We start from the raw sequence: 40,523 nt of genomic DNA on the forward strand, positions 1-40,523 counted from the left end.
TCCGGGCTCGCGCCGAGCAGCGTGCGCCCCTCGCCGAGATCGACCGAAAACGTATAGCCGTGCGGGTTGCGGGCCGCGAGACGCGCGACGAGCGGCGCGACCTCGACCGGCTGCTCGCCGTCGACTTCCAGCGTGCGCGCCAGCACGACCTTGTCGAGCTCGCCCGCGCGAATGCGCGCGACCGCGTGCGCCACTGCATCGGCATAGGCATCGGCCGCCGGCACCTCGCGCGTCGCATAGCGCAGTCCGGACGGTTCCGGCGCCCGCGGCACGCCGCGCGGCGCCGCACGCAACATCGTGTGCGCCACCCGTAGCGCGGCCGGCGCATCGGCGTCGAACGGCACGGCGCCGACCACCGCTGCGCCCGCATGCCCTTGCGCCTGCGCACGGCGCAGCGCCTCCGTCACGCGCGCGGCCAGCGGCGTATCCGCATGCGGAATCGCTTCCGCCGGATCGGCCGCGAGCAGCGTATGGGCCGGTGTCGCGAGAAACAGCGGCGCATCGGCGCGATACAGATCCCACATGTTTTGGGGTGCTAATAGATCGGCAGGACGGGATATTGCATTCATCGCATTCATCTCCAGATTGAAGGGCCGGCGCGGCGTCGCACCGGCCGTGTCGTCACATTTCGGCGGTGAGGCTCACCGCGACGCGGCGCCCCTGATCGACCAGCCAGTTGCCGTTCAGGCCGGTCGTGCGCGTGCGATCGTCGATCGGAACCATCTTGTTGGTCAGGTTCAGCACCGCGAAGTTGACGGAGAAACGCTTGTCGATCCGGTAGCGGCCGCCGAGATCGAAGGTCGTCGTCGACGGCCGTTCGCGGACACCCTGCGCGCCGTTGCGGAACGCCGCCCAGGACTCGCTGCCGATGTAGTTCGCCGTCGCGTACAGGTCGAGCTTGGCGGTCGGCGTCCAGTCGACCTGCACGTTGAATTTGTGCTTGGGCGTCTTGTCGAGCGGATAGCCGTCGAGCGAGCTGCCGTTGAACGCTTTCTCGCCGCTGCCTTCGCGACGCGACTGCGTCAGCGTGTAGGTGCCCGACACCTTCAGCGTGCGCATCACGCGCGTGCCCGCGCCAAGTTCGAGGCCGTACAGCTTGACCCGGTCGATGTTGTCGTACACGTAGATGTTGCGGCCCGGCGAACGCGGATCGGCCTTGCCCGTGTCGTAGCTGGCCACCTTGTTCTTGAACAGGTTGTTGAAGAGCGTCAGCCCCGCATACGTGTCGCCGAGGTCGTAGCGCACGCCGAGCTCCTCGGTCAGGCTCGTCTCGGGCTTGAGATCCGGATTGCCGCACAGCGTGCCGGGCATCGCCCCCGCCGCGCCGCCCGACGTCATGCAGTAGCCGCCCGTGCTCTGGCGCAACGACGGCGGCCGGAAGCCCGTCGACACGCCGCCACGCACCGTCCACGCCTGGCTGAGCTGGTAGACGCCGTAGATGCGCGGGCTCACGTGGCTGCCGTAGCGATCGTCGTGATCGAGCCGCACGCCGGTCGTCAGCGTGAACCGGTCGTTGAAGAAGTAGTCGTTCTCGCCGAACAGCGCCCACGCATTACGCCGGATCCGGTCCGAGTTCGCCGCATGGCCCTGCGGCACCGCATCCTGGCGCGCCACGCCCGACAGCGTCGACCAGATATGCTGGCCACCGACCGTCAGGATGTTGCGCTCGCCCCACCACGGCACCTCGGCCTTGCCTTCGAGGATCGTGTCGGTCAGCGCGGGCCGGATCGCGTCGCGGCCGGTGGGCGTCCACTGGTCCTGCACGCCGCGCTCGCCATAGAGCGACAGCGTCGTGTTGCCGAAACCCCAGCGACCGTCGTGCGTGATGCCCCAGTAGTCGCGCACGTGACGCGTCTCGGTCAGCGCCGTCGCGGCGGTGCGTGGCGTGAGCGGCGCCGCGCTCTTGCCCGGCGTGCTCAGGTAGGTGAGTTGCTCGCGCCCGATGTTCACGCTCACGTCCTGGTTGCGCGTAGGCTTCGCCGCCAGCTTCACGTCGAAGCTGCCGATCCGCTGCCCGTTCGCGCCGCCCGTGCCGCTTTTCGCGTAGAAGATGTCGTCCTCGCCGCGATGCAGGAGTCGGCCGGACGCCTGCAGCCCGAGCACGTCGGATTTCAGCGGGCCGCCGAGCCAGAAGTCGACGCTCTGCGTATCGCCCTGGTTCGATTCGAGCTGCCACACGCTGCCGGCCGTGATCGTGCCGCCCCAGCGCTTCGGCACCTTGCGCGTGATCACGTTGATCACGCCGCCCATCGCATCGGCACCGTACAGCGACGACATCGGCCCGCGCACGACCTCGATCCGCTCGATCGCGGACAGCGGCGGCATCAGGTTCGACTGCACGCCCGAGCTGCCGCGATTCATCGTTTCACGTGTGTTCTGGCGACGGCCGTCGACCAGCAGCAACGTGTATTCGCCGGGCATCCCGCGGATCGAGATGTCCTGGTCGTTCGGCGAAGCGCCGACGACGCTCACGCCCTCGACGTTGTTGACGATCTCGGCAACCGACGTATAAGGCTTCGCCTCGATGTCGTCGCGGGTGATCACGGAGATGCTCGCGGGCGCTTCACGGATCGCCTGCTCGCGACGGCTGGCCGTCACGACGACCGCCTTCAACGTGGCCGGATCCGGCGGGTCGCCGGCAACCGCCTGAACCGGGACGGCAGGTGCGCCGGCGGGCCCGGCGGGCTGATCAGGCGTCTGCGCCCACGCGCTCGACACGCCCATCAGGTACAGGCCGGCAACGACGACCGGCTTCAATGCAAAGTGTGCAGCTTGACTCGACATGGTGGCGCTTTCGATGTTTCATGATGTGATTGATTCTCATTTGCATTATGAAACATGTAATACGCTGAAATCTTTGCGTAAGCTACAAACTCGTTTGAGTCACGACGGCGGCCTCGTCAGCGATGGTCGCTGCGGCGCGCGAGCGTCGGCGTGACGCCGAAGCGGCGCTTGTAGGCCGTCGCGAAATTCGCGGCGCTCGTATAGCCGGCCAGCGCCGCAGCCTGCTTGACGCTCACCGCGTCGCGCTCGAGTGCGAGCCGCGCGCGCTGCAGGTGATGTTCGCGGATGAAGTCGAATACCGTCGTGCCGTAGGCTGACCGGAACTGCCGCTGCATCGCGTTCGTGCTCATGCCGGCATGGCGCGCGATATCGTCGAGCGACAAGTCCTGCGCCGCATCGCTCGCCAGGAACGCGCGCAATTCCGCCATCCGGCGGTAGTCGCGCGATCCGAGCGCCGCATCCTGCGCCGGTGCGGCGTCCACCGCCTCCGCCTCGAGCGGCGCGAACGCCTCGGCCAGCAATTCCAGCACGCGACTTTCGAGATAGATCGCCTGCAGCATCGGCTGATAGGTCGGCGGCCGCACGATCTGCTCGGCCAGTGCCGTCGCACGCGGCGTCGGCTGCCAGAAGCGGATCGCCAGGTGCGCGGACAGCATCGCATCCAGCCGCTCCGGCAGCATGCCGCGGCTCGCAGCCTGCAGATGCCCGAGCCACTCGCCCGACATCGCGAGACTGAGCCGCCGTGCATAGCCACCCTTGCTGAGCCGCCGGCGGAACGTATCCGGCTGCACCGCGTTGAGCAGGAACGACTGCATCCGCACCGCGGGCCGCGGCACCGGGGCCCGGCTCGCGCGGTGCGCATCCGTCGTCAGCACCACGCGCCGGTCGCCGTACGACACGTCGAGCGCGCCCTCGAGCAGCAGCACGAGATGCAGGCCCGGCGTGCACTGCCCCGACATCACCGCGTCGAATTCGTCGGTTGCGTCGTCCGCGTGGATGCGCAGGCCCGGTCGCACCTCGCGGATTCGTGCGACGTGCGCGTCGTGGCGGTGGCCGTCGGATTGGAAAGCAGCTGCAGTCTGCGCTGTCATGTCTTGATACCCCGTTGCGTGTGTCGGGCGCCATGGGCCCGCACAAACTATTTCGTCGTTGGAACAAACAGACGGCATCCCGCGATGTCCGACTGCTCGGTTACAATTAAATGCGAATTGTTCTCATTTACATCGTATCGGGAGTCGCGTGAGAAAGACAAGTGGAATGTGGGCCATGCTGGTCGCATGGCTGTGCAGCGGGTTCGTCGCGCAGGCGGCATGCGCGGACACCACCGTGACCGACCTCGCCGGTCGGCAAGTCCGGATTCCCGCGCGCGTCGAACGCGTGCTGCTCGGCGAAGGGCGCCTGCTGCCCGCGCTGGCGGTCGTCGACGCCGATCCCACCCGTCGCCTCGTCGGCATGATGGGCGATTTCGAACAGCTCGATCCGGCCAGCTACGGGCAATGGCTCGAGCGGTTTCCGCGCCTGAAGGACGTACCGCGCATCGGCCGCTCGCAGGCCGGCAGCTTCAGCGACGAACGCGCGCTCGCGCTGCGCCCGCAGGTCGCGATCTTCGGCCTCGGCGGCGGCCACGGCCCCGGCGAGCGCGACCGCGAGACGCTGGCGCGGCTCGAAGCCGCCGGCGTTGCGATCGTCTTCGTCGATTTCCGGCACGACCCGCTCGTCAATACGACGCGCAGCATCGCGCTGCTCGGCCAGGTCTTCGGCGCGCCGCAGCGCGCGGCGGATTTCAACGCGTACTGGCAGGCGCAGTTCGATCTCGTCCGTACGCGGCTCGCGAACGCGCACGCGGTCGCGCCGAGCGTGTTCCTCGAAAGCCGCGTCGGCCTGTCGAGCGACTGCTGCGACACGATGACGGGCATGATGGGGCACCTGCTCGACGCCGCCGGCGGCAACAACATCGCGAAAAGCCGCGTGCCCGGTGAGCACGGCACGCTGAATCCGGAATACCTGCTCAGCCGCCAGCCCGATTTCTACATCGGCACGGGGATCGGCTCGACGCAGACTCTGCAAAGTGCGCCGCTGCGCATCGCGCTCGGCGCCGGCGTGTCGCGCGACACCGCTACCCGTTCGTTCGACCGGTCGCTGCAGCGCCCGCAGATTGCGCCGCTGCGCGCGGTGCGCGAGCGCCGCGCCTATGCGATCTGGCATCACTTCTACAACTCGCCGTTCAACGTCGTCGCGGTGCAGGCCATGGCCAAATGGCTGCATCCGGCGCTGTTCGCCGACATCGACCCGCGCCGCACGCTCGACACGATGGTGCAACGCTTCCAGCCGGTTCCGCTACAAGGCGAATACTGGGTGCAGGAAGGGTCCTGACATGTCGCGCCCCGCTTCCACGATGCGTCGCTCGCTGCTCGTCGCCGGCCTCGCGGGCCCGCTCGGCGCCCACCTCACCCCCGCGCTCGCCGCGCGCGCACCGGACTGGCCCGCGCTCGACGCCGCGCCCGCCGTGCAGGTGCCGAACAGCCGCCAGTTCGACGTCACGGTCGGCGGCAAGCCCCGCCGCCTGTTCGTCGCGCTGCCCGCCGAGCGGGCCGTTACGGGATCCCATCCGGTACTGACCGTCCTCGACGGCAACGCGCTCTTCCCGCTCGCCGCGCAACTCGTGCGCAACCGGCGCGCACGCCCTGACGCCCCGGCCGATCCGGAGCCCGTCGTGATCGGCATCGGTTATCCGACTGACGCCGCCTACGACATGACGGCCCGCGCGGACGACTACACGCTCGCGCCGCTGCCGGACGGCCGCGGTGTCGTCGCCGACCGCCTGCTCGATTTCATCGAGCACGACGTGCAACCCTGGCTCGCGCAACAGGTGGCCGTCGACCCGGCACGCCAGACGCTGTTCGGTCATTCGTACGGCGGCCTGCTGACGCTGTACGCGATGCTGACGCGCCCGCACCTGTTCGCGCGGTATGTCGCGGCCAGTCCGTCGATCTGGTGGGGCGACCGCGCGCTGCTGCCCTATGCGGATCGTTTCGCCGCGCAAGCGGCGCCGCTTTCGCCCGCGCTGCGGCTGCTGGTCACCGCGGGCAGTCTCGAAGAAGGCACGCCGAATCCGGACGCCGAACGCATGCGCCGGCAGCAGGCGCGCAAGCAGGTCAGCTCCGCACGCGACTTCGTCAGTCGCGTCGGTGGCCGCCCGGGCCTCGACGCGACGTTCCGCCTGATCGACGGAGAGGATCATGGCGGCGTCGTGGTGCCCAGCGCGATGCTGGCGGCGCGCATCGCGGCCGAAGCCGTCGCGGGAGCGGCCGCATGAGCACCGCATCGCCCGCATCGTCGCCTTCGTCCCGCTCGTCCGCTTCGCTGAAGCTGCGTTACCGCGCAGTCGCCGCGCGGCGCGTCGGCGCGCTGATGTGCCTCGCCTGCGTGCTCGGCACCCTGCTCGTCGTCGACATCGGCACCGGCCCGTCGCCGTTCCCGATCGCGGATCTGGTCGCGGGGCTGTTCCGGCCGGACGCGCTACCGCTCGAGCAGCGCGTGATCCTCTGGGACGTGCGCCTGCCTTATGCGCTGATGGCCGTGCTCGTCGGTGCGTCGCTCGGCCTCGCCGGCGCGGAAATGCAGACCGTGCTGAACAATCCGCTCGCGAGCCCGTTCACGCTCGGCATGTCGGCCGCCGCGAGCGTCGGTGCGTCGCTCGTCGTGATCTCGGGCTGGCATGTCGTGCTCTGGAACGAGAACATCGCGCTGTCGCTCGGCGCGTTCGGCTGCGCGAGCCTCGCGACGCTGCTGATCGTCTGGCTCGCGTGGCGCCACGGCGCGACGACCGAAACCGTGGTGCTGTTCGGCATCGGCCTGATGTTCAGCTTCGAGGCGCTGCTGTGGCTGCTGCAGTTTCTCGCGGACGCGAACGCGCTTCAGCAGATCGTCTTCTGGAGCATGGGCAGCCTCGCGCGCGCGACGTGGGGCAAGATCGCGCTGCTGGCGTGCATGCTCGCCGGGTGCGCGTTGTGGGCGAGCTTCGACGTCGCGTCGCTGACGGCGCTGCGCGCCGGCGACGAACAGGCGCGCAGCATGGGCATCGCGGTCGAGCGGCTGCGACTCGTCGCGCTGATCCGCATCAGCCTGCTGTCGGCCACCGCGCTGTCGTTCGTCGGCACGATCGGGTTCGTCGGTCTCGTCGGGCCGCATGTCGCCCGACTGCTCGTCGGCGACGAGCATCGCTACTACCTGCCCGGCGCCGCCCTCGCCGGCGCGATCATGCTGGCCGGCGCGTCCGTGCTCAGCAAGGCGCTGATCCCCGGCGTGACGCTGCCGATCGGGATCATCACCGCGCTGGTCGGCGTGCCGCTGTTCATGATCCTCGTCAGCCGGCGCAGGAGGCTCGATGGATAAGCGCACGCTATGCGTCGACGACCTCGTCGTGCGTTATGGCGCGAAGGTCGTGCTCGACCGGTTGTCGCTCGCGCCCGTGGCGCCGGGCACGATGGTCGGACTGCTCGGACCGAACGGCGTCGGCAAATCGACGCTGCTGCGCGCACTCGCGCGGCTCGCGGCCGCACGCGGCAACGCAGCGTTCGGCGGATTCGACCTGCTGCGCGGCGCGCGCCGGGACCACACGCGACAGGTCGGCTACCTGCCGCAGACGCTGCCGCAACCGTCGTCGCTGCTCGTGTACGAAGCCGTCCGCAGCGCATTGCGCGCGACCTGCCCTGGTTTGTCCGACGCGGCGCGCGACCTGCGCCTGCAGAACGTGTTCGAGCGATTGCGGTTGCAAGCGCTTGCGATGTCGCCGCTCGACCGGCTGTCCGGCGGGCAGCGGCAGATGGTCGGACTCGCGCAGGCGCTCGTGCGCGACACGCCGCTGCTGCTGCTCGACGAACCGACGAGCGCGCTCGATCTGCGCTGGCAATTGCTCGCGCTGGAAGCGGTCGGGGACGCGGCACGCCGACATGGTGCAGTCGTACTGGTCGCGATGCACGACCTGAATCTCGCATCGCGATTCTGCGACCGGCTCGTGCTGCTCGGCACCGACGGCCTCGTCGCCGACGGCACCCCCGCCGAAGTCCTGACACCGCCGCACCTGCGGCGCGCGTATCGCGTCGACGCCCGGGTCGAACGGACGGCGGCCGGCGATTACGTCGCGCTCGCGGAGCGAGCCATAAGGGATGACGCGTGGGAAGCGTGCGACGCTTGAGCGCGGATCGGTCGTCGCGCTGACGACCGGTCCGGCTTGCGGTCATCAGGCCGCCATGCCCTTCGCGCGGCCGCATCGGACGCCGGTAACAACGCGTGCCGGCGCGGGCAAAGCATCATAGAATCGCGCGGCGGGGCCGTCGGGTCCCGCCCCACCGCGACCTCGGCAAACGAACGCACGGCCGCCATGCGCGGGGCGACCTGTTCCTCTACCCTGCAAGGACGATCGCGTGATGCGCGCATACCGACTTCTGCTGACGGCCAGCGCCATGGCCATGCTGGCCGGCTCGGCTGCGGCAGCGGCTGCCCAGCCGGTGCCCGTCACCGCGGCCGCCGCCCCCAACTGCCCGTCGCCGTCGTTCGAACGCTATCCGGCGCGCACGGCGCCCGCGCCGCGTACCACGGCCCACGCGCCGCGATTGACCAGCAAGGAAGCCCGCCTCTACCGCACCGTGATTCGCGACGAGTTCACGCAACCGGCGAATTTCGCCGGCCACTACCGCGTCGCGATCTGGGGTTGCGGAACCGATTGCCGGAATTTCGCGATCGTCGACAAGTACACGGGCGCGACCTACACGATGCCCGGCGTGCAGGCCGTCGCGGGCGTGATGGGCAACGACGACGAGCGCGTCGATTTCCGCGCCGACAGCAGGCTGCTGATCATCGCGGGTTGCTTCAACGACGACTGCGACTACGACAGCAAGAAAGCGGCCCGGCGCTTCTATGAGTGGACCGGCACACGGTTGCGCCGGGTCGGCACCTGTCCGCTGGCCATCGAGCCGATCCAGTAGTCGGCCGATGAACGCGCCGGCCGCCGCTCGCCGCGACTTGCGCTATCGTTCTTCCGGTACACCTTGAACGCCCCCCCCCCCGCTCGCGATGTCCATTCACCTCAGTTTCGACGACGGCCCCGGCCCGTCAACGCCTGCCTTGCTCGATGTCCTGCGCGACGCGTCGTGCAAGGCGACCTTCTTCCTGCTCGGCAAGCACCTGACGCGCGGAGCGCTCGACGTCGCCGCAAGGATGGCGAGCGAAGGTCATCGGCTCGGCAATCACACCCGTTCGCACGCGAGGCCCGGCGCGCTGGCGGACGACGCGCTGATCGACGAGATCGAGACGACCGACGCGCTGATCCGCGACGCCTATCGCCGGGCCGGCGTACCCGCACCGGACACGATCCCGCTGCGCCTGCCTTATGGACTGATGCCGCACGACAATCGCGCCGGCGTGCTGGCGCGGCTGCAGCGCGAACACACGGGCTGGACCGCGATACTGGACGACTGGCAGCGGCCGGCGCCGTCGCCGCAGGCGCTGTTCGACGCGATGTGCGCGCATGCCGATGCCGGCGCGACACGACAGCGCGACGTGCTGTTCTGCCTGCACGACGGATCGCGGCACGGCGACGCGCGGCCCAACACGGTCGAAGCGGTGCGCCTGTTCCTGACTCGGCAGCGCTGAATCGGCAGCGCGGCTAGCGTCCGGGCGCCGCGCCATCCAGCAACTGCCGCCAGCCGCCGAGAAAGCCGATGCCGGGCCCCGGCGTCCACAGGCCGCGCTGCGCGGCTTCGAGGTGGATCAGCGTCTGGTCCGCACAAAACAGGGCCATCAGCGCATCGCGGCGGTCATGCATCCAGTCCGGCGCAGGATCGGGCCGCGTCGCTGCATAGGCTTGCAGGCCGGCATCCCAGCGCTGCGCGTCGAATACGAAGCGATCGTCCCTGCCCGCATCGCGCGACAGCGCGAACAGCGCAAAGGCCGCCTCGAGCCATTGCGCGCCCTGGCCGACATCGTCGAAATCGAGCACGCCGTTCACCGCGTGTCCCACGTACAGCAGGTTGCCCGCGTGATAGTCGCCGTGCAGCCAGTGCACCGCCCCCGTCAGCCAGCGTGCAGCCGTGTCGAGCTGTGCGCCGATCAGCCGGATCATCGTCTCGTAGTGGCCGTTCAGGTCTCCCGGCAACGACGGCGCGGCACGCGCCGCCACGCGTGCGTGACGCGCCGACAGCCACGCCAGCGGCGCCGATTCGGTCGCGGGTATCGCCGCCAGCGCGGCATGCAGCTGCGCGAGCGCACGCATCGCATCGATCGCGCCCGCGTTCCCTTCGTCGGGCAGGCCCGGAATGCCGTCGATATGCTCGAACAGGTGCAGCCAGCTTCCATCGGGAAGCCGCACACCGGACTGTGCATCCACCGTCGGCCGCAGGCGCGGGAGCGCGGGCAGCATCGGCGTCGTGCGCAGATGGCCGAGTATCGCCGCCTCGCGATGCACCTGCTCGACCGGCTTCCCGGACCACGACACGCGCAGCACCGCGCGCGCCGAATCACACTCGACGAGATACGTTTTGTTAGTATGGCCCGACGCCAGCGCCTGCAGGCGCGCCGGCCCGAGGTTCCAGTACCGGTGAAGCCACGGTTCCAGCGTTTTCACGTCACTCCTACTCGTTGCATTGACCATGTCAGAGCGTCCTTCGGCCCGCATGCGGGACATCAACATCGAATGGCTGACGCGCGCTGCCGAATTCGACCATCTGTTCCAGACGCGCTGGCTCGGCGAGCGCTTCTTCCATCTGCCCGGCGACATGCTCGCACTCCAGGAACTGATCTGGCGCGTGCGTCCCGACTGCATCGTGCAGACCGGCATCGCGGCGGGCGGCGGCGTCGTATTCTCCGCGTCGATGCTGGAACTGGCGGGCGACAGCGGCCGCGTCGTCGCGATCGAGCCGCGCCTGCGCGACGAGGTCAGGCAGCGTCTGCAATCGCACCGGCTCGCTCACCGCATGACGCTGATCGAAGGCGAATCGTGCGCGGCCGACACGCTTGCGTCGGTGCGCGCACTGATACCGGACGGCGCACGCGTGATGGCGATCCTCGATCTCACGCACACTCACGCGCACGTGCTGCGCGAACTCGAATGCTATGCGCCGCTCGTGACGCCCGGCAGCTACGCGATCGTGATGGATACCATCATGGAGTACCTGCCCGCGTCGATGTTCGACGGCAAGCCGTACGGCAAAGGCAACAACCCGGCCACCGCCGCGCGTGAATTCCTCGCCCGCGACGACCGGTTCGAGGTCGACTACGACATCGAGGACCGCGTTCTCATGACGCTGTCGCCAGGCGGTTTCCTGAAGCGAGCGCGCTGATCAGGCGCGCTGCCTCGGCCGACCCGTCGCGCGCATAGCTCGCGCGGATCCGCGCCGCCTGCTCGCGCAGCGACCCGGGCCGCAACAGGCGTTCGAGCGCATCGGCAATGTCCGCCACGCCGGCCTGCTGCAGATCCAGCACGCACCCCGCGCCGGCCCGCTCGACGAAGTGTGCCGAATGGAACTGGTCATTGCAGAACGGCGACAGCAGCATCGGCACGCCGCATGCAAGCGACTCCATCACCGAATTCGCGCCGCCGTGGCTGACGAACGCGTGCGTGCGCTGCAACAGCGCCAGTTGCGGCACGTAGCGCACCGCGACGACGCGTTCGTCGTCGGCCGGCAGCAGATCCGAATCGACCAGTTCGCCCACCGACAGCACCAGTTGCGCCGACGTCGCGCGCGCCGCCTCGATGACTTTCGCGAACACGTCGGGATGGTAGTAAAGCTGGCTGCCGAGCGACATGTAGACGAGCGGGCGATCGGCGTCGAGGCGCTCCCACGGAAACGGCGTCTCGTCGCCGCGCGGGCCGGACGGCAGCGCGGGACCGACCAGCTCGACACCGTGCGGCGGTGCGCCGACCAGCGCATCGGTCGTGAACGCGAGCGTCAGGTGCGGAGAGAGAATGTCGCAACCGCGAAAACGCGCATCGAGCCCGTAGCGCGCGAACAGCCGCGTGCGTTCCGGCGCGAGCCATCGCACCGTGCGCAGCAGTTCCGAATCGAGATCGTCCGGCAGCACCGGATTCAGCGAATTCGACATCGAGACCCACGGCAGCCCTTCCAGTTCGGCGGCAATCGCCGCCGCATAGAGCAGCGGATCGATCACGACCACGTCAGGCTGCCAGTCGCGTAGCACTGCGCGGATGCCGTCCACCTGCGCGGGCGCGAGATCGATCAGCAGCGTGCGGATCCAGTGCCGCAGCCAGTCGGCGTCGCGAATGTTCGCGGCGAAGCTCGCGCCGCGCGACAGGTCGTGGCGCTCGGGCGTTTCGCGCGGCCCCACAAATGTGAAACCGCCAGCGCCATCGAGCTGTGCGCTGATGTCGGCCGGCGCATAGAACGCGACGTCGCAGCCGGCATCGCGCAGATGCTGGGCCGGGCCGATGCACGGATTGACGTGCCCTTTCTCGGGCACCACGCAGAACAGGATGCGTTTCATGAGCGGCTCAGGTTGGGCGATGCGCAGCATCGAGGGCGTCGAAATGATCGAGGATCAGCGACAGCGTCGTCCACAGCACGCGTTCGTTGTCCGTCTGCAGCGTGGGGGCGGCCAGACCGAGCTTGCCGGCCAGCGCGTGCGTGCGGTCGCGGTCGAGCAGCGCCGCGAGGTCCATCGCCGGGGCGAGCCGTCCGCGCTTGGGGCCGTGCACGAGCCGGTCCGGCAGGTTCAGGCGTGCGCCGAGATCGCGCAGGCATTGCTTGTCCGGATCGGGCGCGATGCTCGTCAAATGCGCGACGACGGCATCGTCGACGAACGGCGGATGCAGCTCGACCGACGCCGCATCGAACAACGCATGGCACAGCGGCAGATAGTTGGCCGACTGGTCGCGGCGCAGCACCTGGTCCGCGCCGTCGCCCGTGATGGCCACCTCGACACCGTCCGCGGCCATCGCGTCGGCGAGCAGCAGCTTTGCGACCGGATGCAGGTTGAACATCGGCTCCTCGACCGCACGCGTCGTTCTCGGCAGCGCCGCGACGAAATCGGCCTCGTTCGCGCGCACGATCTTCACGTTCGCCTGCATCTGCGCGGCCAGTTCGAGTGCGGCGTCGCGCTCGCAATAGTCCGGCATGTCGGTCACGAGGATGTAGGACGTCACGTGCCGCTGCGCACCGAGTTCGCGCAGCAACGCGAGCAGCAGCGCCGAATCGAGCCCACCGCTCAACGCCAGCGCAACGCGCTTGCCGCTGTCGAGCGCGCGCTGCAGCGACGCGCGCAGCACGGTTTCCAGATCCGCGTGCTGCGGCTGCTCGGGGGCCGGCTGCACGGTCAGCCCTTGCGGCGAACGGATCAGTGCATGGCCGGGCGGCACCGCGCGCACGTCGCGCAGCACGGTGCGGCCGATCAGACGCTCGCCGCTCAGATAGCCCGCAATGGCCGCCGCGTCCGGCTCACCGGCCGGTTGCCCCGCTGCACGCAGGACGGCCCGGATGCCGGACGCCGTCGTACCGCTGCGCGGATGATAGTGAAGCCGGTCGAAGCCGAACAGGTCGCGCGTGCCGACGATCATGGATAACGTGCCTTCAAGGAGTCCACTTCAATGCGTTTGAGGATGCGATGCGGCGCCACCGGCGCACTGCCGCCCTGGCAATGCAGACACGCTTCGAGCGGCGCGTCGCGGTGCAGATAGGCGAGCATCGCGTCGAGCATGTCCGCGTCGTCGCGCAGCGGCAGACCGTCGGATTGAAAATCCTTCTCGCCCTTGTAGAGCGTATGGAAATGCGCCGGACGCGTGCACGTGTAGAACATGCCGTCGCGAATCATATGGCAGCGCTCGCGGATCCAGCAATCCTGATAGAGGCGCTGTGCTTCGTCGCGATCGGTGCCGGGTTGCGCGCGGTTCATCGTCGTGAACACGTCCTGCACCTTCCAGTTCAGACGCACGTCGAAGCGCGCGGCCTGATGCTCGATGTGCGCGACCAGCTCGGGCGACAGCGACGGCTTCGGATAGCGCGAGATCGTCAGCGCATCCACCGCCTGCCAGAACGCATCCGTCATCTCGCCCAGTTTCAGGCCGTTCGTCGTGACGGAGATCACAGGCGCGATGCCCGTGGCGCGCACGCGCTCGACGAGTTCGACGAGCGCCGGATGCAGCAGCGGCTCGCCACCGACCAGCTTGAACATGCGCGGGCGCAGCACCTTCGCGGCGCGGCGCAGATCGGCCTCGAGCGATGCGGGGCTCGCGTACCACTCGGGCAGGAGCGGCGACAGCGAGCAGCATTCCGCGCAGGTCAGGTTGCAGTGATCGACGATATGCGCTTCCAGCGAGCGCGTCAGTACGCGCCCGTCTTCGACGCGATAGTCGCGATCCAGCGGCGGCGGAAACACATGCTGCCGCTCGCCTGGCGGCGTCGGATTCGAGATCCGGTTCAGATTCGCATTCACTTCAGCGTCCTGCTTCGATGCATCGGGAAAAGAAATCGACGAGACGGTCACGCGCATCCACCATCGCGGACGCCATCGTCACCGCGCCGCTCAGATGCGATGCAAAGCGCGACGGATCGTCGAGCCAGCCTTGCACGATCCAGAGCTTGAGCGCGTGCTGCAGGCACGCGGCATCGACCGCCCATGCAATGCGTGCCGGATCCACCGGCCGGGCCCGCCGATACGCCAGCACGAACGCTTGCGCCAGATGCGGCGCCTCCAGCGGCAGATGGTTCAGGCAACGCACCAGCTCGTATTCGCGCGGCGCGCCGATTGACGCTTCCCAGTCGAGAATGAGCGGCGGCAGCGTGCCCGTGAACAGATAGTTGAACTGGTTGTAGTCGTTGTGGATCGGGTGCTGCGGATCGTCGGCGGGAAACGCGTCGATGCTGCCTGGATAGTAGCGATCGAGCAGGCGCAGCGCGAGATCGACGTAGCGGCGCAGATTCTCGGCGCCGTCGCTCGAGCGTGAGCGATCCAGCGCATCGAGCAGGCTGCGGCGCACCGCGTCCGCGTCGATCGCGGTCAGCCGGGCGCGGATCGTGTCGATCTGCGGCAGATGAAGCCGCTCGAGGCTTAGATGCAACGCCGCCAGACTCTCGCCGAGCGCATCCCATTCGGCCGGTGAAAACGTGTCGTATGTTCTGAACTGCCCGGTTTCCCAGCGCGTCAGCATCGCGTGGGCGTTTGACCCCGTCCACATCGGTGTGCCGGCCACCGTGCGTTTCAACGCCTGCACATGGAAACGTGTATCGCCGTGCGTCTCGAAGTGCGCAAGCACCGCAGCTTCCTTGGCCGCACGCGCATGATGTTCGGACGCGTAGAGCTTGATCGCTACGCCGCCGTCATCGGTCGGCAGATGCCACACGCGCTCGCCGACCTGGCGTGGCGGCCCGCTGCGGCCCAACGCATAGGCGTCGCGGATCTCGTCGAAGGTCGCGGCGAGCGAGTCCATTCAGATATGCTCGGCCGGCCCGAATCGATACGGATGGCCGCTCAGGAACGTGTTGTGCCCGACGTAGCGCACCTTGTACATCGCCGGGCGGAACAGCACCGAAGGAGCATTGTTTGCGATGCCGAGCAGCGGATACAGGTCCTGCCGCACGAAGAAGGCGTTGTTGCCCATGTCGTCGCAGCACACGAGTTCATAGCCCTTCTGCTTGCCGAGATGCACAAGCGATTCGAGGCTCGCGCCGTAATAGGTCGAGCCGTCCCATTCATGTTCCGGGTTGAAGCACATGACCCAACGCTCGGGCGGCGTGTAGTACGGGTTGTATTCGATTACGACGATGCGCGGCTGGAATGCTTGCAGGCCGCGCCAGACCCAGTAGTCGTTGCCGTCGATGTCGATCGACAACAGGTCGAAGTCGGTTGGCGTGTTCGCATCGGCGAGCAACGTGTCGATCGTGTCGGGCTGGACGCGGTCATGGTGCAAGCGAACGCGATCCGCGCCCGCGTAATGGGCGGCAAGCTTGCCGAAGCGGTACGCGCTGCCTTCCACCAGCACGCCGGACCAATCCTGTTCGCGCAGCAGCCGCGCCGTGTTGCTGTTGCGCAGGCCGTCGCTTGCGCCGATATCGACGCAGAAGCGGTTGGTCGGCGCGATCCGCTCCATCAGGCGCGACAGGATGCCTTCCTCGGTGCCTTGCGCGTACAGGCTTTGCGAAAGGCCGGATAGATCGAGCGGGAGAGGATGGTCCTGCATCGAGGGGGCGGCTCCGGGTCGGAAATTAAGGGTGGTATTCGGAGCGTAATTTACCCGAAGTCGATTGACGGAAGGAAACGGGAATTCACGACGCCGCCGGGTCTCACCGGTGCGGCAATGAAAAAGCCCGCATCGACAATGTTGTCGATGCGGGCCCAATGCGTATCTGGCAGCTTCGTTCTATGCGCCCCGGCTTCGTACTACTGCCAGGCTGTGACGCATGAGCGGAAGCGTCAGGACAATTACTCCTGCCCCTGACTCGTCAGGAACTCCTCGTAATTGCCACCAAAGTCGAACAGCGTCCCATCCGTCCGCACTTCAATAATCCGGTTCGCCAGCCCGCTCACGAACTCACGGTCGTGCGATACTTGCCGCGTTCATGTTCAAAATCAACGCCTTGGAGAACATGAATGGCCACAATCACCCTGCGCGCGACAAAATGGCCGGTCAAAATCGGCCGCAAAGGGCAGCCTAGCCTGTCCGCAACCTTCACCAGCGAGGAAGCTGCCATGCGCTGGGCCGAAGACCACGAGCGCGGACACTCGGTCAAGGCTATCGATACCGGCCCAATTGTCGGGGACCTGTTTCGGAAGTACATAGAGCACCCTATGCCCGGAAAGCGGTCAAGCGAGTGGGACTGCCGGACGCTGCAGCGACTGCTCAAAAAGGAAAAGAAACTCTGTTCCATTCCGGCTGCGCAGCTTAACAAAGCCCACCTTGCCGAATGGCGCGACCGGCGCATAACGGAAGTGCTCGGTAGCTCCATAGGAACGGGCATGGAGGCAAGAAGACTGGAGGTAGAAAAGAGTCTCCGTGGGATACGGAGGACTCCAAAAGACAGGTGCGCACACGCATGCGCTAATGCGGGCGTCAGCGCATACGCCTAGGAGGGGCTAGACGCCCTAAATCCCTCTTCCGCTTACTGCACAAGGCGTTGTGGGGCGGCACGTAGAGCGAGAGTGAGGGGATAGACAGTCAAAGCAGCGGGAGAGCCTTGCCCAGCTTGGCGCTAAGCCGGCTGGAAACAAAAAAGCGCCAGCCGTTTCCGGAAGGCGCTTCTTAGGGGGTGAGCAGGATTCTCTATAGAGCCCTCAGGATGCTCAGGCTGGGAAGCTGGAGACCAACCAGCGACGCATTGCCAGCGCCTCCCAGCTGCGGGCTTCGGTGTCACGAAAGGCTTCAAACAGGCGAGGTTTCCGGTTGCGCTCTTTGTAGTCACGGAGCAGCAGGAATTCACGGGAGCCGATGCGGACTGACACGATGCCTTGATCGATGGTGAAGGAGAATCGACAAAAGCTGATGACAGTTTGGAACATTTACTAACTCACTAAGTTATCGGCGCGCCCAGTGCGCTGCCTCCACAACAACACAACCCCAATGGGGTTATTCATCAACCAACCTCTTGCTAGGATGCTCGCCCAACTTCAATAGCAGTAGTTCCCAAGCCACAAGCGGCATTGCGCGGTGATCTCCACTACCCTCGCTCGCGCTCCACTTATGCCATGCGTTGATACTCACATGCACCAACGCAGCGGCCTCGCCTCGGGTGACGCCATGCCTTTTAATCAGCTCTCGGATTTGTTCAGGGGTTGGCTGTGTAATCTCGCTCATTGCACTCTTCGTGTTGCCGTACGGAGCGAAAATTCTACGTGCCAAAGAAAGCCGCTGTCACGCGACTTTGCGCGTTGCGCAGTCAGCCTCCACACATGAATGCTCACGACGGCTGGCTCCCCGCAGGTAAAATTCTTGCGTGCCAGCCATAAGCTGCGCACTGACACAAGGAATGCGGGGCTGAAATTTAAGAAACGACTACGCAACTAATTCGGGGGACCACATGGCTCTGGAATATCGACACCTTGATGAAACTACTCGACAGCTTATGTTGAACGAGATAGCCGATGACCTTCGCGCGAACAGAATTTACCTCAGTTCACGGTTAAGTCATCTTGGGCACGGTGGTTGGGCGGACTTGTTGGCGGAAGCTGCACGCGGTCATGACGATGAATGGCTCGCACTCGAAATACAGAGGCGACGGTTCTTAAATGCAATGGAACAGCGTCGTCAGGCTAACGGTAACGTGACGACGGCTAAAATTCCGTCGAACGCACATGAGACGTTGGCAGAAGGCGAGTTCAACCGGTTCTACATGCGAGCCATATGCTTGCGTGCAATATCAGCTAACACCGAACCGGTTGTATTTCGCGCGCGGCTCTCTAGAACACCCCGCCCCGAGTCCGAAAGATTGATTGGGCAGCGATTTGAATCTAATGCTCTTCTAGCACAGCTTCGGATACTACCGTCCGGCGACCAAGCGTTGGGAATGCCGCCAGGACCGAATTCTGGGCTATCGCTTTATTTGCCAGCCCTATAACAGGCCCTTTCCGAATCGGCTTGTGGTCGGAAATATTGATATAGCGTCTCTCGACTGATCCCGAAGTCCCGAGCGATGGCCGTTTTGGTTTCCCCGCTGGCTACCCGCTGTTGCAGCATCACAACTTGCTCGGGACTGAGCGAACGCTTACGGCCCTTGTATACCCCGTTGGCCTTGGCTATAGCGATACCCTCACGCTGGCGCTCGCGAATCAATGACCGTTCGAACTGAGCAAACGCGGCTAGCATGGTCATCATGAGTTCCTGCTGAGGGTTCCGCTTGTCCGCTGAGAAAACCATAGCGTCTTTCACGAACTGGACCGTAACACCCCGCTCGGTCAACTTGCAGACCATCCTTTGCAGGTCCTCGGTGTTGTGTGCAACGCGGTCCATGCTATGCATCACCAGCGTATCGCCATCGCACAAGTAGTCCAGCGCTGCCTGAAGCTAGGGGCGCTCAGTGTCCTGGTCTACCGCGCTAACGCGGAAGTAACCGATGTGCTTGCCCTTGCTCATGACTCTTTCCCGTGGCCGATGTGTCAGGTTGGAGTCCATAACCCTGCCAGCAAAGTGTCAATAAATGACGAACACCACCCTATTCCGGCAATCCGCGATTGGCCATATGACAGTCAGGCAAGGGTTTACCTAAAGATGAAACTTTGAACACCCCTGATGCATTAAAATCATCCGACCAACTATCGAGACATCAGCCAGCATGACCTTCACGCCGCCCGCCTTCCGCTTGAACGCGTTTACCTGTCCGCATTGCTCCGCCTATGCCCATGCTGGCTGGTTCATTCTCAACAGACATAATAACGGCAACTACACGCAAGCCTGGATTAGTACCTGCTCTCACTGCACAAAGGAGACGCTGTGGTGGGCGGACGAGGTATCTGACAGGGCACCTACAGGAAAAATGGTTGTGCCTGCCCACTCCATTATTCCGTTACCTCATCCTGATATGCCCGAAGATGTAGCACGTGACTATGAAGAGGCGCGCGCTGTTTCTGCGGTCTCGCCTCGTGCCGCGTGTGCCCTGTTGCGCGTAGCCATAGAAAGACTATGTGTGGCGCTGAAGGCGGACGGCGACAGCATTAACAAACAAATAGGGTATCTCGTTAAACAAGGCTTGAACCCGCAAATTCAGCAGGCACTAGACGTTGTCCGTGTTGTTGGGAACAACGCAGTCCACCCAGGAATGATGGACCCGGATGATGTTGCAGATGTTTCCAACAGCATGTTCACTCTAGTCAATTTAATCGTGGAAGACCGCATAACACGCCCGAAGACTGTGGCGGTGATGTTCGCCGCATTGCCAGAAGGGGCGCGCAAAGCGATTGAGAAGCGCGATGGCCAGGGCTAGAGCGTGGAGGGCTAAGCAAGTGACACATATATGACATCGGGAGGGCCACACGGGGGAATGTTGCGGCAGGACTCTATCAGATACCCGCTCAGGTTTTCCCGGCGAACATTTGGAGCCCCACAAGCACCAGTCGAATTAGCCGGAAGGACCGTGTAGCATAAGACCACTGCGCCGTGGATTTGCTACGCGCGGGATAACAACTTCCGATACGCTACAGGGGACCACCTTGAAAAAGATCATTCTCGCCGCGCTTCTTGTAAGCGCAGGCGCAACACACGCGCATACCTCCAGCTACGGTTACCGCGCACCGAGCTCGAATCTCTACGGGTCGTCCCCTGGGGAGCACTACGTCAACGGCTACACGCGCTCAAACGGCACCTACGTTCAGGGGCACTACCAGACCAACCCGAACGACACAAAACTGGATAACTGGTCCACCCAAGGGAACCAAAATCCATATACCGGCCAGTGGGGAACGAAGTCACCGTATTGACTGCGCCTACTCACAAGACCTGCCTAGAAAGCCATGAGCTTCATATGCACGGTTCGCCAGCCCTTTTGCCCCACATACTCGAAGGCTTCAGAGTGCTATGGACATCTTTACGGGCATTGCTATCGCTATCCTCGTTCCATGCTTACTACTGTCGTACCTTTTTAGAAACAAGCCTGGATCAACGTTTGGACCCAAGGTTTGTTCCAGATGCAATGTTGAGTTACGCGGCTGGAATAGCTCTGGTCGGAAGCAGGTTTGGTTTCGTACCGATGCCAACGGGAATCGCGTTTACTTCTGCGCCAAGTGCAAGAACAAGTGAGCGTCATTGGGTCCTTGCAATATACCGATAGCCACTGCCCATTAATGACTCTCTCAATCCCGACCGCCACGATATTCCAGCCACGAAGCAAGAAGGCCCACACCGACAATCTGCCGATGTGGGCCTTTCGTGTTTTTGGCGGCCCGCCTGACGCGCCCCTTCTAGTGTCCTCTAAGAACTGCGTTGCCGCTGTCCCAACGGGACAATTCCGCGGGACAATCCGGGACACATGAGCGGTGGTCTTGGGACAATCCGGCGGCTTTACTCCTGCCCCTGACTCGTCAGGAACTCCTCGTAATTGCCACCAAAGTCGAACAGCGTCCCATCCGTCCGCACTTCAATAATCCGGTTCGCCAGCCCGCTCACGAACTCACGGTCGTGCGACACGAAAATCAGCGTGCCTTCGAACTGCTCGAGCGCGATCTGCAGCGACTCGATCGATTCCATGTCCATGTGGTTGGTCGGCTCGTCCATCAGCAGCACGTTGTGGCGGCCGAGCATCAGCTTGCCCCAGATCATGCGACCCTTCTCGCCGCCCGACAGCACCTTCACCGACTTCCTGATGTCGTCCGACGAGAACAGCAGGCGGCCCAGCGTGCCGCGCACCATCGTTTCGTCGTCGCCGTCCTTGCGGTACTGGTCGATCCAGTCCATCAGCGTGATGTCGTTCGGGAACTCCTCGTACGTGTCCTGCGGCATGTAGCCGACATTCGCGTTCTCGGACCACTTCACCGTACCGTGCTCGAGCGCGAGCGCGCCGAGCAGCGAACGCAGCAGCGTCGTCTTGCCCGCGCCGTTCTCGCCGATGATCGCGATGCGCTCACCCGGCTGCACCGACAGGTTGAAGTTCTGGAAGATCGTGCGCTCGTACTTCTTCGTGATGTCTTCCGCCACCACCGCGACGTTGTGCAGCTTCTTCTCGAACTCGAAACGGATGAACGGGTTCTGGCGCGACGACGGCTTGAATTCCTCGATCTTGATCTTGTCGATCTGCTTCGCGCGGCTGGTCGCCTGGCGGGCCTTCGACTTGTTCGCCGAGAAGCGGCGCACGAAGTCCTGCAGCTCGGCCACGCGCTCCTTCGCACGCGTGTTCGCCGCGGCCTGACGCTCGCGCGCCTGTGCCGATGCGAGCATGTAGTCGTCGTAGTTGCCCGGCCAGACCTTCAGCGTGCCGAAGTCCATGTCGGCCATGTGCGTGCACACCGCGTTCAGGAAGTGACGATCGTGCGAGATGATGATCATCGTCGAGTTGTACTCGTTGAGCGTGTGCTCGAGCCAACGAATCGAGTTGATGTCGAGGTTGTTGGTCGGTTCGTCGAGCAGCAGCACGTCCGGCTTCGAGAACAGCGCCTGTGCGAGCAGCACGCGCAGCTTCCAGCCCGGCGCGACGTCGGCCATCGTGCCGGTGTGGAACTTCTCCTCGATGCCGATGCCGAGCAGCAGCGCGCCCGCGCGCGCCTCGGCATCGTAGCCGCCGTATTCGGCGAACTTGCCTTCGAGCTCGGCGGCGTGCATGTAGTCGTCGTCGGTGGCTTCCGGGTTCGCGTAGATCGCGTCACGCTCGGTCATCGCGGCCCACATCTCGGTGTGGCCCATCATCACGACGTCGAGCACGCGCACGTCTTCGTACGCGAACTGATCCTGGCGCAGCTTGCCGAGACGCACGTTCGGCTCCAGCGCGACGTTGCCGGCGCTCGACTCGAGGTCGCCGCCGAGGATCTTCATGAACGTCGACTTGCCGCAGCCGTTCGCGCCGATCAGACCATAGCGGTTGCCCTCGCCGAATTTGACCGAGATATTCTCGAACAAGGGCTTCGGCCCGAATTGCATCGTGATGTTGGCAGTAGAAAGCACGGCAGGTCCCGTTAAGAGAGAAATCGACGGAAAACCGTGTATTTTAGCAGGTGTCGGAGAAACTGCCGACCGCACCCGTTCCGGCCCCGCCAATTCACCCGCCGTGCGGGGCGGCCGGCCACGCCTGAGCGCCCCGCCAGTCGCCGCACTGCTCCCTTACTTGCCAGCCTTCGCCGCCGCCCGCTGCGCCGCTTTCGCGTTCATCTGCCCGAACAGCTCCGAGCACGGCACGTCCTTGTTGTTGCTCGGTGCGATCAGCGGGATCAACGCGGCGAACGGATTGATCAGCCCGAGCCCGACCATCGCGCCGGCCCGCAGCGCGAGCGCGCCCGCATCGACGCCGACGTCCGGGTTCTTGAACGTCCCCTTTGCATACAGCGGCGAGCGCAGCGAGAAGATCCGGAAGCCCTTCGTGTGCGGATGGATCTTCAGGTTCAGCGTTTCGTCGCGCAGGCTGATCGGGCCGTCGACGTTGATCAGCGCGTCGTCGGTATCGAACGCGAACACCTTCGGGTCGAGGATCCCGTTGGTCGCGACGAAGTCGACCGCCGCGCAGTTGATCTTCACGTCGTTGTTGCCGAACAGCTTCTCGTAGACGACGTTCGCGACGTTCAGCCCCGCTGCTTCCATCAACAGGCGGCTGATGCGGCCGTCCGTCACGAGCGCCTTCACTTCACCGTTCGACGTCGCGGCGAGCGCGGCCGGCGAGTTGCCGGTCGCCGACAGCGACGCATCGCCGTTGATCTCGCCGAGCGCCGACTGCATGACCTTCTGCGCCGGGAACAGCTGCTTGAGCTTCAGGTGTCGCGCGGCCACCGTGAAGCGGCCTTTCAGCGGCGTGCCGCTGCCGTCGAGATGCGCGGTCGTCGCGAGCGTGCCGCCTGCGACGCCGAACTGCAGCGGCTCGAGCGACAGCACGCCGTCCTGCATCACGATATGCGTGTACAGGTTGGTGATCGGCAGGTCCGAACTCTTGACCAGCTTGCGGCCCGTGAACTTGACGTCCGCGTCGAGCGCGCGCCAGCGGTCGGTACGGAACGTCTCGACCGGCAGCACGCGGCTCGACGGCTGTTTCGTCGTGTCGCCGCGCTTGGCCTTGCTCGCGGCCGTATCCGCGCCGATCACCGGGGCGAGATCGGAGAACTGCAGCAGGTTCGACACGAGCTCGCCCGACAGCTTCGGCCGCGGTTCACGCTGCTCGTACGCAAGCGTGCCGCCGAGATCGCTGCCGCCGACGCGGCCGTTGAAATTCTCGTAGCGGAACGTGCTGGCCTTCCGTTTGAAGTTGCCGATCAGCCGCCCTTCGGTCGCGTAAGGCGGCGTATCGGGCAGCGTGATGCCGCTGAGCTGGTAGAGATGCGACATCGACGTGCCCTGCAGCCACAGCCGCAGGTCGATGGCCGCGAGATGCATCGGATCGGTCAGCGTGCCGACGATCGCGAGCCGCGTGTCGCCGGCCTTCACGTCGGCCTGCAGCGGGAACGGCCGCGACGCGTCCTGGATCGCGAGCACGCCGCCGAGCTTGCCGGTACCGCTGATCGGCACGTTCTTGTAGCGGCCGTCGACCGTCAGCCCGAACGCATAGGTCGGGCCGGACGGCTTCGCGGGCGCCGCGACGCTGCTCGCGCCGCTGGCACCGGACGCGGCGGCAGCGGCCGATTTCGAAGAGGCGGACGACGCGGACGAGGACGAGGACGAGGACGAGGACGAAGCCACGGCAGACGCAGCAGACGCACCCGCCACCGACGCGCCACTCGCAGCCTGCGCGGCCGAAGCGCTCGACGCGGCCTCCGCGTTGGCCTTCGCGCTCAGCTGCGCGGCGCCGTGCTTGCCGACACGCTGCGCCGATGCCGCGCGCGACGTCTGCTCCTGCTCCTTCAGCACGTCGCCGAGCGGAATCGGCTGCCCGAGCGTATCGATCGCGACGGTCAGGTCGGCCTTGGTGATCGCGTCGCGATACGTGACGGTACCCTTCGCGAAGCCGAAGCTGTCGAGCCGCACCTTCCACGGCGACGGCTGCGCCGATTGCTTGAACTGGAAGGTCCACGTGTTGCGGCCATCCGCGAGCCGCTCGAGGTCGACGGCCGGATTCACGACGTCGATCGACGGGATCACGATTTCATGCGCGAGCAGCGGCAGGATCGCGAGATCGAAGTGCGCGGCATCGAGCGTGACGAACTTGGGCGTCTTCGCCCAGTCGGGGTTGCCGATTTCGAGGTGCGTGGCCGAAAAGCTCGGCCAGGGCACCCATGCGCGCCAGCCGGTTTCGCCGTCGGGGCGGCGCCAGCCGACCTTGAGGTCGCCGTTGATCGCGAACGGGCGGCCGAGTGCGGCTGTGACCTGTTCGTTGACCCACGGCTTCGCGCGATTCCAGTCGAAGGCGAAGAGAAAGACGCCGGCCGCCGCGATGAGCACCGCGACGATACCGACGATCCATGCAGCCGATTTGCCGATGGCTCGGGTTAGCGTCATGGCGGTTCCGTTGTTGTTCTGAAATGTTGCCGCACCATGCCGGGCCGCTTGCGTGGACGAACGGCGCACGACACCCGCGGCTTTTCAATCGGTATTATGACGCACGCCCTGGTGACGTTTCGGCGCCATTAACGCTTTTTTTCATTTGTGACATGACAGCCCCCACCGGCCTCATCGATGCACAGCGCATCACGCGGCGCGACGCCAGCAGCGGCAAGACCTTGCTCGCCCCGACCGATTTCAGCCTCGCAGCGGGATCGCGAATTGCTATCACCGGGCCGTCCGGGTCGGGCAAGAGCGTGCTGCTGCGCGCACTCGCGCTGCTCGATCCGCTCGACGGCGGCCACATCCTGTGGCGCGGCCACGGGATCCGGCGCAGCGCGATCCCGCGCTACCGGCGCAGCGTCGCCTATGTACGCCAGCGCCCCGCGCAGATGGACGGCACCGTCGAATCGCAGTTGCGCTATCCGTATTCGCTCGCGATCTATCGCGACGTTGGGTTCGATCGCGCGCGCGCGGAAGCGCTCGCCGCGCAGGCCGGCCGCGGCCCCGACTTTCTCGACAAGCGCGCGAGCGACCTGTCCGGCGGCGAAGCGCAGATCGCCGCGCTGCTGCGCGTGCTGCAACTCGATCCCGACGTGCTGCTGCTCGACGAGCCGACGTCCGCGCTCGACCCCGAATCGGCGCGCGCGATCGAGGCGCTCGTCGGCGCATGGTTCGACGCGGCGCCCGACGCCCGCGCGTACATGTGGATCTCGCACGATCCGGCCCAGGCCGCGCGAATCGGCACGATACGGCTCGTGATGCAGGCCGGCGTGATGCACGTGGCCAACCCGACGGAGGCAACGCAATGAGTCCCGTCCTGCAGGACCTGAGCCTCGTCGACGTCGGCATCGCCGCCGCGCTGGTCGCGGTCAACGGCGCGATCTCGATGGCACTGTCGCTCGGCCTCGGCCGCAAGCTTGGGCTCGCGGCCGTGCGCACCGTCGTGCAGTTGCTCGCGATCGGCTACGTGCTCGGCTGGGTGTTCGGCCATCCGCACTGGTACGTCGTGCTGCCGCTCACCGCACTGATGACGCTGATCGCCGGGTTCGCCGGCGCGGGGCGCGGCAAGCGCACGTATCGCGGCCAGCGCATCGACAGCATCGCGTCGATCTGGTTCAGCAGCTGGTTCGTCGCGGCGGTCGGCCTGTTCGTCGTGATCCGCATCCATCCGTGGTACGCACCGCAATACGCGATTCCGATCCTCGGGATGATTCTCGGCAATACGCTCACGGGCGTGTCGCTCGGCGTCGAACGGATGATGGAAGAGCTCACGGCGCGCCGCGACCGTGTCGAAACCGCACTCGCGCTCGGCGCGACGCGCTGGGAAGCGGCCCAGGACGCTGCACGCCAGGCCGTGCGGGCGGGCATGCTGCCGACGCTGAACCAGATGGCCGTCGTCGGCGTCGTGAGCCTGCCGGGGATGATGACGGGCCAGGTGCTGGCCGGCCAGTCGCCGCTGCAGGCCGTGCGCTACCAGATCGTGATCATGTTCCTGATTGCCGCGGCCTCCGCGCTCGGCACCGTCGGTGCGGTGCTGATGACCTACCGCCGGCTGTTCTCGGCCGATCACCGCTTTCTCGCCGCGCGGCTCGAAGAACGCGCGCACTGACACGCGGCGTCACCGCGCGATGCGTTCGCGCGGTTCGCCGGTCAGCGCACGCCGCGGCGCTTGCCGAGCGCCTGCCGCAACGCGGCCGCGATGTCCGCGTCCGGCGCGAGCCCGTCGACCGACGCAACGAGCCGCACCGCGCGCGGCGTCGTCACATAGGCCTGCGCACCGACATAGCCGCCGCTGCCGGCCGAGCGCGTCGTCACGACGAGCGCCTGCGGCGCACGTGCACCGAGGTCGGCCGTGAACGCATCGGTGACCGTACCGTCACGCGCATGCAGCGCGCCCGTCACGTAATCGTCGGTATCGAAGCCAGGAGCGGCATGCGCGGTCGAATACACGCGCACCGCGTAACTGCCGGTCGAGCACGGCTCGAGCGCGCCGCTCGACACGACGGCCACCTGCTGCCGCGACGGCAACTCGACCTTTTTCACAAAACCACAATCGTCGGCCGCGTGCGCGTGCGCGGCGACGAACGCAATGGCACACAGCCACGCGCGCATTCGGTAATTCATCGGGATGTCGTGACAGGAAGGTGATGATGCGGGCGAGCATAGCGTGACAGTCGCATGACGTCACGCAGGTCGCCACGCGATGCTGTCGTACGTCGAACGGCTGCCATGCCGCTGAGGCAGCATGCTACCGCGAAGCAGGTCGCGAGAATTCACCGTGACGGCGACACGAAACGGTCACGTGCGCGGGGCAGGCGCGAGTCGAAGCCGTTGTGCGCGCACCGGCTCCGGCACCGGCCCGCGCGCACCGCTCAGCGCTTGATCGACACCGTCACCTTCGTGCCATCGCTCATCGCGACGGACTTCGACCCGCCGTTGGTCGAGATCGACACCCACTTCACCTGGCTCACCGACACGACGTCCGGACACTGCAGCGACTTGCCGCCGACCGTCACGTTGCGCGTGCCCTTCGGCGCGGCCGCCTGGAAGCTCATCTGCACGTTGGCGATCCCCTTCGCGTCGATCGACGGCGCGAGCCGCACCTGGGTCTGGCGCACCATTGCGCCGTTCTCGTCGCGCGGCAGGCTGTCGGCGTTCGGGCACCCGTCCGGCATCGCGACCGCCCCGCTCGGCGGCACCGACTTCCAGTTGAAGTCGTCCGTCTCGCCCGAGCGGATCTTGCGGGTCTCCTGCGTATTGCCGAAGGTCTTCGAGTCGACCTTGACGGTGTATTCGAGCTGTCCGGTACCGCCGCCCTTCAGGCTGCCCTTGACCGGCGGCGCCGCGAATACGCTCGCGCTGACGCACGCCGCCGCGAGCACGACCGACCACGATGCGGCGACTGACAAGCTGCGTTGGCTCATGCTGACCTCCTTGGTATGCGGCGGCACGCGCGTGCCGCGCGGTTTTCGATGCATGATGCGCTGCCAGTCTACCGCCAAGCGGCGGGCAATGCGCCGCAAACGCATCGGGTGTTACCCCGCTTGCGTTCGCGGCGCCGCAACCTTACGTGCGATGCCGGCTCAGAAGCCGCTCAGCACGAGCTTGCCGATCGCGCGCCCGGCCTCGAGCACCTGGTGCGCGCGCCGCACGTTTGCCGCATTGATCGGGCCGAGCTGCTCGCCGAGCGTCGTGCGCAGCGTGCCGCCGTCGACGAGCCGCGCCACTTCGCCGAGGATCCGGTGCTGCTCGATCATGTCCGGCGTCTCGAACATTGCACGCGTGAACATGAATTCCCAGTGAAACGCGGCGCTCTTCGCCTTCAGCAGTTCGACCGGCACCGGCTTGTCGTTCTCGACGATCGTGCAAATGCCGCCCTGCGGCCGGATGACTTCCGCCGCGGCAGGGAAATGACGATCCGTGTCGTTGAAAATCAGCACGTAGTCGACGTTCGGATGCCCGGCCTCGCGCAACTGTGCGGGCAAGTCGCCGAAATGGTCGACCACCGTATCCGCGCCCAGTGCGCGCACCCAGTCGGCCGAGGCCGGTCGGGACGCGGTCGCGATCACGTGCAGCTTGCCGAGCGTCTTCGCGAGCTGGATCGCGATCGAGCCCACGCCGCCCGCGCCGCCGATGATCAGCACCGACTTGCCGGCGTCCGCACCCTGCGGCGACACGTGCAGCCGGTCGAACAGCGCTTCCCATGCGGTCAGCGCGGTGAGCGGCAGCGCGGCCGCCGCGGCGAAATCGAGCGTGCGCGGCTTCAGCGCGGCGATCCGCTCGTCGACCGCATGGAATTCACTGTTCGCGCCCGGCCGCGTGATGCTGCCCGCGTAGAACACTTCGTCGCCGGGCCGGAACAGCGTGACGTCGGCACCCACCGCGACCACCGTGCCGGCCGCATCCCAGCCGAGTACGCGCGGGGTGTCCTCGACCTGCGGCTTCGGCGCGCGCACCTTGGTGTCCACCGGGTTCACGGAAATCGCCTCGACCTTCACGAGCAGGTCGCGCGGGCCCGGCACGGGCTGCGGCAGCTCCACGTCGAGCAAGGCCTGCGGGTCGTCGATCGGCAGATAACGGGTCAGTCCAACGGCTTTCATCACGAAACTCCTTCAGGAAATCCTCCGGGCCACGGCGCGGCCCCATGAACGTCATCGTAGGCAACCCGATCATTTGAGAAAACCGCTATATTTCCTGAAACATTTTCAGGATTTTCAGAATAATGGCCTCCGATCCGATTCCGGCCCCCGACAAACCGCTCGACCTGCTCGACGTCGCGCTGTTCGTGCGCGCGGCGCTGCTCGCGAACGTCACCGCGGCCGGGCGCGAGTTCGGCGTGTCGGCCGCGGTCGCGAGCGCCCGCATCGCGCAGCTCGAGCGCCAGCTCGGCGCACGGCTGCTGCACCGCACCACGCGCCGCATCAGCCTCACGCAGGACGGCGAAGTCTTCATGGCACACGCCGATACGCTGCTGTCGGCCGCCGACGCCGCGCGCGCGTCGGTCGGCCACGGCCGCACCGAGCCGTACGGGCGGCTGAAAGTGTCGATGTCGTCGTCGTTCGGCCGCCAGCATGTCGCGCCGGTGATTCCCGCGTTCCTGCGCCGTTATCCGTCCGTGTCGCTCGACCTGCGGCTGTCGGACGAGATCGTCGACCTCGTCGACGACGGCTACGACGTCGCGATCCGCCTCGGCACGCTAAAGGATTCGACGCTCGTCGCCCGCAAGCTCGCCGCGAACCGCCGCGTGCTGTGCTGCTCGCCCGCCTATCTCGCCGAGCACGGCACGCCGCGCCATCCGGCCGACCTGGCTCAACACGAGTGCGTGATCCTCGGCGACCAGCGCGACTGGTCGTTCGCCACGCCGCAAGGCCCGCTCACGGTGCGGGTCGGCGGCCGGCTCGTCGCGAGCAACGGCGAGGCGATCCGCGAAGCGCTCGTCGACGGCTTCGGGATCGCGATCAAGTCGACCTGGGACGTCGGCCCGCTGCTCGCGAGCGGCGCGCTCGTCACGGTGCTCGACGACTATCCGTTCGCGGAAGACATCGCGATCTGGGCCGTCTACCCGAGCCGCGCGCACGTCCCGCTGAAAACGCTCGCCTTCATCGCGTTCCTGGCCGAGCATTTCGGCGATCCGCCGTACTGGGATCGCGCGGACAGGCAATGACCGCCGCACCGCGCGCGGTTTCGATCCGCCCCTGACCGCCGCGCGCGGCCAACCGGCTACAATGGCGCGTTCGCCACGCAAGGGCCCGACGCCGGACGGGGCCCGCATCGGCAGGCGGCTGTCCGTTGGCCGCATACGCATTTCATTCGCTTCCCAACCATCCCGTCATGACCCACAACCTCGTCATCCAGAGTCTTGCGCCGCTGTCGGACGCCCATCACAAACCGCTGCTCGCGCTGTCGCGCGGCACCCGCATCGTGCGGATCGACGATCACGCGCTGCGGATCGACGACGCGAGCCCGGCGCAACGCCTCGACATCGACGCGTACTGCGGCACGCACGCACTCGACTTCGCGTTCGTCGAGGCCGGCCGCACGCTCGGCGATTTCGGGCTCGCCGTGATGGACATGGATTCGACGCTGATCACGATCGAGTGCATCGACGAGATCGCCGATTTCTGCGGACTGAAAACGCAGGTCGCCGAGATCACCGAAGCGTCGATGCGCGGCGAGATCCGCGACTTCAACGAAAGCCTCACGCGCCGCGTCGCGCTGCTGGCCGGGCTCGACGCGCACGCGCTCGAACGCGTGTACGAGGAGCGGCTGCAACTGACGCCGGGCGCCGAGAAAATGCTCGCCGGCGTGAAGGCTGCCGGCATGAAGACGCTGCTCGTGTCGGGCGGCTTCACGTTCTTCACCGAGCGGCTGAAGGCGCGCCTCGGCCTCGACTACGCGCATGCGAACACGCTCGAGATCGTCGACGGCAAGCTGACCGGCAAGGTGCTCGGCGAGATCGTCAACGCCGACGTGAAGGCGCGCCTGCTGCGCGAAACCTGCGCGTCGCTCGGCCTCGAGCCGAGCCGTGCGATCGCGATGGGCGACGGGTCGAACGACCTGAAGATGATGGCCGAAGCCGGGCTGTCGGTCGCGTACCACGCGAAGCCCGTCGTGCGCGACGCGGCGACCGTCGCGTTCGATCACGTCGGCCTCGACGGGCTGCTGCGGCTGTTCTGATCCTGCGGAATCCGCAATGAAAAACGCCGGCGCGATATTGCATCGCGCCGGCGTTTTGTTTTTCTGCTGAACGTAATCGGCTAGCGATCAGCCCAGCGCGGCCTGCATCGCGCGCTCGATGTCCGCACGCAGGTCGGCTTCGTCTTCCAGGCCGACATAGAAACGCACCAGCGTGCCGCGATGCGGCCAGTCCGGACGCATCGACGCGACGTCGTAAGGCATCGCAAGGCTGCACGCGCCGCCCCAGCTCCAGCCGATCGCGAAGAGTTCGAGCGACTCGACGAAGCGGTCGACCTGCTCCGCGCTGTAGCGCTCGTCGAACACCACCGAGAACAACCCGCCCGCGCCGGTGAAGTCGCGCACGAACGATGCGTGCCCCGGGCAATCGGCGATCTGCGGGTGCAATACCGCCGCGATCTCCGGCCGCGCCTTCAGCCATTGCGCGAGCGCAAGCGCGCTCTTGCTGTGCGCGTCGAAGCGCACCTGCATGCTCGGCAGGCTGCGCAGCACGAGCGAGCAATCGTCGACCGACACGCCGACGCCGCAGCGCATCCGCGCGAGCTTCAGCTTTGCGTGCAGTTCCGCGTTCGCGGTGATCGTCGCACCCATCAGCACGTCGCTGCCGCCCGACTGGTACTTGGTCAGCGCCTGCACCGAGATGTCGACCCCGTGTTCGAACGGCTTGAACGCGAGCCCGGCCGAGAACGTGTTGTCGATCGCGGTCACGACGCCGCGTGCCTTCGCGGCCGCCGCGATCGCCTGCACGTCGGGCACTTCCATCGTCACCGAGCCGGGCGCCTCGATCCAGATCAGCCGCGTGTTCGGCTGGATCAGGTCGGCGATGCCGGCGCCGATCAGCGGATCGTAGAAGCGCGCGGTGATGCCGAAATCCTTCGCGAGCCAATTGCCGAAATCGGCGTTCGGCCCGTACACGTTGTGCGGAATCAGCACGTCGTCGCCGGCTTTCACGATCCCGAAGTAGACGTTCATGATGGCCGCGAGGCCCGACGGCTGCAGCAGCGCATGCGTGCCGCCCTCGATCTCGGCGAGCCGCTGCGCGAGCGCGAGCGACGTCGGCGTCGCATGCAGCCCGTAGCGCCACTGGTTGTCGTTGTGCCAGACGAGCGCACGCATCGTCGCGAGATCGGGGAACACGACCGTCGACGCGCGCGCGACCGGCGGCACGAACGAACGGAAGCCTTCCGGGATCACGTCGTCGGGTTGAACGATACGGGTTTGCAGCGCGCGCTTGGGAGTGGATGCAGTCATGACAGGAAGCCGGGCACGAGGCCGTTCGGTTGCGGAATATGTCGCTAGATTAGCCAAAATCGGCGCGGCTGGCCCGGTACAATGCGCGCCGCGCGCACCGAGCCAGCGCGGGTTCAGTCGTCGGTGCGCAGGTTGACGACGCCGCCCACCGTCTCGATTTCCTGCACGCGGCCGTCGCGCACCTGCAGCGCCGCGCGCTTGCCCGGCGCAAGCCGCAGCACGACGGGCTGCGGATCCGACTCGTCCGAATTCATCCGGTCGGCCTTCAGGTCGCCCGTCGCGTCGAAGCGGCCGATCCACACGCCGGTGATGTTCGTGCCGTCGTTCGACTCTTCGATTTCGAGCGTGTCGCCATCGCGATCGCCCGCGAGCAGCACGACTTCGCCCGTATCGGCGAACTGGTATTCGCCGTGCACGCCTTCCTCGTCCGTCTTCGGGCCGAGATGCACGACGATCGGCCGGTCGCCGAGCGTGCCTTCGTAGCGCGGCAGGCGAGCGAACTCGGGATTCGGCTTCAGCGGCCGCGCCAGTGCCGGTTCATCCTGCTGCACGCCCGGCGCGACGGCCTGCGCCGCGCTCACGCCCGGCATCACCATGCCCGCCGCCAGCGTGCCCGCGACGACGAGCGCCCGTTGCCATTGCGAATATCGACCCACCTTGTGTTGCTCCTTGCTTCAGATTCGCTCGAAAATCGCGGCGATGCGCTGCCCGCCGCCGATGCGCTGCAACTCGTACGGCGCCTCGACGGTGATCGGCGCGATGTCCTTCAGGCTGCCGCCGAAATCGCCGATCGCGGTACGCACGCCGCTCACCACCACCCCTTCACGTTGCATGTCGGCTCCTCATCCTGCTGATCGAATGAATCGTTCGTGCGGTGCCGTGGCCGGCGTGCGCAAGCCGCATCAGCCTTGCATCAGGCGCTCCACCGCATCGCGGTGCGGAATCGGCGCGACCGCACCGTAGCCCGTCGTCGACAGCGCCGCGGCGGCGTTCGCATAACGCGCCGCCGCGAACGGATCGTCGCCCGCGACGATTCGCGCGACGAAGGCACCGCCGAAGCAGTCGCCCGCACCCGTCGCATCGACGGCTTCGACCGTGAAGCCCGGCACGACGCGCCGCTCGTTCGGCGTCGCCACGTACGCACCTTCCTTGCCGAGCTTCAGCGCGACGACCTGCGGCCCGTGTTCGAGCATCGAGTCGACGATCGCGTCGCGATCGTTCGCGCCCGTGAGCGCCGTCACGTCGTCCCAGCTGGGCAGGCAGATGTCCGTCTGGCGCAGCGCCTCGCGCATCACCGCGCGAGCGCGCGGCAGCGGCCACAGCTTCAGGCGCAGGTTCGTGTCGAAGCTGACCTTCGCGCCGTGGCGGCGCGCATGGTCGATCGCCGCGAACGCGGCGTCGCACGCAGCCGTGCTGATCGCCAGGCTGATGCCCGACAGGTGCACGGCCTTCGCGGCAGCCAGCGCGTCGAGCGGCAGGTCGCCCACCGCATAGCGGCTCGCCGCCGAGCCCGCGCGCAGGTAGTCGAACTGGTGACCGTCGGCGCCGTGCGTGACGAAATACACGCCGGTCGGCGCCGCACGGTCGATCCGCACGTACGTCGTATCGACGCGCTCCGCGCGCCACATGTCGGCCAGCAGGCGGCCGAACGGATCGTCGCCGATCGCCGACACGAAGCCCGTCGACGCGCCCTGGCGCGCCGCGGCGATGCAGAAGTTCGACGTGTCGCCGCCGAAGCCCTGCAGGAATTCAGGCCGGCCCGGCTGCGACTGGTTGAATTCGATCATCGCCTCGCCGAGCGCGAGGATCTCCGGAAATGCGGCGGTCATCGCTTACACCTCGCCCCACAGATCGTGGCCGTCGGCACCCGTGATCTTTACGGACACGAAATCGCCGACCTTGTAGCGCTTCGATGCCTTCGCCGCCGGCTCGACATAGACGACGCCGTCGATCTCCGGCGCATCCGCCGCCGTGCGGCCGATCCCGCCTTCCTCGCTGACTTCGTCGATCAGCACCTTGAGGGTCTTGCCGACCTTGCGCTGGATGCGGTTCGCCGACACTTCCTCGGCAACTTCCATGAAGCGCGCGCGGCGCTCTTCGCGGACTTCATCCGGCAACGCGCCGTCGAGTTCGTTTGCAGTCGCGCCTTCGACCGGCGAATACGCGAAGCAACCGACGCGATCGAGTTCCGCCTCGCGGATGAAGTCGAGCAGCGTTTCGAACTGCTCTTCCGTCTCGCCGGGGAAGCCCGCGATGAACGTGCTGCGGATCGTCAGGTCCGGGCAGATCTCGCGCCACTTCTGCACGCGCTCGAGCACCTTCTCGGCGTTCGCCGGACGCTTCATGCGCTTCAGCACTTCCGGATGCGCGTGCTGGAACGGCACGTCGAGGTACGGCAGCACGTGGCCCTTGAACGGACCTTCGGCCATCAGCGGGATCACTTCGTCGACGCTCGGATACGGATACACGTAGTGCAGGCGCACCCATGCGCCGTACTGCGCGGCGAGTTCGCCGAGCGCGGCGACCAGGTCGGTCATGCGCGTCTTGATCGGCTTGCCGTTCCAGAAGCCCGTGCGGTACTTCACGTCGACGCCGTACGCGCTCGTATCCTGCGAGATCACGAGCAGTTCCTTCACGCCCGACTTGAACAGGTTCTCGGCTTCCAGCATCACTTCGGCGACCGGGCGCGACACGAGGTCGCCGCGCATCGACGGGATGATGCAGAACGTGCAGCGGTGGTTGCAGCCTTCCGAAATCTTCAGGTACGCGTAATGGCGCGGCGTGAGCTTGATGCCGGCCGCGGGCACGAGATCGGTAAACGGGTCGTGCGGCTTCGGCAGGTGCGAATGCACGGCCTGCATCACTTCGCCCACTGCGTGCGGGCCGGTGACGGCGAGCACCTTCGGGTGGACTTCCTCGATCAGGTTCGAGCCGCTCGCGCTCGACTTCGCGCCGAGACAACCGGTGACGATCACCTTGCCGTTCTCGGTCAGCGCTTCGCCGATCGCGTCGAGGCTTTCCTGCACGGCTTCGTCGATGAAGCCGCAGGTGTTCACGACGACGAGGTCGGCACCGTCGTAGGTGCCGGAGATTTCATAACCTTCGGCGCGCAGTTGCGTGATGATCTGTTCGGAGTCGACTAAAGCCTTAGGGCAGCCAAGGCTGACGAACCCTACTTTGGGGGATTGGGACATCTGGAATGTGGGGGCGTGGCAGCAAAAGCGTGAGTTTACAGCGATTTAGTGTCCGGCGATCCAAAAACGAGCGGTTGACGACGATACGCGTCGCCCGCTCGAATGCCCGGCGCGTTCCGGGCCTGCTGCCGAGCCTGCTCCGATATGCCCCTTCATTTCTGGCGCAGCCGCGTTGCGGCTCTGTCCCCAACGCCCGTCAGCCAGCAAGAATCGCCCCGTCGCCGCAGCCCGCTATGAGAAAATCCACGCGTCCATCCTTTTCAATCGACCCAACGGGGCTCGCATGACCACCCACATCACGATCGAATTCACCGAGCACGCAGCGGAAGCCATCGGCGAACAGACCAGCACCAGCTTTTCGTATGACCAGGGCGCGCATGTGCCGCAACCGGGCGACTTCGTCGAACTCGAGAATTCGCGACAGACGTTTTTCGTGATCGGCCGCGTGTTTTCGCTCAAGGCCAACTACAGCGCCGTCAAGCTCGTGCTCGACCTGCCTCCGTCGGACGACGGGCAGGATTTCGATCCGGTGCACTGACGGACTACGCGAGACGCGTGACGCCCGTCTGAACCGACAACGCTGCAGCGCCGCCCCCGGCGCTGCGCGCAGCATCACGACGCGTGTCACCCCTTCCTGATCTTCCTGACGGGCGCGTGCGTCGAATTACGCGCCCGTGATCGCGCTCGCTGCCAGTCGCCCAAGCTGCGGCGCCAGGATCACGCCGGGATGCGCGACGACGGCATAAACCCCTGCAACACCCGGCAGAAATCCGTTGATCGGCACCCCGTCGTTCGTCATCGGCCGAAGCGCCGATTTCGCGGAGAGCGGCGTCAGGGTCGGCGGATCGGCAAACAGCGCTGAAATGTCCGAGGCGGTACGGGCAGCGAGCGCGGCAAGCCCGCTGTCGCCCTCATCCGGAGCATCCGCGGCCGACACCAGGCTGCCCGACGGGCCGACACGCACTTCAAGATCCTGCCCGTAGAGCAGGCGGCTGATGAGACCCGGCTCGGCAGCGAAACGCATCAACACGGCCGGCTTCTCGCGAACGGGCAAGGCCACGCCCAGGCCCGCGGCGATGGCAACCGCGGAAGCGGCATTCGCCAGGACGACGACATCCGCCGGCACATCCCCATGCGCGGTATGCACACCGACAGCGCGTCCATTGCGCGTTTCGACCGCGTCGACTGCGCAACCGCACCGAACCTGCGCGCCGGCCGCATGCGCACCGGCCAGCAACTGATGCGTCAAGTCGATCGGCTCGACCACGAAATCGTCCGGTGCCCATGCAATCAACTCGGGAAGCCGCGCAAGACGCGGCTCCATCCGGGCCACCTCTCGACGGCCCAACGCTTCCATGTGCACGCCGGCCGCGCGCTGTTCGTCGATCAATGCTGAGGTCTGCGCATCCGTGTCCAGCCAGACGAGCGCCCCGCGCGTCGTCACCGGCAACGGGCCCAGGTCGCGCGCCAGCCGGGCGAACTCAGGGAGCGCTGCGAGCGTGCGGGAGAAGCTGGACGGGTTTTCAGAAGGAAGCGCGCTGCCGGTACCCACCCAGCCGAACGACCAGTGAGTCGCGCCGACTGCGGCCGTCACCTGTTGTTCCAGCAGCGTGACCTGCGCGCCCGATCGCGCAAGATGCCATGCGGTGGATGCGCCGACGATGCCGCCGCCGACCACGACGACGCGGAGCGTGTTGTTTCCCATGAATGACATTCGGACGTTGCGGGATTCCGACTATACCGTCCGCCCCTCTTCGCCGCTGGGCGGTTGCCTGCCGCCCGGCATCGCGAATCATCTCGCCCGCTCGCTCGACCTGGCATCAAAACGATCAATCGATCGACATCCGCTGCGCCTGACGCGGACTAAGGAAACGAAAAAGCCCGCCGAGGCGGGCCTTGCTCGAACACTCGATACGGCACGTCACCGCATGTCCGGAAACACTGACGCCTTCAGGCATCGTTCGAACCACATCGCATCGTCTCCATCACCGATCGGCCACATTTCCGCATCGAGTTGCGGCAACCCGGCTACCGGCGCTGACGCGTGATTATCGCCACCGGACGTCCCCGCCCGCATCCACGCCGAATGCGCTCCACCGTTGTCGCACGCACTCCCATGCGCCTGCGCTTCGCAGAACGCCACGGGGCGCACCTTCCCGCCGTCCGCCGCGCTCACCGACCGGTACTGATAGACCGCACCGGTCGCCCAGTCCTCGCTCTGGCTGCAGACCCGCGCCCGATGCTGCACATGGACCGCGCCGAAGCACGCGTAGGTAACGTGCGCGCCACTCGCATCGTCGGGAAGGAAATCGCAGTTTGCATCGAAACCGGTGAGCGGGCCGCCCGTATATTTCGCGAGCCACTGGCGCTCGGCCTGCGCACGCGCGATCAAGCCTTTGCTCGATTGATCGGCCAGCACGGCGGTGCGCCGATCGATGGCCTTGCGCACTTCGTCGACGGCCAGCGGGTGGCCTTCGTAATCGGCGTCGAGACGGTTGTTGCGCGCGTCGATCCAGCGGCGCTGGCTACGCACCAGCATGTCGCGGATAGCGGTATCCGGCGCGGCCTTCAACGCACCCGCATAGGCCGAATTCATGCGCGCGTCGGCCGCGCGCAGCACGGCGTTCGCGCAGATGCGCTTCTCGATCGGTTGCACGGCTTTCGCGCAATCCATCGCAAAGACCGGTACCGCCACGCCAACGCCCATCGTGAATATCGCAGCAAGACCGGCCAGCCTGCGGGCCCATGCCATTCGAATCCCTCGCATGCTCTCTCTCAATCGGTTTTTCTTGGTCGCACTGCATCGATGCCGCATTGCCCATCACGGCCTGTCGTGCCCGGTCGCCGATACGCATTTCGCCGAAGGCAGCGTCCATGCTTCGCCGTGCAGCGCCGCTCATGGTACGCGCGCCGGCAGGAATGCACACCATCCGGCGTGGCATGTTCCGGGTTTCCTGCGTAGGTAGCTGGATCTCGATCGACTGGACAACGGTCATGCACGCCCGACCCGGCGCGCGCATTCGGTACCGACGGCCATGAACGACCGTCGGCGAGAGGGTTCGGCAGGCAGCGGCCGCACATCGTCGCGCCCGTATGCACGATCGGCCGACCCGCACCGCGTGGCTTCGCGGCACCGACGCCCGACGGGTTGCCCGCCGCGGTCGGCCTGCCGCGAAACCGTTACTTCTTTTCCGGCTCCGTCGCGCCCGGCTGCTTGAACGGGAACGTGCTGAACATCGACTTCGCCTGGTTCTGCATCTGCTCCTGCATCTGCACGAACATGTTCTTCGACTGCTCGATGTAGCTGGTCATCATCCCTTGCATCATCGGCGCCTGCATGTTCATGAACTGCGACCAGACTTCCGGATTCATCGCATTGCCTTCGTACAGGTTCTTCGACTGATCCGCGAGCTTGTTCTGGATGTCGATGAACGCCTGGATGTTCTTTTCCAGGTACGTGCCCATCATGCCCTGCATCGCATGCCCGTAGAAACGGATGATCTGCGACAGCATCGACGACGAGAACATCGGCACGCCGCCGCTTTCCTCTTCGAGGATGATCTGCAGGAGGATGCTGCGCGTCAGGTCTTCGTTGGATTTCGCATCGACGACCTTGAAGTCCTCCTGCTCCAGCACGAGTTGCTTCACGTCGGTCAGCGTAATGTACGTGCTTGTCTCGGTATCGTAGAGCCGGCGGTTCGGGTACTTCTTGATGAGCCGTTCGGCCGTCTTCTTTGTAGTAGTCATGTAACGCCTTTGAGTGCAGCGTAGCGCAAGTGACGAATCCCCGCCGCCCGAATCCGGGAGGCGGGGGCCTTCGGAACACGCCCGGCTGCGCGGCCACCCGGCCCGCGCAGCGCGGACGCTCAGCCCATGTGCAGGCCGCCGTTCAGCGAGAAGTCGGCGCCCGTCGCGAAACCGGAATCGTTCGACGCGAGCCACGCGACGATCGAACCGATTTCCTCCGGCCCGCCGAGACGCCGCACCGGGATCGTCGCGACGATCTTCTCGAGTACATCCGGGCGAATCGCCTTCACCATGTCGGTGCCGATGTAGCCCGGCGACACGGTATTGACCGTCACGCCCTTCGTCGCGACTTCCTGTGCGAGCGACATCGTGAAGCCGTGGATGCCGGCCTTCGCGGTCGAATAGTTGGTCTGGCCGAATTGCCCCTTCTGGCCGTTCACCGACGAAATGTTGACGATCCGGCCCCAGCCGCGCTCGACCATCCCGTCGATCACCTGCTTCGTCACGTTGAACAGGCTCGTCAGGTTGGTGTCGATCACGGCGGTCCAGTCTTCGTGCGTCATCTTGCGGAACACGACGTCGCGCGTGATGCCCGCGTTGTTGACCAGCACGTCGATCTCGCCGACTTCGGCCTTGACCTTGTCGAACGCTTCCTTGGTCGAGTCCCAGTCGCCGACGTTGCCTTCCGACGCGATGAAATCGTACCCGAGCGCCTTCTGGTCCTCGAGCCATTTCACACGGCGCGGCGAGTTCGGGCCGCAACCTGCGACCACCTTGAAGCCGTCTTTCAACAGACGCTGGCAGATGCTGGTGCCGATGCCGCCCATCCCGCCCGTTACGTACGCAATTCGCTGAGACATAAATCTCACTCCATTTTTTGGTTTCGAGAGCTGCCTGAGGCCCCCTCTGACTTCACGGGACGCCGGCCGAAGCCGCAATCGGCCGGCACCCGGATTCGGTTCGCGGGTCGCGAATGGCCGGTTACGGACGCTCGACCGCGAGCGCGACACCCATCCCGCCGCCGATGCACAGCGACGCCAGCCCGCGCTTCGCGTCGCGCTTGACCATCTCGTGCAGCAGCGTCACCAGGATCCGGCAGCCCGACGCGCCGATCGGATGCCCGATCGCGATCGCCCCGCCGTTCACGTTCACCTTCGACGTGTCCCAGCCCATCTGCTTGTGCACCGCCAGCGCCTGCGCCGCAAATGCCTCGTTGATCTCCATCAGGTCCAGGTCGCCCGGCGTCC

39 protein-coding genes and 2 pseudogenes (1 of these 41 cut by a window edge) are annotated in these 40,523 nt (G+C 66.1%); 15 read left to right on the plus strand and 26 right to left on the minus strand.

Annotated elements, in window-relative coordinates; all coding sequences use genetic code 11:
* From G3N61_RS07185 to G3N61_RS07195, 3 genes are all read right to left on the minus strand, one after another.
* On the minus strand, nt 1-569 hold the beginning of the coding sequence (locus G3N61_RS07185) for an isochorismate synthase (protein ID WP_205821965.1). Its footprint begins 616 nt before the window's first position; only the first 569 of its 1,185 coding nucleotides appear in the window; the start codon lies at nt 567-569; its stop codon lies beyond the left edge, outside the window.
* A gap of 52 nt (nt 570-621) precedes the next feature.
* Nucleotides 622-2,784, minus strand: coding sequence for a TonB-dependent receptor (locus tag G3N61_RS07190; RefSeq protein WP_205821966.1), 2,163 nt, complete (start codon nt 2,782-2,784; stop codon nt 622-624).
* Between the two features lie 116 nt (nt 2,785-2,900).
* On the minus strand, nt 2,901-3,875 hold the full coding sequence (locus G3N61_RS07195; RefSeq protein WP_205821967.1) for a helix-turn-helix transcriptional regulator: 975 nt from the start codon (nt 3,873-3,875) through the stop codon (nt 2,901-2,903).
* Nucleotides 3,876-4,041: 166 nt separating this feature from the next.
* Here G3N61_RS07195 and G3N61_RS07200 point away from each other — a divergent pair, with 166 nt between their 5' ends.
* The 6 genes from G3N61_RS07200 (at nt 4,042) to G3N61_RS07225 (ending at nt 9,438) form a co-directional block, all read left to right on the plus strand.
* Nucleotides 4,042-5,157, plus strand: a complete 1,116-nt coding sequence (locus G3N61_RS07200; protein ID WP_089450584.1) for an ABC transporter substrate-binding protein — start codon at nt 4,042-4,044, stop codon at nt 5,155-5,157.
* Between the two features lies 1 nt (nt 5,158).
* Nucleotides 5,159-6,100 carry an alpha/beta hydrolase-fold protein gene (locus G3N61_RS07205; protein ID WP_089450585.1) on the plus strand — a complete coding sequence of 314 codons (942 nt, stop codon included), beginning with the start codon at nt 5,159-5,161 and terminating at the stop codon, nt 6,098-6,100.
* Nucleotides 6,097-7,179, plus strand: coding sequence for an iron ABC transporter permease (locus G3N61_RS07210; RefSeq protein WP_089450586.1), 1,083 nt, complete (start codon nt 6,097-6,099; stop codon nt 7,177-7,179). The genes G3N61_RS07205 and G3N61_RS07210 overlap by 4 nt, the downstream gene beginning before the upstream one ends.
* Nucleotides 7,172-7,981, plus strand: coding sequence for an ABC transporter ATP-binding protein (locus G3N61_RS07215; protein WP_205821968.1), 810 nt, complete (start codon nt 7,172-7,174; stop codon nt 7,979-7,981). The genes G3N61_RS07210 and G3N61_RS07215 overlap by 8 nt, the downstream gene beginning before the upstream one ends.
* Nucleotides 7,982-8,210: 229 nt before the next feature.
* A complete protein-coding gene (locus tag G3N61_RS07220) occupies nt 8,211-8,771 on the plus strand; it encodes a hypothetical protein (protein WP_205821969.1) in 561 nt (186 codons plus the stop codon).
* Between the two features lie 88 nt (nt 8,772-8,859).
* Nucleotides 8,860-9,438, plus strand: coding sequence for a polysaccharide deacetylase family protein (locus G3N61_RS07225; protein ID WP_205821970.1), 579 nt, complete (start codon nt 8,860-8,862; stop codon nt 9,436-9,438).
* Nucleotides 9,439-9,451: 13 nt separating this feature from the next.
* Here the strand turns inward: G3N61_RS07225 and G3N61_RS07230 are convergent, their stop codons facing one another.
* A complete protein-coding gene (locus G3N61_RS07230) occupies nt 9,452-10,408 on the minus strand; it encodes a phosphotransferase (protein ID WP_346778556.1) in 957 nt (318 codons plus the stop codon).
* Nucleotides 10,409-10,433: 25 nt separating this feature from the next.
* On the opposite strand from G3N61_RS07230, the gene G3N61_RS07235 reads away from it, so the two are divergent.
* Nucleotides 10,434-11,123 carry a CmcI family methyltransferase gene (locus G3N61_RS07235; RefSeq protein ID WP_205821972.1) on the plus strand — a complete coding sequence of 230 codons (690 nt, stop codon included), beginning with the start codon at nt 10,434-10,436 and terminating at the stop codon, nt 11,121-11,123.
* Here G3N61_RS07235 and G3N61_RS07240 read toward each other — a convergent pair.
* From G3N61_RS07240 to G3N61_RS07260, 5 genes are read right to left on the minus strand one after another with little or no spacing between them, the layout of a single operon-like run.
* Nucleotides 11,080-12,285 (minus strand): glycosyltransferase, encoded by a 1,206-nt coding sequence (locus G3N61_RS07240; RefSeq protein ID WP_205821973.1) that lies wholly within the window; start codon nt 12,283-12,285, stop codon nt 11,080-11,082. The two genes, G3N61_RS07235 and G3N61_RS07240, sit on opposite strands and share 44 nt — an antisense overlap.
* Before the next feature lie 7 nt (nt 12,286-12,292).
* Entirely contained in the window at nt 12,293-13,354 is a 1,062-nt protein-coding gene (locus G3N61_RS07245; RefSeq protein WP_089450591.1) for an asparagine synthase-related protein, read from the minus strand.
* Complete coding sequence (locus G3N61_RS07250) at nt 13,351-14,229, minus strand: 4Fe-4S cluster-binding domain-containing protein (protein ID WP_205821974.1); 879 nt, start codon at nt 14,227-14,229, stop codon at nt 13,351-13,353. Before G3N61_RS07250 ends, G3N61_RS07245 begins: the two co-directional genes overlap by 4 nt.
* A gap of 1 nt (nt 14,230) precedes the next feature.
* The gene (locus G3N61_RS07255; RefSeq protein ID WP_205821975.1) at nt 14,231-15,223 is read right to left on the minus strand and encodes a phosphotransferase; all 993 of its coding nucleotides are present in this window, start codon (nt 15,221-15,223) and stop codon (nt 14,231-14,233) included.
* Nucleotides 15,224-15,973, minus strand: coding sequence for an FkbM family methyltransferase (locus G3N61_RS07260; protein ID WP_205821976.1), 750 nt, complete (start codon nt 15,971-15,973; stop codon nt 15,224-15,226).
* Nucleotides 15,974-16,383: 410 nt separating this feature from the next.
* Between G3N61_RS07260 and G3N61_RS07265 the strand changes: the two genes are divergently transcribed.
* Nucleotides 16,384-16,860, plus strand: a complete 477-nt coding sequence (locus G3N61_RS07265; RefSeq protein ID WP_205821977.1) for a hypothetical protein — start codon at nt 16,384-16,386, stop codon at nt 16,858-16,860.
* A gap of 213 nt (nt 16,861-17,073) precedes the next feature.
* Here G3N61_RS07265 and G3N61_RS07270 read toward each other — a convergent pair whose 3' ends face one another.
* Complete coding sequence (locus tag G3N61_RS07270) at nt 17,074-17,289, minus strand: hypothetical protein (RefSeq protein WP_205821978.1); 216 nt, start codon at nt 17,287-17,289, stop codon at nt 17,074-17,076.
* Between the two features lie 1,036 nt (nt 17,290-18,325).
* A pseudogene (locus G3N61_RS07275) lies at nt 18,326-18,859 on the minus strand (recombinase family protein).
* Between the two features lie 199 nt (nt 18,860-19,058).
* Here G3N61_RS07275 and G3N61_RS07280 point away from each other — a divergent pair.
* Both G3N61_RS07280 and G3N61_RS07285 read left to right on the plus strand, forming a co-directional pair.
* Nucleotides 19,059-19,706, plus strand: a complete 648-nt coding sequence (locus tag G3N61_RS07280) for a DUF4145 domain-containing protein (RefSeq protein WP_205821979.1) — start codon at nt 19,059-19,061, stop codon at nt 19,704-19,706.
* Between the two features lie 226 nt (nt 19,707-19,932).
* Nucleotides 19,933-20,199 (plus strand): hypothetical protein, encoded by a 267-nt coding sequence (locus tag G3N61_RS07285; RefSeq protein WP_205821980.1) that lies wholly within the window; start codon nt 19,933-19,935, stop codon nt 20,197-20,199.
* A gap of 580 nt (nt 20,200-20,779) precedes the next feature.
* Here G3N61_RS07285 and G3N61_RS07290 read toward each other — a convergent pair.
* Nucleotides 20,780-22,372, minus strand: coding sequence for an ABC-F family ATPase (locus G3N61_RS07290; RefSeq protein ID WP_043188363.1), 1,593 nt, complete (start codon nt 22,370-22,372; stop codon nt 20,780-20,782).
* A 156-nt stretch (nt 22,373-22,528) separates the two neighbouring features.
* Nucleotides 22,529-24,844, minus strand: a complete 2,316-nt coding sequence (locus tag G3N61_RS07295) for an AsmA family protein (RefSeq protein ID WP_205821981.1) — start codon at nt 24,842-24,844, stop codon at nt 22,529-22,531.
* 152 nt (nt 24,845-24,996) lie between these two features.
* On the opposite strand from G3N61_RS07295, the gene G3N61_RS07300 reads away from it, so the two are divergent.
* Nucleotides 24,997-25,698, plus strand: a complete 702-nt coding sequence (locus G3N61_RS07300) for an ATP-binding cassette domain-containing protein (RefSeq protein WP_205821982.1) — start codon at nt 24,997-24,999, stop codon at nt 25,696-25,698.
* On the plus strand, nt 25,695-26,498 hold the full coding sequence (fetB, locus tag G3N61_RS07305; RefSeq protein WP_043188354.1) for an iron export ABC transporter permease subunit FetB: 804 nt from the start codon (nt 25,695-25,697) through the stop codon (nt 26,496-26,498). Before G3N61_RS07300 ends, fetB begins: the two co-directional genes overlap by 4 nt.
* 41 nt (nt 26,499-26,539) lie before the next feature.
* On the opposite strand, the gene G3N61_RS07310 is transcribed toward fetB, so the two are convergent.
* From G3N61_RS07310 to G3N61_RS07320, 3 genes are all read right to left on the minus strand, one after another.
* Entirely contained in the window at nt 26,540-27,013 is a 474-nt protein-coding gene (locus G3N61_RS07310) for a PliI family lysozyme inhibitor of I-type lysozyme (protein ID WP_205821983.1), read from the minus strand.
* 248 nt (nt 27,014-27,261) lie between these two features.
* Nucleotides 27,262-27,813, minus strand: a complete 552-nt coding sequence (locus G3N61_RS07315) for a DUF6013 family protein (RefSeq protein WP_089450715.1) — start codon at nt 27,811-27,813, stop codon at nt 27,262-27,264.
* 159 nt (nt 27,814-27,972) lie between these two features.
* Complete coding sequence (locus G3N61_RS07320; protein ID WP_205821984.1) at nt 27,973-28,989, minus strand: zinc-binding alcohol dehydrogenase family protein; 1,017 nt, start codon at nt 28,987-28,989, stop codon at nt 27,973-27,975.
* A gap of 122 nt (nt 28,990-29,111) precedes the next feature.
* On the opposite strand from G3N61_RS07320, the gene G3N61_RS07325 reads away from it, so the two are divergent.
* Nucleotides 29,112-30,053 carry a LysR family transcriptional regulator gene (locus tag G3N61_RS07325; RefSeq protein ID WP_089450599.1) on the plus strand — a complete coding sequence of 314 codons (942 nt, stop codon included), beginning with the start codon at nt 29,112-29,114 and terminating at the stop codon, nt 30,051-30,053.
* Between the two features lie 167 nt (nt 30,054-30,220).
* Nucleotides 30,221-31,066, plus strand: coding sequence for a phosphoserine phosphatase SerB (serB, locus tag G3N61_RS07330; protein WP_043188424.1), 846 nt, complete (start codon nt 30,221-30,223; stop codon nt 31,064-31,066).
* Nucleotides 31,067-31,153: 87 nt separating this feature from the next.
* Here serB and G3N61_RS07335 read toward each other — a convergent pair whose 3' ends face one another.
* The 5 genes from G3N61_RS07335 to rimO all read right to left on the minus strand — a co-directional run bounded on the left by G3N61_RS07335 (nt 31,154) and on the right by rimO (nt 35,529).
* Nucleotides 31,154-32,335, minus strand: coding sequence for a cystathionine beta-lyase (locus G3N61_RS07335; RefSeq protein ID WP_089450600.1), 1,182 nt, complete (start codon nt 32,333-32,335; stop codon nt 31,154-31,156).
* A 113-nt stretch (nt 32,336-32,448) separates the two neighbouring features.
* Nucleotides 32,449-32,991: a hypothetical protein gene (locus G3N61_RS07340; protein ID WP_205821985.1), complete on the minus strand. Its 543-nt coding sequence runs from the start codon at nt 32,989-32,991 to the stop codon at nt 32,449-32,451.
* An 18-nt stretch (nt 32,992-33,009) separates the two neighbouring features.
* A complete protein-coding gene (locus tag G3N61_RS07345; RefSeq protein WP_205821989.1) occupies nt 33,010-33,168 on the minus strand; it encodes a hypothetical protein in 159 nt (52 codons plus the stop codon).
* 69 nt (nt 33,169-33,237) lie between these two features.
* Nucleotides 33,238-34,164 carry a sugar kinase gene (locus tag G3N61_RS07350; protein WP_205821986.1) on the minus strand — a complete coding sequence of 309 codons (927 nt, stop codon included), beginning with the start codon at nt 34,162-34,164 and terminating at the stop codon, nt 33,238-33,240.
* Between the two features lie 3 nt (nt 34,165-34,167).
* Nucleotides 34,168-35,529 (minus strand): 30S ribosomal protein S12 methylthiotransferase RimO, encoded by a 1,362-nt coding sequence (gene rimO / locus G3N61_RS07355; RefSeq protein ID WP_027787268.1) that lies wholly within the window; start codon nt 35,527-35,529, stop codon nt 34,168-34,170.
* A gap of 283 nt (nt 35,530-35,812) precedes the next feature.
* Between rimO and G3N61_RS07360 the strand changes: the two genes are divergently transcribed.
* Nucleotides 35,813-36,067 (plus strand): hypothetical protein, encoded by a 255-nt coding sequence (locus G3N61_RS07360; protein WP_043188332.1) that lies wholly within the window; start codon nt 35,813-35,815, stop codon nt 36,065-36,067.
* 126 nt (nt 36,068-36,193) lie between these two features.
* Here the strand turns inward: G3N61_RS07360 and G3N61_RS07365 are convergent, their stop codons facing one another.
* From G3N61_RS07365 to G3N61_RS07385, 5 genes and pseudogenes are all read right to left on the minus strand, one after another.
* On the minus strand, nt 36,194-37,234 hold the full coding sequence (locus G3N61_RS07365) for an FAD-binding oxidoreductase (protein ID WP_179258694.1): 1,041 nt from the start codon (nt 37,232-37,234) through the stop codon (nt 36,194-36,196).
* Nucleotides 37,235-37,450: 216 nt separating this feature from the next.
* Nucleotides 37,451-38,236: a lysozyme inhibitor LprI family protein gene (locus G3N61_RS07370; protein WP_241017626.1), complete on the minus strand. Its 786-nt coding sequence runs from the start codon at nt 38,234-38,236 to the stop codon at nt 37,451-37,453.
* 473 nt (nt 38,237-38,709) lie between these two features.
* On the minus strand, nt 38,710-39,276 hold the full coding sequence (gene phaR, locus G3N61_RS07375) for a polyhydroxyalkanoate synthesis repressor PhaR (RefSeq protein WP_012363978.1): 567 nt from the start codon (nt 39,274-39,276) through the stop codon (nt 38,710-38,712).
* Nucleotides 39,277-39,395: 119 nt separating this feature from the next.
* Nucleotides 39,396-40,136, minus strand: coding sequence for a 3-ketoacyl-ACP reductase (locus G3N61_RS07380; protein ID WP_011352240.1), 741 nt, complete (start codon nt 40,134-40,136; stop codon nt 39,396-39,398).
* Between the two features lie 121 nt (nt 40,137-40,257).
* A pseudogene (locus G3N61_RS07385) lies at nt 40,258-40,523 on the minus strand (acetyl-CoA C-acetyltransferase); the annotation flags it as partial.

Source organism: Burkholderia sp. Ac-20349, from assembly GCF_017104865.1.
Lineage (GTDB): Bacteria > Pseudomonadota > Gammaproteobacteria > Burkholderiales > Burkholderiaceae > Burkholderia > Burkholderia aenigmatica.

Bases quoted from the DNA above. Each gene is read 5' to 3' on its own strand.
- G3N61_RS07190 (WP_205821966.1), bottom strand. From the start codon at position 2,784: ATGTCGAGTCAAGCTGCACACTTTGCATTGAAGCCGGTCGTCGTTGCC.
- G3N61_RS07225 (WP_205821970.1), top strand. From the start codon at position 8,860: ATGTCCATTCACCTCAGTTTCGACGACGGCCCCGGCCCGTCAACGCCT.
- G3N61_RS07245 (WP_089450591.1), bottom strand. From the start codon at position 13,354: ATGATCGTCGGCACGCGCGACCTGTTCGGCTTCGACCGGCTTCACTAT.
- G3N61_RS07205 (WP_089450585.1), top strand. From the start codon at position 5,159: ATGTCGCGCCCCGCTTCCACGATGCGTCGCTCGCTGCTCGTCGCCGGC.
- phaR (WP_012363978.1), bottom strand. From the start codon at position 39,276: ATGACTACTACAAAGAAGACGGCCGAACGGCTCATCAAGAAGTACCCG.
- G3N61_RS07325 (WP_089450599.1), top strand. From the start codon at position 29,112: ATGGCCTCCGATCCGATTCCGGCCCCCGACAAACCGCTCGACCTGCTC.
- G3N61_RS07300 (WP_205821982.1), top strand. From the start codon at position 24,997: ATGACAGCCCCCACCGGCCTCATCGATGCACAGCGCATCACGCGGCGC.
- G3N61_RS07320 (WP_205821984.1), bottom strand. From the start codon at position 28,989: ATGAAAGCCGTTGGACTGACCCGTTATCTGCCGATCGACGACCCGCAG.
- G3N61_RS07280 (WP_205821979.1), top strand. From the start codon at position 19,059: ATGACCTTCACGCCGCCCGCCTTCCGCTTGAACGCGTTTACCTGTCCG.
- G3N61_RS07235 (WP_205821972.1), top strand. From the start codon at position 10,434: ATGTCAGAGCGTCCTTCGGCCCGCATGCGGGACATCAACATCGAATGG.
- G3N61_RS07210 (WP_089450586.1), top strand. From the start codon at position 6,097: ATGAGCACCGCATCGCCCGCATCGTCGCCTTCGTCCCGCTCGTCCGCT.
- G3N61_RS07315 (WP_089450715.1), bottom strand. From the start codon at position 27,813: ATGAGCCAACGCAGCTTGTCAGTCGCCGCATCGTGGTCGGTCGTGCTC.
- G3N61_RS07255 (WP_205821975.1), bottom strand. From the start codon at position 15,223: ATGGACTCGCTCGCCGCGACCTTCGACGAGATCCGCGACGCCTATGCG.
- G3N61_RS07360 (WP_043188332.1), top strand. From the start codon at position 35,813: ATGACCACCCACATCACGATCGAATTCACCGAGCACGCAGCGGAAGCC.
- G3N61_RS07310 (WP_205821983.1), bottom strand. From the start codon at position 27,013: ATGAATTACCGAATGCGCGCGTGGCTGTGTGCCATTGCGTTCGTCGCC.
- rimO (WP_027787268.1), bottom strand. From the start codon at position 35,529: ATGTCCCAATCCCCCAAAGTAGGGTTCGTCAGCCTTGGCTGCCCTAAG.
- G3N61_RS07380 (WP_011352240.1), bottom strand. From the start codon at position 40,136: ATGTCTCAGCGAATTGCGTACGTAACGGGCGGGATGGGCGGCATCGGC.
- G3N61_RS07335 (WP_089450600.1), bottom strand. From the start codon at position 32,335: ATGACTGCATCCACTCCCAAGCGCGCGCTGCAAACCCGTATCGTTCAA.
- G3N61_RS07195 (WP_205821967.1), bottom strand. From the start codon at position 3,875: ATGACAGCGCAGACTGCAGCTGCTTTCCAATCCGACGGCCACCGCCAC.
- G3N61_RS07365 (WP_179258694.1), bottom strand. From the start codon at position 37,234: ATGGGAAACAACACGCTCCGCGTCGTCGTGGTCGGCGGCGGCATCGTC.
- G3N61_RS07200 (WP_089450584.1), top strand. From the start codon at position 4,042: ATGTGGGCCATGCTGGTCGCATGGCTGTGCAGCGGGTTCGTCGCGCAG.
- fetB (WP_043188354.1), top strand. From the start codon at position 25,695: ATGAGTCCCGTCCTGCAGGACCTGAGCCTCGTCGACGTCGGCATCGCC.
- serB (WP_043188424.1), top strand. From the start codon at position 30,221: ATGACCCACAACCTCGTCATCCAGAGTCTTGCGCCGCTGTCGGACGCC.
- G3N61_RS07240 (WP_205821973.1), bottom strand. From the start codon at position 12,285: ATGAAACGCATCCTGTTCTGCGTGGTGCCCGAGAAAGGGCACGTCAAT.
- G3N61_RS07215 (WP_205821968.1), top strand. From the start codon at position 7,172: ATGGATAAGCGCACGCTATGCGTCGACGACCTCGTCGTGCGTTATGGC.
- G3N61_RS07370 (WP_241017626.1), bottom strand. From the start codon at position 38,236: ATGGGCGTTGGCGTGGCGGTACCGGTCTTTGCGATGGATTGCGCGAAA.
- G3N61_RS07345 (WP_205821989.1), bottom strand. From the start codon at position 33,168: ATGCAACGTGAAGGGGTGGTGGTGAGCGGCGTGCGTACCGCGATCGGC.
- G3N61_RS07350 (WP_205821986.1), bottom strand. From the start codon at position 34,164: ATGACCGCCGCATTTCCGGAGATCCTCGCGCTCGGCGAGGCGATGATC.
- G3N61_RS07265 (WP_205821977.1), top strand. From the start codon at position 16,384: ATGGCCACAATCACCCTGCGCGCGACAAAATGGCCGGTCAAAATCGGC.
- G3N61_RS07295 (WP_205821981.1), bottom strand. From the start codon at position 24,844: ATGACGCTAACCCGAGCCATCGGCAAATCGGCTGCATGGATCGTCGGT.
- G3N61_RS07260 (WP_205821976.1), bottom strand. From the start codon at position 15,973: ATGCAGGACCATCCTCTCCCGCTCGATCTATCCGGCCTTTCGCAAAGC.
- G3N61_RS07270 (WP_205821978.1), bottom strand. From the start codon at position 17,289: ATGTTCCAAACTGTCATCAGCTTTTGTCGATTCTCCTTCACCATCGAT.